Source organism: Rhizobium indigoferae, from assembly GCF_034554815.1.
Taxonomy (GTDB): domain Bacteria; phylum Pseudomonadota; class Alphaproteobacteria; order Rhizobiales; family Rhizobiaceae; genus Rhizobium; species Rhizobium leguminosarum.
In genome coordinates this window covers 2745436-2803106 of the sequence record NZ_CP140635.1, presented here as the reverse complement: position 1 = coordinate 2803106, position 57671 = coordinate 2745436, and the positions used below count along the sequence as shown (strand labels likewise).

At 58.3% G+C, this 57671-nt stretch carries 51 protein-coding genes and 1 pseudogene (1 of these 52 running past the window's edge); 23 read left to right on the top strand and 29 right to left on the bottom strand.

Going from position 1 to position 57671, the window contains the following annotated elements; all coding sequences use genetic code 11:
• Positions 1-47: 47 nt before the first annotated feature.
• Positions 48-314: a hypothetical protein gene (locus U5G49_RS14285; protein WP_193445545.1), complete on the bottom strand. Its 267-nt coding sequence runs from the start codon at positions 312-314 to the stop codon at positions 48-50.
• A 464-nt stretch (positions 315-778) separates the two neighbouring features.
• Positions 779-1867 (bottom strand): alpha/beta fold hydrolase, encoded by a 1089-nt coding sequence (locus U5G49_RS14280; protein ID WP_193445546.1) that lies wholly within the window; start codon positions 1865-1867, stop codon positions 779-781.
• Between the two features lie 291 nt (positions 1868-2158).
• Between U5G49_RS14280 and irrA the strand changes: the two genes are divergently transcribed.
• From irrA to U5G49_RS14265, 3 genes are all read left to right on the top strand, one after another.
• Entirely contained in the window at positions 2159-2572 is a 414-nt protein-coding gene (gene irrA, locus U5G49_RS14275; protein WP_193445547.1) for an iron response transcriptional regulator IrrA, read from the top strand.
• Between the two features lie 60 nt (positions 2573-2632).
• The gene (locus U5G49_RS14270) at positions 2633-3793 is read left to right on the top strand and encodes an arabinose transporter (RefSeq protein WP_193445548.1); all 1161 of its coding nucleotides are present in this window, start codon (positions 2633-2635) and stop codon (positions 3791-3793) included.
• Between the two features lie 116 nt (positions 3794-3909).
• Positions 3910-4599, top strand: coding sequence for a hypothetical protein (locus tag U5G49_RS14265; RefSeq protein ID WP_193445549.1), 690 nt, complete (start codon positions 3910-3912; stop codon positions 4597-4599).
• Between the two features lie 17 nt (positions 4600-4616).
• Here the strand turns inward: U5G49_RS14265 and U5G49_RS14260 are convergent, their stop codons facing one another.
• The 9 genes from U5G49_RS14260 to U5G49_RS14220 form a co-directional block, all read right to left on the bottom strand.
• The gene (locus U5G49_RS14260) at positions 4617-5531 is read right to left on the bottom strand and encodes an NAD(P)-dependent oxidoreductase (RefSeq protein WP_193445688.1); all 915 of its coding nucleotides are present in this window, start codon (positions 5529-5531) and stop codon (positions 4617-4619) included.
• Between the two features lie 28 nt (positions 5532-5559).
• Complete coding sequence (locus tag U5G49_RS14255; protein ID WP_193445550.1) at positions 5560-6321, bottom strand: hydroxypyruvate isomerase family protein; 762 nt, start codon at positions 6319-6321, stop codon at positions 5560-5562.
• Positions 6318-6968: a 3-oxo-tetronate 4-phosphate decarboxylase gene (gene otnC, locus U5G49_RS14250; protein ID WP_193445551.1), complete on the bottom strand. Its 651-nt coding sequence runs from the start codon at positions 6966-6968 to the stop codon at positions 6318-6320. Before otnC ends, U5G49_RS14255 begins: the two co-directional genes overlap by 4 nt.
• Positions 6965-8233 carry a 3-oxo-tetronate kinase gene (otnK, locus tag U5G49_RS14245; protein WP_193445552.1) on the bottom strand — a complete coding sequence of 423 codons (1269 nt, stop codon included), beginning with the start codon at positions 8231-8233 and terminating at the stop codon, positions 6965-6967. Before otnK ends, otnC begins: the two co-directional genes overlap by 4 nt.
• Positions 8234-8263: 30 nt before the next feature.
• Positions 8264-9157: an L-threonate dehydrogenase gene (ltnD, locus tag U5G49_RS14240; RefSeq protein WP_193445553.1), complete on the bottom strand. Its 894-nt coding sequence runs from the start codon at positions 9155-9157 to the stop codon at positions 8264-8266.
• A 25-nt stretch (positions 9158-9182) separates the two neighbouring features.
• Positions 9183-10274 carry a tartrate dehydrogenase gene (locus U5G49_RS14235; protein ID WP_193445554.1) on the bottom strand — a complete coding sequence of 364 codons (1092 nt, stop codon included), beginning with the start codon at positions 10272-10274 and terminating at the stop codon, positions 9183-9185.
• Positions 10271-11722, bottom strand: a complete 1452-nt coding sequence (locus tag U5G49_RS14230; RefSeq protein WP_193445555.1) for an aldehyde dehydrogenase family protein — start codon at positions 11720-11722, stop codon at positions 10271-10273. Before U5G49_RS14230 ends, U5G49_RS14235 begins: the two co-directional genes overlap by 4 nt.
• Before the next feature lie 25 nt (positions 11723-11747).
• Positions 11748-12572, bottom strand: coding sequence for an SDR family NAD(P)-dependent oxidoreductase (locus tag U5G49_RS14225; protein WP_193445556.1), 825 nt, complete (start codon positions 12570-12572; stop codon positions 11748-11750).
• 105 nt (positions 12573-12677) lie between these two features.
• A complete protein-coding gene (locus U5G49_RS14220) occupies positions 12678-13550 on the bottom strand; it encodes an HpcH/HpaI aldolase family protein (RefSeq protein WP_322790894.1) in 873 nt (290 codons plus the stop codon).
• A 150-nt stretch (positions 13551-13700) separates the two neighbouring features.
• Between U5G49_RS14220 and U5G49_RS14215 the strand changes: the two genes are divergently transcribed.
• Positions 13701-14540, top strand: a complete 840-nt coding sequence (locus U5G49_RS14215) for a cupin domain-containing protein (protein ID WP_193445558.1) — start codon at positions 13701-13703, stop codon at positions 14538-14540.
• Positions 14541-14574: 34 nt separating this feature from the next.
• Here U5G49_RS14215 and U5G49_RS14210 read toward each other — a convergent pair whose 3' ends face one another.
• Together U5G49_RS14210 and U5G49_RS14205 are read right to left on the bottom strand one after the other, a co-directional pair.
• On the bottom strand, positions 14575-15180 hold the full coding sequence (locus tag U5G49_RS14210) for a LysR substrate-binding domain-containing protein (protein WP_407693058.1): 606 nt from the start codon (positions 15178-15180) through the stop codon (positions 14575-14577).
• A gap of 50 nt (positions 15181-15230) precedes the next feature.
• The gene (locus tag U5G49_RS14205) at positions 15231-15797 is read right to left on the bottom strand and encodes an alpha/beta hydrolase family protein (protein WP_193445560.1); all 567 of its coding nucleotides are present in this window, start codon (positions 15795-15797) and stop codon (positions 15231-15233) included.
• Here U5G49_RS14205 and U5G49_RS14200 point away from each other — a divergent pair.
• The 5 genes from U5G49_RS14200 (at position 15774) to U5G49_RS14180 (ending at position 24329) form a co-directional block, all read left to right on the top strand.
• Positions 15774-16979: an MFS transporter gene (locus U5G49_RS14200; RefSeq protein ID WP_193445561.1), complete on the top strand. Its 1206-nt coding sequence runs from the start codon at positions 15774-15776 to the stop codon at positions 16977-16979. The genes U5G49_RS14205 and U5G49_RS14200 overlap by 24 nt on opposite strands.
• A gap of 50 nt (positions 16980-17029) precedes the next feature.
• Positions 17030-17440: a cyclophilin-like fold protein gene (locus U5G49_RS14195; protein ID WP_246289267.1), complete on the top strand. Its 411-nt coding sequence runs from the start codon at positions 17030-17032 to the stop codon at positions 17438-17440.
• A gap of 253 nt (positions 17441-17693) precedes the next feature.
• A complete protein-coding gene (locus U5G49_RS14190; protein WP_193445563.1) occupies positions 17694-22064 on the top strand; it encodes a P-loop domain-containing protein in 4371 nt (1456 codons plus the stop codon).
• Positions 22061-23506, top strand: a complete 1446-nt coding sequence (locus U5G49_RS14185; protein WP_193445564.1) for a hypothetical protein — start codon at positions 22061-22063, stop codon at positions 23504-23506. Before U5G49_RS14190 ends, U5G49_RS14185 begins: the two co-directional genes overlap by 4 nt.
• Positions 23507-23645: 139 nt before the next feature.
• Positions 23646-24329, top strand: a complete 684-nt coding sequence (locus tag U5G49_RS14180; protein WP_193445565.1) for a hypothetical protein — start codon at positions 23646-23648, stop codon at positions 24327-24329.
• Positions 24330-24391: 62 nt separating this feature from the next.
• On the opposite strand, the gene U5G49_RS14175 is transcribed toward U5G49_RS14180, so the two are convergent.
• From U5G49_RS14175 to U5G49_RS14155, 5 genes are all read right to left on the bottom strand, one after another.
• A complete protein-coding gene (locus tag U5G49_RS14175; protein ID WP_193445566.1) occupies positions 24392-25330 on the bottom strand; it encodes a LysR family transcriptional regulator in 939 nt (312 codons plus the stop codon).
• Between the two features lie 56 nt (positions 25331-25386).
• Positions 25387-26841: an NAD-dependent succinate-semialdehyde dehydrogenase gene (locus tag U5G49_RS14170; protein ID WP_193445567.1), complete on the bottom strand. Its 1455-nt coding sequence runs from the start codon at positions 26839-26841 to the stop codon at positions 25387-25389.
• 69 nt (positions 26842-26910) lie between these two features.
• Positions 26911-27834 (bottom strand): NAD(P)-dependent oxidoreductase, encoded by a 924-nt coding sequence (locus U5G49_RS14165; RefSeq protein ID WP_193445568.1) that lies wholly within the window; start codon positions 27832-27834, stop codon positions 26911-26913.
• A 78-nt stretch (positions 27835-27912) separates the two neighbouring features.
• The gene (locus tag U5G49_RS14160; RefSeq protein WP_193445569.1) at positions 27913-28764 is read right to left on the bottom strand and encodes an SMP-30/gluconolactonase/LRE family protein; all 852 of its coding nucleotides are present in this window, start codon (positions 28762-28764) and stop codon (positions 27913-27915) included.
• Positions 28765-28788: 24 nt separating this feature from the next.
• On the bottom strand, positions 28789-29532 hold the full coding sequence (locus U5G49_RS14155) for an SDR family oxidoreductase (protein WP_193445689.1): 744 nt from the start codon (positions 29530-29532) through the stop codon (positions 28789-28791).
• A 199-nt stretch (positions 29533-29731) separates the two neighbouring features.
• Between U5G49_RS14155 and U5G49_RS14150 the strand changes: the two genes are divergently transcribed.
• A complete protein-coding gene (locus U5G49_RS14150) occupies positions 29732-31117 on the top strand; it encodes an MmgE/PrpD family protein (protein WP_193445570.1) in 1386 nt (461 codons plus the stop codon).
• A gap of 13 nt (positions 31118-31130) precedes the next feature.
• Here the strand turns inward: U5G49_RS14150 and U5G49_RS14145 are convergent, their stop codons facing one another.
• The 4 genes from U5G49_RS14145 to U5G49_RS14130 form a co-directional block, all read right to left on the bottom strand.
• Positions 31131-31907 (bottom strand): glucose 1-dehydrogenase, encoded by a 777-nt coding sequence (locus U5G49_RS14145; protein WP_193445571.1) that lies wholly within the window; start codon positions 31905-31907, stop codon positions 31131-31133.
• A 76-nt stretch (positions 31908-31983) separates the two neighbouring features.
• Complete coding sequence (locus U5G49_RS14140; protein ID WP_193445572.1) at positions 31984-33201, bottom strand: ABC transporter permease; 1218 nt, start codon at positions 33199-33201, stop codon at positions 31984-31986.
• A 30-nt stretch (positions 33202-33231) separates the two neighbouring features.
• The gene (locus U5G49_RS14135; RefSeq protein WP_246289270.1) at positions 33232-34755 is read right to left on the bottom strand and encodes a sugar ABC transporter ATP-binding protein; all 1524 of its coding nucleotides are present in this window, start codon (positions 34753-34755) and stop codon (positions 33232-33234) included.
• 31 nt (positions 34756-34786) lie between these two features.
• Positions 34787-35686 (bottom strand): sugar ABC transporter substrate-binding protein, encoded by a 900-nt coding sequence (locus U5G49_RS14130; RefSeq protein ID WP_376770332.1) that lies wholly within the window; start codon positions 35684-35686, stop codon positions 34787-34789.
• A 590-nt stretch (positions 35687-36276) separates the two neighbouring features.
• Here U5G49_RS14130 and U5G49_RS14125 point away from each other — a divergent pair.
• The 4 genes from U5G49_RS14125 (at position 36277) to U5G49_RS14110 (ending at position 41248) form a co-directional block, all read left to right on the top strand.
• Positions 36277-37302, top strand: coding sequence for a zinc-dependent alcohol dehydrogenase family protein (locus tag U5G49_RS14125; protein WP_193445574.1), 1026 nt, complete (start codon positions 36277-36279; stop codon positions 37300-37302).
• A gap of 141 nt (positions 37303-37443) precedes the next feature.
• On the top strand, positions 37444-39015 hold the full coding sequence (locus U5G49_RS14120) for a Re/Si-specific NAD(P)(+) transhydrogenase subunit alpha (protein WP_193445575.1): 1572 nt from the start codon (positions 37444-37446) through the stop codon (positions 39013-39015).
• A gap of 14 nt (positions 39016-39029) precedes the next feature.
• The gene (locus U5G49_RS14115; RefSeq protein WP_193445576.1) at positions 39030-40463 is read left to right on the top strand and encodes an NAD(P)(+) transhydrogenase (Re/Si-specific) subunit beta; all 1434 of its coding nucleotides are present in this window, start codon (positions 39030-39032) and stop codon (positions 40461-40463) included.
• A gap of 77 nt (positions 40464-40540) precedes the next feature.
• Positions 40541-41248: a dihydrofolate reductase family protein gene (locus U5G49_RS14110; RefSeq protein WP_193445577.1), complete on the top strand. Its 708-nt coding sequence runs from the start codon at positions 40541-40543 to the stop codon at positions 41246-41248.
• A 222-nt stretch (positions 41249-41470) separates the two neighbouring features.
• Here the strand turns inward: U5G49_RS14110 and U5G49_RS14105 are convergent, their stop codons facing one another.
• On the bottom strand, positions 41471-42385 hold the full coding sequence (locus U5G49_RS14105) for an aldo/keto reductase (protein ID WP_193445578.1): 915 nt from the start codon (positions 42383-42385) through the stop codon (positions 41471-41473).
• Positions 42386-42462: 77 nt separating this feature from the next.
• A complete protein-coding gene (locus U5G49_RS14100; protein ID WP_193445579.1) occupies positions 42463-43455 on the bottom strand; it encodes an MBL fold metallo-hydrolase in 993 nt (330 codons plus the stop codon).
• Between the two features lie 101 nt (positions 43456-43556).
• Here U5G49_RS14100 and U5G49_RS14095 point away from each other — a divergent pair, with 101 nt between their 5' ends.
• Entirely contained in the window at positions 43557-44483 is a 927-nt protein-coding gene (locus U5G49_RS14095; protein ID WP_193445580.1) for a LysR family transcriptional regulator, read from the top strand.
• Positions 44473-44755, top strand: a pseudogene (locus U5G49_RS14090) (IS630 family transposase); the annotation flags it as partial. The gene U5G49_RS14095 and the pseudogene U5G49_RS14090, both read left to right, overlap by 11 nt.
• Before the next feature lie 102 nt (positions 44756-44857).
• Here U5G49_RS14090 and U5G49_RS14085 read toward each other — a convergent pair.
• The 5 genes from U5G49_RS14085 to U5G49_RS14065 all read right to left on the bottom strand — a co-directional run bounded on the left by U5G49_RS14085 (position 44858) and on the right by U5G49_RS14065 (position 50295).
• Positions 44858-46351, bottom strand: a complete 1494-nt coding sequence (locus U5G49_RS14085; RefSeq protein WP_193445590.1) for a tripartite tricarboxylate transporter permease — start codon at positions 46349-46351, stop codon at positions 44858-44860.
• Positions 46352-46362: 11 nt separating this feature from the next.
• Positions 46363-46851, bottom strand: coding sequence for a tripartite tricarboxylate transporter TctB family protein (locus tag U5G49_RS14080; protein ID WP_193445592.1), 489 nt, complete (start codon positions 46849-46851; stop codon positions 46363-46365).
• 23 nt (positions 46852-46874) lie between these two features.
• Positions 46875-47636 (bottom strand): SDR family NAD(P)-dependent oxidoreductase, encoded by a 762-nt coding sequence (locus U5G49_RS14075; protein ID WP_193445594.1) that lies wholly within the window; start codon positions 47634-47636, stop codon positions 46875-46877.
• A 66-nt stretch (positions 47637-47702) separates the two neighbouring features.
• The gene (locus U5G49_RS14070; protein ID WP_193445596.1) at positions 47703-49184 is read right to left on the bottom strand and encodes an aldehyde dehydrogenase; all 1482 of its coding nucleotides are present in this window, start codon (positions 49182-49184) and stop codon (positions 47703-47705) included.
• Positions 49185-49314: 130 nt separating this feature from the next.
• Positions 49315-50295, bottom strand: a complete 981-nt coding sequence (locus tag U5G49_RS14065; protein ID WP_193445598.1) for a Bug family tripartite tricarboxylate transporter substrate binding protein — start codon at positions 50293-50295, stop codon at positions 49315-49317.
• A gap of 359 nt (positions 50296-50654) precedes the next feature.
• On the opposite strand from U5G49_RS14065, the gene U5G49_RS14060 reads away from it, so the two are divergent.
• From U5G49_RS14060 to U5G49_RS14030, 7 genes are all read left to right on the top strand, one after another.
• Positions 50655-51431 carry an IclR family transcriptional regulator gene (locus U5G49_RS14060; protein ID WP_193445691.1) on the top strand — a complete coding sequence of 259 codons (777 nt, stop codon included), beginning with the start codon at positions 50655-50657 and terminating at the stop codon, positions 51429-51431.
• A 173-nt stretch (positions 51432-51604) separates the two neighbouring features.
• Complete coding sequence (locus tag U5G49_RS14055; protein ID WP_193445600.1) at positions 51605-52360, top strand: SDR family NAD(P)-dependent oxidoreductase; 756 nt, start codon at positions 51605-51607, stop codon at positions 52358-52360.
• A gap of 32 nt (positions 52361-52392) precedes the next feature.
• Positions 52393-53295 (top strand): SMP-30/gluconolactonase/LRE family protein, encoded by a 903-nt coding sequence (locus U5G49_RS14050; protein ID WP_193445602.1) that lies wholly within the window; start codon positions 52393-52395, stop codon positions 53293-53295.
• 35 nt (positions 53296-53330) lie between these two features.
• Positions 53331-54746, top strand: coding sequence for an MmgE/PrpD family protein (locus U5G49_RS14045; RefSeq protein ID WP_193445604.1), 1416 nt, complete (start codon positions 53331-53333; stop codon positions 54744-54746).
• 84 nt (positions 54747-54830) lie between these two features.
• Positions 54831-55823: a Bug family tripartite tricarboxylate transporter substrate binding protein gene (locus U5G49_RS14040; protein WP_193445606.1), complete on the top strand. Its 993-nt coding sequence runs from the start codon at positions 54831-54833 to the stop codon at positions 55821-55823.
• A gap of 434 nt (positions 55824-56257) precedes the next feature.
• Positions 56258-56896 (top strand): aldehyde dehydrogenase iron-sulfur subunit PaoA, encoded by a 639-nt coding sequence (gene paoA / locus U5G49_RS14035; RefSeq protein ID WP_193445607.1) that lies wholly within the window; start codon positions 56258-56260, stop codon positions 56894-56896.
• A protein-coding gene (locus U5G49_RS14030) for an FAD binding domain-containing protein (protein ID WP_193445608.1) crosses the window boundary here: on the top strand, positions 56893-57671 show its 5' portion. Its footprint extends 172 nt past the window's final position; only the first 779 of its 951 coding nucleotides appear in the window; it begins with the start codon at positions 56893-56895; its stop codon lies beyond the right edge, outside the window. The genes paoA and U5G49_RS14030 overlap by 4 nt, the downstream gene beginning before the upstream one ends.

The window sequence follows — 57671 nt, the reverse complement described above, 5'->3', positions numbered from 1 at the left end:
GGACTGGGAAGCCCAGCACCAATCAAGACGAACACTGTGAGAGGTCGCTACTCGCGAACTTCGAGACGGTCTCCGTATTTCAGGGCGAGCCGCCTGCAATCTTCGCAATCAAGATCGATGCCGTCCAGTGTGACTGTCGCAGCCGCCGTGCTGCAAACACACGGATCCAACTTGGCGACACGAAGAATGGCGTTGCCAAGCAGCATATCACACGGAGCATGCTCTACTTCTGGGCCGCCGACGCTGTGCGTAACAATCCCCCGCACCGTGGCAAGCCATTTGCGCTTTCGGATGATATTTCTGTCCTCGACCATGAGCGTGCCTCTACCGGAACCCGGTCATCTCACCCCGAATTGACCGAGTCATTGCTAGGAAAACCCGTTCAAGAAATCCTTGTTCCGGGGGAAACCACTCAATCAGGTCGATCGAACCACTGCATTGTTGCTGTTGACTTGGGCAATTTTTCGCTCGGCTTGTAGATGCTCTTTGACAATGACGTTTCGACGACCCGCTCTATGCACACTCGGATTTGGAGCGGCCAACAAACGTCCTTCAGGATAATCAGTTCCCCTAACGAATATATTTCGACTCACCTAGACAGACGAATCACTCAGCCGGGCCGCCAGTGGCTGCCGGCACAGTGGCGTTCCACCGCAAATTTGGTCAAGCGTGCCCATGTGGGTGCCTGGGGCGACGAAAACGCCCCCGTTCATAAAAGAAGCCGCCCAAAGCGTGTGGATACGCATTGAGCGGCAAGTTCACCTAAGACAACCGGACGTTAGACGCTGAGATGCTGGTCGAAGAACTGCTGGAGCTTATCAAACGGGATCACGTTGACCTTATCGTAGAGGTCGGTGTGGTTGGCTCCCGGGATAATCATCAGTTCCTTGGGCTCGGCCGCCGCAGCGAAGGCGGTTTCGCTGAAGTAGCGAGAGTGTGCCTTCTCACCATGAATGAACAGGACCGGGCGCGGGGAAATCTCCGCGATATAGGTCAGGATCGGCATGTTCATGAAAGACAGCGGCGTGGTCTGCGTCCAAGCGTTGCCCGAGTTAACGGCACGCTTATGGTAGCCGCGCGGCGTGCTGTAGTAGTCGTGGTAGTCGACCAGGAACTGGGCTTCGCCGCCTTTCAGCACGTTATATGGCGGCTGGTACGCGGGCGCGCCTTTCTCTGCATCTGCCCAACGCTGCTGGCCAAGCTGCTCCAACGCCTTGGTGCGCTGTTCAAGCGACACGCTGTCGTTGTAGCCCTTGGACATCACGCGGGTCATATCGTACATGGTGCTGGCCACCACCGCCTTGACGCGCTTGTCCACGGCTACGGCATTCAATGCCATTCCGCCCCAACCGCAGACGCCGATTACGCCGATACGCTCGCGATCGACATCCGGGCGAAGACCGATGAAGTCCACGGCAGCGCTGAAGTCTTCAGTATTGATATCGGGAGAGGCAACGTTCCGAGGCTCACCGCCGCTTTCGCCGGTATAAGAGGGGTCGAAAGCAAGCGTTACGAAACCGCGTTCGGCCATCGTCTGTGCGTACAGGCCTGAGGACTGTTCCTTCACGGCTCCGAAGGGGCCGCTGACAACGATTGCGGCGAGTTGGCCATCGGGACGGTTCTTGGGGAGATAGAGATCAGCCGACAAGGTGATGCCGTAACGGTTCTTGAAGTTAACCTTTTCGTGGTCGACGTTGTCGCTCTTAGGGAAGACCTTGTCCCACTCGGTGGTCCCCTGGGCGAACACCGGTGGACCGGCGACCGATGCAACGCCGAGCGCTGCGACTCCGACACCCGTCATCTTCAGCAAGGTACGGCGTCCTTCGTCCAACTCATCGTGATTGACGGTTTCGTTTGGTGTGCTCATCTCGACCTCCAGTTCGGTTTGACGGGAGGAGATGTAATGGACGTCCCTCGCTCGGATTAGACCCAGAGTTTCGCTTGTTATAATGAGAGAATTTCATCAATCGAAGATGAGAAGGGTGAACCGATCGCGCTGCGGCTCACCGAAAGGGAGTAGTCCTGAGGTTGGCACGTGCCGCAATGCAGCTTCAGCTATAACTTTATGTTATACCATCCGTCGTCGGGGCACCCCGTTCCACGTCCCGCGGTCGGAATTTCTGTTAGAAAGATTCCGAGCGCAATCTGGGCGATAACAATGGAACGCAGATCATCGATAGCCAAAGACCTGCGGGAGGCGGGTTTGCGGCCGACTGAACAGCGGATTGCGCTGTACAGGCTTCTTTTCGGGAACGGTCATCGCCATGTGACCGTGGAAGACCTTCACGCGGAGGCCGTTGCGGGCGGTGTCGCCCTGTCGGTAGCCACAGTCTACAATGCGCTGAACGATTTCACGGATGCTGGATTGATCCGGGTCCTTGCGGTGGAAGGTGCTCGCACCTGGTTTGATACCAACACCGCTGACCATCACCACTTCTATGTCGAAGGCAAAGGTGAGATCCACGATATCGATAGCGACAACATATCCCTCTGCAATATTCCGGTTCCTCCGGAGGGCTTCGAAATCGCGAACGTAGACGTCGTTATAAGACTTCGCCCGATCGGCGGCTGATCGCAAATCGTGACGACGCACTTTCACTCCCCAACCAACTAGATCGCTTGGAGCCTAACATTGAGAGTTCGCGTCAATGTCTTCGTCCCGCTTGCTCCCAAGATGGTGGTTGTTTTTGTCGGATTTCTAATCGCAGGAATGGGCATGCCTGTCTTGCCGATCCACGTCAGCCAAGACCTTGGATTTGGCACATTCGTCATTGGCCTGATTACCGGTAGCCAGTTCTGCTCCTCCCTGATGACCAGGCTGTGGGCTGGTGATTTTGCCGACCGCAAGGGTCCAAAGAAGGCGGTAGTTGTCGGCCTATCTCTAGCTGCTGTCGCAGGTGCCTTCTACTTTGTGTCATTGGCAGTGATTGGAAATCCCGCGTTGTCAGCGTCGATCCTGGTAGCCGGGCGAGGGGTGCTGGGAGCAGGAGAAAGCCTGATCATCACCGGGTCTGTTGCGTGGGGATTGGCAACTGTAGGTCCACAGCACTCGGGAAAAGTAATCGCCTGGATCGGCACGGCGATGTTCGGAGCCCTTGCGGCGGGAGCGCCCGTGGGCAGCGCCCTGTTCGCCCTAGAGGGATTTGCGGCGATCGCCGCTGCGACGATCCTATTGCCGCTAGTAATGGCATTGCTAGTGGCACCCCTTGCGCCCCTACCAGGCCGGTCGACGGCCTCCGCGTCTAGGTTCAGCGTCATCAAGGCGGTTTGGCTCCCTGGGCTCGGTTCCGCCTTCGCTAGCCTCGGCTACGGAAGCATCTTGGCGTTTTCTAGCCTCCTGTTCCTTCATCGTGAGTGGGCCGATGGGTGGCTTGCAGTGACCTGTTTTGCCACTGCCCTGGTTACGAGCCGCATTCTTCTTGGTCACATTCCTGATCGGCTCGGAGGGCCGGTCACGGCGTTGGTCTTCGCGATCGTGGAGGCATTTGGCCTGCTGACCATGGGCTTAGCGACCCAATCGATGATCGCACTGGCAGGATCTGCATTGGTCGGCTTCGGCTATTCGCTTGTCTTCCCGGGATTCGGCATAGCGGTCGTACGGGATGCCCCGCCTGAAAGCCGCGGGATGGCAATGGGCCTGTACTCCGCTTGTCTTGACGTTGCCCTTGCCCTTAGCGGGCCAGCACTCGGCGTAGTAGGCGACGTCGCAGGGTTGCCCGCAATATTCGTGACTACCGGGCTTTTGGTTTCGCTGTCGACGATTGTTGCCCTGTCCCTACTGAGAAGGGCCTGACGCTGGCTGCATTCTGTGGGGCCAAAACCGTTCTGCTCGCACGACTACTAGAGGCCCGGTTCGGGCAAGGTTGTCCCATCATAGGGGAGAGGATCATCACTGGGGCTCGAAGAGTCATGCCGCCGAAACGTAGCCGTTTTGCAATCTACCTGATTGCTGTCGCTGTATTGGTCGTAATCCTCGCCATATCGATTGTTGTCGGTCGATCGCTTTCAACTCCCTGCAGTGGCGATTTGCCAGCATGGGTTCAGGCCGTGGGTGCGATTGCTGCAATCGTGGCCGGCTTTGCCGTAGCTGCGGATCAGCAAAGAAGTCAGCAAGTTGCTGCAATTGAGGAGAAAAACGAATTTACGCGCGCTGCGCATATGCTGGCCCACGCTGCGCTGCAGACGGTAAGTGAGCGGTTAGACACAGCTCTAACACCCAAACACACGAGGAAGGGGTACGCCTTGCAAGGTGACAGGACGACGGAAATGGTGACAGCCGTGTCGCAACTGGATACGGCGCGGATACCGAGCGAAATCCTTCCGTACTTTATCAGGCTGCGTAGTCACGTATTTGCGATAAATAGCCGGATTTCAGAGATATACGACAGCGAAAGCCGTTTGAGCGGCACGGAGTACGATAAGAAGAGATCTCTACGTCACGAGAGGCTTGAGAGTTCGGTGAAGGTTTTCGATGCCGCACTCGTCCTTTTTCATCAGATGCAGGATGAGATAGCCAACCGCTTTCCTGTGAAGAGACTGGAGATCACGGTGGGGCCAAGTCTGCAAGCCTTCGACAGAACGCGAAGCTTGCAGTCTTGATCGTATGGGCGGTACGCTTAGCGCGCGCCCTTGCGAACCTCTTCTTCCATGTCGACGCCGTTGAGCTTGCCAACGAGATCGCTCAGCATCGGTACAAAGTCGTTACCGTGCCCGATCGCCTCCGCATGTGTGTAATACTGCACCGCCGCCGAAGCCATGATGCTTGTCACCTTGGAATCGGCTGCCATGTTGTTGACGTAGCGGAGGTCCTTGGCGGCGTACGAGATCATGAATTTGTGGGCGTCACGGTCGCGCTCGACGACGTACTTCATGAACGTGCCAAAGAACCCGCTGTCCATTCGGCTACCCGTGATGACGTCGCGTATCGCCTGTGGCGAAATGCCGATTTTCGCTCCGAGGACAACTGCTTCGGCATAGAGCGCTCCATAACTCATCCCGATGAAGTTCATCAGCAGTTTCATTTTGTGACCGTTTCCGACTGCCCCTACTCGGATAACGCGGCCGGCCCAGCATTCGATAACAGGCTTCACATGTTCGAATACCTCGTCGTCGCCAGCAACCATCGCATCAAGCGTGCCTTCCTCGGCTTCCTTGGGCGTCCGCCCCAGTGAGGCATCGATCAGCGTCGCACCCGCTGCTTCCATCTCCTGTGCAAGCAGAAGAGTGGACGAGGGGTCTGACGTAGAAGTGTCGATCACGATGAGACCGGGACGCGCGCCCGCAATTATGCCGTCGCTGCCTTTGACGACCTTCTCCACCTGTCCAGAATTCTGAAGGCAGATATGGATGATGTCGCACTTCTCCGCCATGTCCTTGGGGTTAGCAGCACTTTTGGCACCGATCTCCAGGAGGGTGCGCATCGGGCGTTGGTCCAGGAACCAAAGTTCGTATCCTTTGGTCCGAATGTTTTTCGCCATGCCGTGACCCATCATGCCGACGCCGATGAAGCCAATGACCGGTTTGTTACTCATGGATTTCTCCTCTCCTGGAATTCCGTTTTCAGTCTTTGAATGATGCAAGCCAGGCGAGGTCGGGAACCGCACCGTTCGCGGGCAAATATTCGGCACCGATCGGCTGAGCCCAGCCGAGTTCGCGCACGCATCGAAGGGCGAACGAGTAGTCAAGCTCGCCGTGGTCCGGGCTTCCGCGATCCGGAACCGAAGCGATCTGCACATGGCCGATAAGCGGCAAAGCAGCTTCGAACCGGCGCGTGACGTCACCGCCCATGATCTGGACATGGTAGAAGTCGAACATCAGCTTGAGGTTGGGTTTTGCCACCTCTCGAATGATGTCGGCCGCCTGTTCCACGGTGTTTAGGAAATACCCTGGCGCGTTGTAGTGGTTGAGCGGCTCGATCAAGATCGTGATACTCGATCCGGCCTTCTCGCATGCATACACAAGGTTCTCGATGAAGACCTTGCGTGCTCGCGGACCGCTCGAGTTGCCTGCCATTACGTGGATTGCGCCGGCCGAAATCGCGGTCGCGTACTGAATAGCCTGGTCGATAGCTGCGCGTGCTTCCTCTTCTCTTCCTGGAAGCGCGGACAACCCGTTCTCGCCAATCGTGACGTTGCCGCGGACAGTGTTCAATCCGAGCATCTTGAGGCCGGTTTCGGCCAATGCTGCTCTCGTGTCCGCGGCAGGGGTGGCGTAAGGCCAGTGGCACTCCACTGCGTCGAAGCCTGCTTCCTTCGCGGCCCTGATGCCAGCGGGCAGGGGGCGGTCGTTCCAGAGGAAGCCTAGGTTCGCCGAGAATTTCATGCTTCCCACTCCACATTGAAGGTCGTTACGAGGTCTAGAATCTCTTCCGCCTTGAGTTGGCGCGGACGGCATCCGCATGTCAGCATGGCGAGGCGGGCTGTCGCCTCCAGCTCCTCGATGGCGTTGCAGGCCGCCTCTACGTCCTTCCCCGCCACGACTGGCCCATGGTTGGCCAACATAACGGCAGTGCGCTTGCCGGCCAGCCCGCGGACTGCTTCACCCATCGCCGGATCGCCGGGCCGGAAGAAGGGCAGGAGCTTGACGCGGCCGAGCTGCATGATCGCGTACGGGGTCAACGGAGGAAGAAAGTCGTCCTCGTTGACATCAGGCATCATCGACCAGGCGACCGCGTGGCACGAGTGCAGGTGAACGACAGCGCCGGCCTGGCTCCTGGTGTCATAGAACGAGGTATGCAAAGGCATCTCTTTCGTCGGCTTGTCGCCGCTGACATGCCGACCCTCGCTGTCGACCCGGCTTAACCGCGAAGGGTCGAGGCGACCGAAGCTCGTTCCAGTCGGGGAGACCAGCAGGCCGCCGTCGGACGTCCGGGCGGAAATGTTGCCTGTCGACCCGTGGGTCAGTCCGCGGTCGAACAGGGACTTCGCGAGGTCGCAGATCTGTTCACGCACACGCGCTTCTTCGCTCATGGCTCGAGAACCTCCAGCGCCTTCGAGAAGAATTGCTCATTTCCAAAATTGCCCGACTTGAGCGTGATCGCGATCCCCGCGTTGTGCGAGGACGCGAAACACCATGGAACCCCCGGGGCGATCTCGACTCCGATGTTGAGACGGGTGATACCCAGGGCCTTGGTCACGGCTCCCGAAGTTTCTCCACCCGCGACGACAAAGCGGCGGTAACCGCTGTCTCGTGCTTCCGCCGCACAGGCCGCCAGCGTCTCTTCAATGAGGTACCCGGCTCGCTCAACACCGAGACGATCCTGGGCTGCGCGTACTGCATCAGGCGCGGCCGTTGCGTAGATCAGGGTAGTGGCCGGTGAATATTGTGAGGCCAGCCAGTTGAGTACCTTCGCGTTTCCTGCTTCGGCGATCTCCAATGGATCAAGCCTGAAGCTTGGTCCGCCCTTTTCCAGGAAATCGGCTACCTGCTTATTGGTCATCGACGAGCAGCTTCCGGACAGAACGATTGCCGGACCGGCGTCGTAAGAGCGGACATCTGAAAGCGTCGACTTCTCGACGCGCCCCTGCTTTGCCCACAGTTCGGGAAGGGGCATAGCTACGGCGCTTCCGCCGGTCAGGAGTGTCATGTCCTGGCAGGCTTCAGCAATGATGTAGAGATCGTCGTTGGCGACAGCATCGACCACGACATGGGCGATGCCGTCGGCGGCTAGCTTGGACAACCTTTCCGAAAGCGATGCAGCGCCTTTGGCAACAACCAGACGGTTGGCAAGTCCGACCGGCTTTGTGACCTGGGTAGCAAGCAGTCGCGTGAGATTGGAGTCTCGCATCGGCGTAAGCGGATGATCCTTCATCGGGCTCTCCGCCAGCGGTTGCTCGCCGACAAAGAGATTGCCCATGAAGATCGCACGGCCGTTCTCGGGGAAGGCAGGGCAGTAGATGGTCTGATCGACGCCGAGTGCAGCCATCAGGTTCTCTGCCACAGGCCCGATATTGCCCTTGGCCGTGGAATCGAAGGTGGAGCAATACTTCCAGAAGAACCGCTGTGCACCAGCAGCTTTCAGCCATTCAAGCGCCGCTTGGGTTTCGTGAACGGCTTCTTGCACCGGGCTTGTTCGGCACTTGAGAGCGATAATTTCCAACGGTGCTGTATTCTCCGGCGGCTCCGTCGGAACTCCCATACGCAGGGAAACGGGGACGCCCGATCTAGCGAGCAACCCAGCCAAATCAGTTGCACCTGTGAAGTCGTCGGCAATTGCGCCAAAGAACGTTGCCATTTGTCTATTCCTACCGGATTTGGATCACGATCAGGACTTAACGCCAGGCAGCTCGATCCCCGCGTTTCGTGCGTAAATCTTTGCTACCGCAGCGTCATCTTCTCGGCCGAGGCCCATTCCTGACGCAGCTACGAACTGCTGGAGGGCGGCTGCGGTAATAGGCGCGGAGAACTTCGAGGCGCGAGCCACGTCGAGCACAATTCCGAGGTCCTTGGGCCAAATGTCGATGGCTGAATGAGGCGTGTAGTCACCTGCAGCCACGTGCGGTGCGCGATTTTCGAGCATCCAGCTCGTCCCGGCGCACTGAGGGATAACCTTGAGGAAGGTCTCGGGATCGATGCCCTGGGTTATGCCGAAGGTAATGGCCTCAGCCATTGCCGCGATATGTGTCCCGGCAAGCATCTGGTTAACGGCCTTCATTGCCGAGCCAGCGCCGGCGGCGTCGCCAAGTTCAAAAACCTTCTCAGCCATGGCGTCCAGGGCCGGCCGGGCGCGAGAGAACGCCTCGGGTGTGCCGGAAGCCATTATTGAAAGCTTGCCGTTTGCGGCCTTCACCGATCCACCGGAGATCGGAGCGTCCAGGAAATGGATGCCCAGGGCAGAACAGCGTTCTGCGGCCTTGCGCGCATACTCGGGAGCGACCGTTACGCACATGATGACCACTGCACCTGGGGATAGCATCGAAACGATCCCGTCCTTACCGAAGAGCACTTCCTCGGTTTGCGCGGAGTTCAGGACCACGACCACGACAGCATCGAGTTCGCGAGCTGCAGCCCCAAGCTCGGTCGTCGAGCCGCCATTGGCGTGAAGTCGCTTCACCGCCTCATGGTTCACGTCCGCGCCGAAGACCTCATGGCCAGCGCGAACGAGGGAGGAAGCCATTCCGTACCCCATCGATCCCAGTCCAAAAACGCCAACTTTCATTTTACTGCTCCATACATTCCAACGATCAGGTGTTGGACCCAAAGATTGCCTTGATCACTGCGTCTGTAACTTCGCGGGTAGTCGCTGTCCCGCCCACGTCAGGTGTTGAACTCCCGGCCGAACAGACCGTCTCGATGGCCTTCATCAAGCGCGCGGAGGCCTCGGGTTCTCCAAGATGGTCGAGCATCTGGCATGCAGTCCAAAACGAAGCGATCGGATTTGCGATGCCTTTTCCGGTGATATCGAAAGCCGAACCGTGGATAGGCTCGAACATCGAGGGGAAGCGCCGCTCGGGATCGATGTTTGCCGTCGGGGCGACGCCAAGGCTGCCCGCGAGTGCGCCCGCCAAATCCGACAGGATGTCGGCGTGGAGGTTTGTGGCGACAATCGTGTCGAGGCTTTCCGGATGAAGGGTCATTCGGACTGTCATGGCGTCGACAAGAACCTTGTCCCATTTGACGTCGGGGAATTCTGTGGACACCTCAGCGGCGATCTCGTCCCAGAGCACCAGTCCGAAGCGCTGCGCGTTGGATTTCGTGACCACGGTAAGGAGCTTTCGCGGTCTTGATTGAGCAATGCGGAATGCAAAGCGCATGATGCGGGTGACGCCAACACGGGTGAAGATGGCTACCTCGGTCGCCACTTCCTCTGGCAAGCCTCGGTGCGCGCGGCCGCCGTGGCCGGAGTACTCGCCTTCCGAGTTCTCGCGGACGATAACCCAGTCGAGGTCGCCGACCCCCCTGTCTCGCAGAGGGGTCGGTATCCCCGGGAGGATCCGCGTAGGGCGGACATTCGCGTATTGATCGAAGCCCTGGCAGATCGGAAGCCGCAGGCCCCATAGGGTGATGTGGTCTGCAATGTCGGGCGTGCCAACAGCGCCGAAATATATCGCATCATGCTTCCGCAGCTGCGCGAGACCGTCTTCCGGCATCATCTTACCGTGCTTACGGTAGTAGTCGGAGCCCCAGTCGAATTGCGTGATCTCGAAGCGCAAACCATCTGAGCGCTGCTGAAGGGCATGCAGAACTTCGAGACCCGCACCGATGACTTCCGGCCCGATACCATCGGCGGGTATCGCGGCGATTTTGTAGGTGCGATCTCTGGCTGGGGATGTCATGCGAATTCTGGCAACGAGGTTGCCTCCTCCTCAAACCCGTAGACGGACTTCGTCTCGAGGTATTCCTCGAGGCCGACGCTCCCCATGGACCGGCCAATCCCGGACTGCTTGTAGCCGCCCATCGGGGTGACCGAATTGGTGGCAGCTCCATTAAAGCAGATGCGTCCCGCGCGCAGACCGGCTGAGAATTCATAGCCCTTCTTCCTGTCGCCGGAGAAGACGTAACCGCCCAGGCCGTAGGGGCTGTCGTTCGCGATCTCCAGGGCTTGTTCTTCGGAAGAGTAGGGGATGACAGCAAGCACCGGACCAAAGATTTCTTCCTTGGCGATGGTCATCTCGGGCGTGACGTGGGTGAAGACGGTGGGCTTGACGAAGTAGCCCTGGTTCCGTCCCTCGGGCTTGCCAGTACCGCCGCAGGCAAGACGAGCACCTTCATCGATGCCGATCTGGATGTAGCGCTGGATGCCGTCGTACTGGGACTGGTTGACGACGGGACCCATCGTGGTAGCCGGATCGCGCGGATCGCCAAGCTTGTACTTCGAGACCTCGTCGACGAGGTAACCGGAGACTTCGTCTATCTGGCTTTCGTGAACGAGCATCCGGCTGGGGGCGTGGCAGGATTGGCCGGCGTTGAAGAAGCAGCGCTGGATGTTCCACCGAGCCGCCTTCTCGAGATCGGCGTCCTTGAGCACGATGTTCGCCGACTTGCCGCCAAGTTCCAGCGACACACGTTTGATCGTCTGGGCAGCGGCTTCGCCGACCCGGGCACCAGCGGATGTCGATCCCGTGAACGAGATCATATCGACCTCGGGGTGGGTGGACATGGCCGCGCCAACTTCGCTGCCCCGGCCAATGATCAGGTTGAACACGCCAGCGGGAACACCAGCCTTTTCGAAGACCTCCGCGAGAACGATTGAGCTGATTGGCGATGCGTCAGAGGGCTTCGAAAGCACAGTGCATCCCGCTGCGATCGCGTAGATCGCCTTTATAACCGGCGTTTGGACGGGCCAATTCCAAGGCGAGATCAGGGCGCAGACCCCGATCGGCTCGCGACGGATGATCGTGTCCCCGAGGCGGCTTTCGAAGTGATATGTCCGCAGGAGGTCGCGCGCGACCTTCATATGGCCGATAGGACCGGTTGCCTGGGCCCTCGCGCTGACCGGAATACCCACTTCCTGCGCCATCACGTCGGCGAACTCATCGACACGCTCTTCGTAGGCCGCGATGATGCGGTCAATCAGTGCTGCCCGCTCTTCCAGCGATGTCTTCGAGAAGGTCCCGAAGGCTCGGCGCGCTGCCAACGCGGCCTTGTCCACGTCGGCCGCCATGCCGCCCGTGGTAACAGAAGCAAACGGTGTCTCCGTGTACGGGTCTGTCAACAGCTTCTGGCCGGCCTTGGCAGGCTCTTGCCAGCGGCCATCGATGTAAAGGTTTCCGTAGTGTCTCATCAACTTACTCCGCTTGATCGACCGATCAGAAGCTATGTGTGTAACCACCGTCGCAAGCGATCGTCTGCCCGGTGATGAAGGATGCAGCCGGCGAGGCGAGGAACATCGTGATGCCAACCAGGTCAGAGGGGACGATGGTGCGCGGTATGCACTGGAGATCGATATTCCGCTGCAGGATTTCCCGAGTCAGACTAGCTTTGCGCTCCGCTACCTCAGTCGCGACGGTGCCGGGACGAATGCAGTTGGCGGTGACGCCAAACGGCCCCAGTTCGCGGGCGAGCGAGTTGGTCATCCCGATCAGGGCCGACTTCGAAGTGACGTAGTGGAGGTAATTCTTCGTTCCACGGTGAACGGAGGCAGACGAGATATTGATGATGCGACCGAAACCGCGGTCCCGCATCCCGGGTGCAGCTGCGGCAGCACAGAAGAAGACGCCGTTCACGTTGACGTTCATCACCTTCTGCCATTCCGACTCCGGTATCTCGTCGAACGGACGTTTAACGAGCGCCGAGAAGAGGGAAGCGTTGTTGACTAGGACATCCAGGCGATCGAATTCCTTGTGGACCGCTGCGACCATCGCATCCACGGAGTCTTTTTTGGAGACATCCACCGACAAGGCCAACGATCTTCCGCCGGCCTCCGCAATCTCCTTGGCGACGCTTTCGGAGTTGGCTAGGCTGAGGTCGGCGATGATGGCGATTGCTCCCGCTGCGGCGAACTGCCGGGCAAGTTCACGGCCGATGCCTTGACCGGAACCGGTCACGAGGACGACCCGGTCTTTGACGCTGAAATCTCGAGCTTCAGCCAGGAGAGCTGATGCGACGTTGTTCGAGGCGGTTCCAATGTTCACGATAGTCCTCCGATAGACTTTCCAACTGGACTCTGGCTATGCGGTCCAATGGATCGAGATTTGATTCCTCAGGCCGCCAATTGGACGGCTATGTTCTTTTTGGGCTCAGCGAAACGACGCGGCCGTTGCTATCGCCGTGTTCGTCAGGAAGCCTGTGTCACTGCCCGTCGAGACATACCGCGCGCCCATGCGAAGGATTTCCTTCGCAATTTCGGGACGCGTGTTGAGCCCGCCCACTCCCAGGTGCTTGCCTTTGGCATTGCAGACCTCGAGGACGTGCTTGTAGGCTTCCATGACTTTCGGGCTGTCGAGCTGGCCCGGGATTCCGAGCGAATTGCAGAGGTCGTTGGTTCCCACGAGCAGCATGTCCATGCCGTCGACCGACGCGATGTCCGCAGCGTTCGCTACCGCGTTGACGGACTCGATCATGCCAACGACCAAGGTCGCTTCGTTCATCTTCGCCATAGTCTCGGCAGCCGGACCGCCGCGGAAGAGCGTGTGGGCGTTTGTCGCGAGAAGAGAACGATCGCCCTTGGGGGCGAACAATGCTGCCTCCACGATATCTTCCGCCTGAGCCTTGGTCTCAACGTGAGGGACGATAACGCCCTGCGCGCCGGTTTCGAGCGTGCGGCTGATGTCCGCCTTGTTGTGGCCGGCCACGCGGACGAGAGGGGTGACGCCGAGCGCGGCGGCCGTGATGCTGATCTGGCTGACTGTCTCGAGCGAGAAGCTGTTGTGCTCCAGGTCGATGTAGAGGCAGTCGAACCCCGCGCTACGCGCAATCGCTGCGATCTCGACGCCGCGGACGATGCGAACGATCATGCCAACAGCTATTTCGCCGGCGTTCATGCGCGTCTTCATCAGGTTTTTGATAGGCGTTTCGATCGGATGCATGTGGAATTCCAAACTCGCGGGGTGCCGCGTTTTGACTTCATCATTCGTGCCGTCTGGCTGTGCTAAGGTTGTGAAGGCAACCATGGTCGCGATCAAGAGCGCCGGCGGGGAGAGGGCTTGGAGTAATAATAAGATGTTATAGCTCGATTTTGGGGAGGATTACGGAGCGGCCCACTTTCCTATTATCTGGAGTCAAGCGGATGGTTTCCACCGATGACAAAAGAGGAGTGAAAGATGCGTATTTCAGATGTAGCTAGTGCAGAGGGCGGCGCAGTCGGATCGATGCGCGTAGGCAAGCTCGATCAGAAGTTCCTGCTACAGGGAGAGGATGGTTCGCCGAACAACTACCTGCTCAACGTAGGTCTCACGGGCTCCGGCGGCTGGGGTACCCCACGCCACCGCCATAACTTCGATCAGATCCGCTATGTCCTGAAGGGCAAGTATCCGGCATCTCCCCACAAGATCATGGGCGAAGGCTCCGTGGCCTACTTTCCGGAGAGCGTTCACTACGGCCCGCAGGATCGTCCGGAAGGTCTCGAAATGATGGTCATCCAATTCGGTGGCGCGAGCGGAGAAGGCTTCCTCAGCACACCGCGTCGTGAAGCGGCAAACGAGGCTCTCAAGGCCAAGGGTGAGTTCAAGGACGGCATCTTTACGTGGGTCGACGACAAGGGCCAGAAGCACAACGTGGATGGTGCGACGGCGTGCTACGAGGAGGCTATGGGCAAGAAGATGGTGCTCGCCAAGCCTCGTTATGATGACGTTGTGATGATGGACCCGGAAGCCTACGATTGGGTCGGGACCAGCACGCAAGGTGTATCGACAAAGCTTCTCGGAACATTCACCGAGCGGAACACGAAGATCGGCTTCGTGAAGGTCGATGGCGGCGCGACGTTCAACACGGGCTCGCGTGACCAGATCGAAGTGCTCTTCATGAGCAAGGGCAACATCACAGTCAACGGAAAGACCTACGGCGACAAGACGGCCATCGAGCTGCTGCCGTCCGACGCTCCTGTCGACATCAAGGCGAACGAAGAATCTCTTTTCTTCTCGGTCACCCTACCGAAATTCTGATATATTGCCGGCGTGACCCCTCACGCCGGCATTGTCATTCCGAGCGCATGGGTTCCTGTCCGAGCTTGAACCGCAGAGCGTCCACTATCAGCGAGAGCGCAAGATTGTTCTGCCTGCGATTGGGATAGTAGAGGTAGTAGCCCTCGAATAATGGGCACCAATCATCGAGGACCTGGATCAATTCTCCACGCTCAATGTGGCCTACCACCAAACTCTCGGGCAGGTAGGCGAGCCCATATCCCAAAAGCGCAGCGTCGATCATGCTTCCGGAGTGATTAATCGTGAGGTGACCCTCGACGCGAACGCGGACCTGTTTGTCTTCCTTCTCAAATTCCCAAGCGTATAGGCCGCCCGCCGAGTGCTGCCGCGTATTGATGCAGACATGAGTGCCCAAATCCTGTGGGGTTGATGGGGTCGGGTTTGCCGTGAAGTAGTCGGGCGAACCGACCACCACCAAACGCCAATCCTGCCCGATCTTCACTGCAATCATGTCCTTATCCAAGCGCTCGCCGAGCCTTATCCCAGCATCATAGCCCTCCTCGATGATGTCGCTGATCCCGTCATCGCAGAAGAGTTCGACTTTCAGATCGGGATAGTCCTGGAGCACGCGCCGCAGCTTCGGCCAAACAACGCTTTCCAAGGCGTAGTCCGAGAGGTTGATCCGGACCGTCCCGACCGTTGTAGGACGCGTCATGGGCAATGGTTGAAGACTTCAACGCAGCGGTCGATTTCCTCGGTACCCACTCTTTTGTGGACAGGAAACCGCCAGCGCGGACAACATCCAAGGTCGACGACGGCCATGGCTCGCACCAGCAATGCCGTCCGGTAATAGTCGAAGAACTCGCGTTCGATAGGATGGGAGTTCTCTGTTAGGACCTCGGGAGTGCCAACCGCCATCATCCGCGGCGCGCCGTCCACTTCGGCCCAACGCTGATCCGCGATTTCGCTGAGCTGCTTCTTCACAGCGGCGTTATCGAGTTCAGCAGCGAGACCCTGTCGCTGGCCTTGCCCGATATCGTACATGCTGACGGTGGCGACAGCTTTGATGCGCGGATCAATCTCAGCGGCAGCCAGGCCGAACCCGCCGCTACCGCATACGCCGAGCAGGCCGATACGGCCGACGATATTGATCGAGTACCGCGCGCAGTCGGGTCGGATTGATGAGCCCAATCGATAACTACAAGCGAATTGCGCCAGGTAATCATCGAAGTCGACCCGTCTTATCTTTTGGGCATGACTCAACAAGCCCTCATCCAATCCGACAATCTTCCTGCCTCCGACACCAGGTCTGGCGCTTGGGGTGCGGTTTTCGCTATGTCTCTTTGCGTAGCGGTGCTCATCTCTTCCGAGTTTATGCCTGTGAGCCTTCTCTCACCGATCGCCAGCGATCTTGGCGTCACGGAAGGTCGAGCGGGACAAGCCATTTCCGTTTCCGGGATTTTTGCCGTCCTCACCAGTCTCTTCGTATCGAGGCTGACCCGGGGAGTTGATCGCCGGCTCGTGCTGGCATCGTTTTCGCTGCTTCTCGTCATCTCCGGCATAATTGTCACCTTCGCGCCATACTACCCCGTGCTGATGGTCGGTCGCGCCCTACTAGGGGTCGCCATCGGCGGGTTCTGGTCTATGTCCACGGCCATCATCATGCGATTGGTGCCTGCCCACTCTGTTCCGAACGCCCTGGCCACGCTAAACGCAGGCAATGCGATTGCCGCGACGGTGGCTGCACCATTGGGAAGCTTTCTGGGTAGCTACATTGGATGGCGCGGAGCGTTCTTCGCCGTTGTCCCGCTTGCGTTGACATCACTGGTTTGGCAGTGGGTAAGTCTGCCGTCGTTGCCGCCTCAGAAAACAAATCGACCGCGGCACGTTTTCAGGTTGCTGCTGCGCAAGCGGGTTTCGCTTGGGATGGCTTCCATCACGCTACTGTTCGCGGGACAGTTCGCTCTGTTCACTTATCTCCGCCCTTTCCTCGAGACGGTGACGTTGGTGTCCGTGTCGACACTGTCGCTTCTCCTTCTCGTTATGGGCCTCGCGGGCGTTCTGGGTACTTACGTCATCAGCGGGCTGCTGCGGACCCGCCTGTTCAGTATCCTCGGAGTCGTGCCCCTTGCGATGGCCGCGGTAGCTGTTGGACTTGTGGCGTGCGGGTCTTCTGTCACCATCACAGCATTGCTTCTTGCGGGGTGGGGGCTTCTTGGAACCGCAGTTCCCGTTGGGTGGGGAACATGGCTGAGCAGGACAATGCCTGATGATGCGGAAGCTGGCGGGGGTCTCCAGGTGGCGGTTATCCAGTTGGCAATTACCGCCGGTGCGTCGATCGGCGGGCTACTTTTCGACCAGGCGGGTTGGCAAACCACGTTCCTATTCGCGGCGGTCGCGCTTGCTGGGTCGTCACTTTTTGCCGTCCTCGCATGGCGTTCATCGGAAGGGCCACGGTGATAAAGTCATTGATTACAAGCCGTCGAAACCTTCTTGGAATGGGTGCCGCGATGATCGTACCGAGTGTCGGGTTCGGCCTACAGGCCGCCAGCGCTGACGACCAGGGTTCTGCCCCGGTACGCGTCAAATTTACGTTTGCGGACACTGGAATGACCGCGACGCTCTACGACAGTCCATCCGCCCGGGACTTCGCCTCGATGTTGCCCTTGGACCGTATGATCGAGGACTACAGTCACAATGAGAAAATCGTGCGGTTGCCGCGCAAGTTGACTGAGGAGGGGAGCGGACCATTCGACAACGAACAGCCCGGAGACCTCTGCTATTTCAAGCCGTGGGGGAACCTTGCGCTATTCTACGGGGACTACAAGTGGGATGGCCTTATTCGTCTCGGACGCTTTGACGAGGGCTATGATCCATTGAAGGTTCGCGGTGAGTTCCCGATCCGCATCGAGCGTGTCTAGGCGGGCAAAGATCGAAGCGATACCAAATTTGGGAGGCACTGCTGGCCAATAGCGTCTTGGGCGTCTGAGTGTCGCTACCTCACATACCGGTCCCCAAGGTCGAGTAGGCGGCCAACTGACGACGCTGCAAGGTGGGTAAAGGGCGGCATCACTGTCGGCAGGTGAGGATAACCCGGCGAAGCCTGCCGAGGGACTTGTCATCGGTAGGGTTCACGTCTGTAGTGGTTGTTACGACTCACGGTTGCCAACACACATGCCGCATCCATTCAAGACGCCGGGCATTCCCAGGACAGGGTTCGAATATCAGGACCTCATTGGGATAGAGGTCCTGCTCAGGTTCTTTCGTGACCCCGAATTGTTTTTGTGGGTTGAGCTTGAAAGCGAAGAGCCGCGTGTCGGAAAGCTAGACGACGTTGTAGCGGCGCGCAGAGATAACACTTTCGAACTGATGCAGGTGAAGTTCACTGCCGATCCAGACGTCTATTTTCTGGACTGGGATTGGCTCTTCTCGAAGAAGAAAAGAGGCACCTCTCTCATCAGAAAGTGGGCGGATGCCCTGCAAAGGGTACGCACGATGGGAGGTATTCATTCCGCCTCCCTCCGCACGAACCGCCGACCCGACACCGACCTGAGTGCAACGCTGGTTGGAAATAAAATCGACTACAGCAAGCTCAGCCCAACCATAAAAGCGCAAGTCGTGACGGAATTGGGCTCCGAAGAGACGGCCAAGGATTTTTTCGACACTTTCGAGTTCAGACATTCCGAACAGCTGATTCATGATCTCGAAGCGACTCTGAAAGGCCGTATAGTCCCCGCCAACACCGATTCAAGAGGTTGGCTGCTATTGCGGGACCAAGTCCGGATGTGGGCCACCCAGAAAGACCGTCCCGGTCCAGACGGCAGGATCAGACACCACCACCTCGTACAAATCATTACGAAGAAGCGCCCAGAGCCGATTCCCCAGGATTTTGCCGTACCGAACACTTACGTTGTGCCCTCAAAGGCCTTCGATAAAGCGCTGCGAGCGCGCATCAAAAAAGGTGACCGCCAACTGACGGTCCTCTGGGGATCGCCTGGCAGAGGAAAAAGCACCTATCTCAGCTATTTAATTGCCGAGCTACACAAATCGAAGCTCGCTGCGGTTCGTCACCACTATTTTTTGGCCTTGGATGACAGCACTGTCGACAGAGTTTCATTTGAGGAGATAGCCGGATCACTGATGCAGCAGATCGCTGGGCTTTATCCGGAGGCGGTTCGGGGATTGGAAGATGTACCCTCCAACCTGAATAAATGGCTTGCCGCGTGTGGCTCGTATTTCGCAGCTCTAAAAAAGAGATTCTTCCTCATTGTTGACGGGTTGGATCACGTTTGGAGAGAGCAGCAAAACATCTCCCAGATGGAGCATCTATTTAACTATCTGCTCCCTTGTCCTCCAAACGTCTTTTTGATCGTGGGGACACAGAAGGTGCCCACGAGCCAGTTGCCGCTGCGGCTCGTTCAAGAAGCCGAGGAGACCGATTGGATTGAGATTCCGCCCATGGATGAAGCTTCGGTCGGAACTTGGGTAACCTCTCAGTATTCAGCAGGGCGGCTGGTCTTGCCGCACGGGTCATTCGAGGATGGGGGACTACGAAAGGTCACCAGAGCATTTTTCGAGATCAGTGGTGGCAACCCGCTTCATCTGATCTATTCCTTCGAGGCGATGGTTCGCCAGGGTACCGCAGTGAGGAGCGAAGAAGTCTCGATGCTGCCGTCCTGCCCCGATGGCGATATCCGCACTTATTATCGTGCCCTGTTCGCTCGCCTGACGCCGGCTGGGCGCAGAGTCCTCCACGTCGTGGCCGGGTCCGCTTTCCACTGGCCATCTGACGGTCTGATGCGTTGTGCGGGGAACATTAGCGAAGTTGACTACCTTCTTGAACACCGGCGTACAGGTGTCGTTCCATTTCATGGAAGTGTACTCGCGTTTGCCAGAGAACAATCGGATTACGAATCGACATTTCGGGAAGCGTTGCCCGGGATAGTCGAGTGGCTTGAGACCGACGCGCCGGCCTACTTGCGATGGGCGCACCTTTGGCTGATGCAAGATCGTATGGAGAACCCGGAACCCCTGCTCGCTGGGACGACTGACGAATGGGTTGTGCAATCCCTGGCATTGGGCTGGCCGGCCCAACAGATCGGCATCATCTTAGACGCTGCCGAAGCGCGCGCTTTTGCAAGTGACGACTTCGTTCGGACCAGCGCACTGCGCTCGATAAATCTGCGCGTCCAGAATGGCATGTCTCATCAAATCGAGCGGGCCAACGATTTTGTTGAAGTTGCCGTTCGATCGGCGGGAAATTTGCAGCAGATCATGAATATGGCCGATCGGCTGCAGGTCTCGAGGGACGACGACATCATTACCCTTCTGCGCTGCCTTGAAGACAACAATCTCGATGACATAGGAACTGAATGCTTCGAGGAGCTACGTCGAAGGGTAAACCTTTGGATCGAGATGCAGCATGGTCCGGATCGTGAATTTTTCTCCCTAGTGAACAACTTCATTGAGACAGTTGTCGCTCGCGGAATGGTCGACGCGGAAAAACTGTTGGGGTTCATTCTGCAATTCCACGATCGAGACAGAGTTTTCGACATTGTGCTCAGACAAATGTTGAGGACCACGAATCTCGATCTCGCGGTGGAGCTTTGCGAAAGATTGGCCTCTCCGGAACACGATGGATGGCGCTGTCAAGCCGAGGAGGCGATGGTTCTAATTGCCTGCAGGGAGGGTGTCGATATCGGCCTGAGGTATGCCCCGCAAACTGCGATCAGCCCTTTGCTTTCCTGCTGGTACCGACTGCACGGCACGGAGCCTGCACACCCGCTAAACCTGGCAGAAATCGGCCCTCAGGCATTTCCTGAGCAATACGATTACGGAATGAACCGCTCGACGGAGCGATTTATCCATACTTTCTTCTTCTGGGCTATGGACACCGCGCTGTACGCTCAAGGTGACTGTGAGCCCATTATAGCGGCCATCGACGAAACGAAAATGTTCTGGCTTGCGGAGGCGGTCAAGCGACTATGGTCGGCAGCCGCACTTATCGCAGCTGACGCTTCCAGCGATTTCGCCAGCATTTTTGTGGGGCTTGCGGCCCTTGATCCCGTCGAAGCAAGCCATCGGTCTACTGATCCGTCTACAGCTCAGTATAGGGCGTTTCGACAGGTAATCGGTGATATAGCGGTTTGTATCAATTCACTCTTTTCGAGCAGCGGTAGCTGGCTCTCGGTGCGTGAAGATGCATTTTCGTTAGCACGCGCTTCCGTCCACTGGGACGACGAAATTTGGCTTGCGAAGAATCTGAGCGTCAGGATTCCTTGGCTGGAGAAGGCAGCCGCTGCGTCTTTCATTGGTGAACTCGGACAACTCGAGGACGAGCGGGTAACGCGTTTCAATGAACGAGCGGAACGTTGGACCGCCCTTGGCCAGCTCTCGCTGATCTACGGGATCGAGGGTGCGGAGAACTTTGCCACACGTGCTGCGCGGTGCATTGTCGGATATGGCTGGCGAAAGGATGTTTGGATTTTCGATGTCCTCGCCGCTGTCGAACACGTCCAACGCGCTGGTGCCGCCGACACCGAACCGTGGCTCCGTAGGTTGGCACCAATAGTCGAGCAAATTGAAGACTTCACCGATGGCGATGAAACCAACCATGCGCGAGAGAAGTTCGTTGACTTGGTGGCGATGAGGAAACCGGAGTGGCTGACGGGACTTTACGGGCGATATATCGCGGACGAAGAATTTGCTCTTGCCGAACACACCCTTGCCGAGGCGACACGACGACTTGACTATTCTACCTTCGCCGGACGCGCGCTTGTAAGTTCGTTTGTCGAAACATCGGATGTCGATGATCTGTTGGCCATTACCGCAGGCGGTGATAGCCGAGTTTTGGAATTAGTGGCTGACCGCCGGGCCTTTCTCGGATTAACACCTGCCGGTGATCGGGCGCGCGCAAAGCGGGCACGGACTGCCTCAAGCGATGACTTTTCGCGCAAGGGACGACCTCCGGACTTCAGGATGTTTGCCCCCGATCAACTTGTATCGTTGCTGAAACGCCTCGATAGGCGAGGGCTGGGGTACCTCCACCAGCAGGACACCTTACTCGGGTGGTTGCGACATCGGGCGGATAACGGCAAGGGGATGACTGCTCTTGAGGCTATCGAGAGCTACTTCGAAAGCACGGACAATCCCAGAAGTGTCGAAATCCTCCTCGACGAAGCGTTTCTGGTAAGTCTGCGATACGAGGGCAAGGCTAAGGCCTATAGGTGGCTCGTGAGGGCACACATCGAGCGACACGGTTGGTCTTACTACTGGACGGACCGCGCGGAGAACTCGGCGCGCCTTGCACGAGCAGCCGAACACTATCCGGAGCGATGGCGGGACTTCATCCACGATACCGCGAAGTCTGCTCGCTACTGGGAGAGGCGGCGAACAGGCAGGGTCCTCGGATCTCGTCGTCTCGTTGAGTATCTGCTCCTCGTGGGGCAGAGCGAGTTGGCCGTTCAGTTGACGGTTTCGATGATCGAGCGTCTCGAAGGAGAGCTTCAAGACCAGCCAATTCAGCCGTGCAGGTGGCTTTCATGACCCTGGGTATTAAAGACACCATCACGATGCTCCTCGATCGCTTGAACTGGCCCATCCGCATGGCTCGCTGGCAGGCTGCTCGTGGTTTCGCTTCATTACTGGACTCTTCGGAACGAGCAGTCGCGACCGAAGCCTTCCTTGAATGGCTCGCCTCAAGGAGAATGGAAAACGAAATAGTGTCTGGCCTGGCAGCGCTCATGTGTGCCGACGACGCGCACTTGCCGCCTTGGCCGACAGTGAAGGCAGCGATCTCGAAATCGTCTATCCTCGCGGACTTCCTGTTTCAAAAGCTATACGGGGTACGCCTTGGGGGCTGGACCACTGCCCATTCCGGCGAGATCCCAAGCCATTTTGAGCCAACTTCGTATTTCAAGGAGACGATTGGCCAAGCAGTGCCATCCGTACTCGAAACAGAATTTCGCTACCATGAACGAAGCATGGACCGGCCGTTTTACGAACAGTGGGCGTGGGAATGGCAAAACATAATGGAGAGTACAGGAAGCCCACACTCCTCTTATCCATATCACTTTCTTCATAAGCAGGGTGCTCGCGACGGCGTCAGTGTCCAGACGAGCCAAGCCCAATGCAATGTCTATCGTTCAGCCTTTCTGCGAACCCTTGGGTATGCTGTAGCCGCATGGCGAATGCCGTTGGACGAGGCTGTGATGTCCGCGGCGAGATGCCTTCCGCTTAGTCGTGGTCTGTTGAGCGTCGTTCCGACATCGCGGCCATCCTGGCTTGGTGCCTTGCCAGAAAAGTGTGTTGCCGAAGAAAGTGGCTTCAAGCTCGCCGCAGAACAACTTATTTCAACAACTTCGAGGCGGCGCATGGTCCCGGTCTCTATGAGGCTCCCGATCGCAAACTCCGTTGCAGAATTTGGTGAGTTGCTCGTCGATGCATTCTACGTCTCAGATGACTTCGTCCCAAGCGACCAAATGATGGAAGCCGATGGAGCGCGGAATTTGTGGTGGAACATCAACGATCTAGTTTCGATTAGAGGCAGACTGCCAGTTGCTCCTACAAACGAGTACACAGTTTCGGGACGGTCCGGTTCATGCCTCCCGGTTGCGCTCAATATGATGCCGTCGCATTTCGGGTTCTGGCAGAATGACTATTTTCATATTGGTCTCTCATTTCCCGGGTCGTTTAACTTCGATTCGGCTCTGTCCGTCGATTTCGGTGACGGATCTGGATCGTTTACCTCTGGAGGCGAACGGGTCGGGGTCTGGAAGACTTGGAACGATGACTGGGTCCCGACGTACCCCGTCGATGGGCACGTTAGGTCAGGGGTGATAACTGAAGTGGGTCGTCGATTCCTGGATCGCTTTGCGCAGAAGAGCAACATGAGGCTGGGGTGGCGAGTTACGCTGAAGGTCTGGAGGGCCGGCGACTATGGCTCGCATCGTCCCATGGAACGTTTCGCGCACTTCGTAATGCCTTAGGCTCGTCCGGTGTGGGATCATTGCCTGAGAGTCGCCTTCTCACCTCGTACCGTCGATAATTGGCCGCCATCCGCGTAAGGCTCGAACCGGTGAGGCGACCACCATTTCTTTGTTGAAGTCGATGAGGAGCACCAAGAAAATGGAATTTGGAACAGTGGAGCTAGCCGATCTATATGATGAAGTTTCGCATCCTGACGGAATATCACCTCAGCGACTTCGCGAAATCACTGCTCCCCTGGTCGAAAGAACAATTTCAGGCGACAACCTAGATGGATTCCGTCGCGGGGCCAGGCCGTGGAAGCGACTTAAAGAGGAGATCCTACCGGTTCGGGACCTGATATCCGCCCAATATTCTGACGCGGTGTCTGTGAGGTTTCCGCTGGATAGCAGCTTTCCGGACGCATGGCTTCGTTTTGAAAACGGAAGACAGCTGGGCGTGGAGGTAACCGGAGCGTTGGTCCGCAGTGATGTTGAAGTCGGAAAAGAACTGATGTCCGGCGTACCTGTGGCTGCGTTGATTGGATTGCCAGATGAGGCTCCGCAACGTGATTTTACCATGGCACGTCAGAAGGGCAGGATGTGGCATTCAGCTATCCATGTCGACAGCGTTTTGATCAATGGCGTTAAGAAGGCCCTGGCCGACAAGGACGACGAAAAGTACGCCGGGTTCGCACTGCTAGTCGTTGCCCCACTCAGGCGTCGTCCAAGGCGCAGCGACGTCGAATGGCGCGAGATTCTCCTGCAATCCGCGGAAATGCTACCCTTTGCAGAGATTTATCTCATGGAACGATCCGGGGCACCTCGAACAATTAGGGTAAAGTAACCTCAACGTTCTGCTCCACATGCCGCCGTTTTAGAAGGAGGACGAATACAGCGGGCTGAAATCTAGGCCGATACGTTGTCCATTTCCTTGTCCCTACAAAGCTCCATCCCGACTTCCGTGACGCAAGCGACCAAATCCTTACGTGGTTGATCCATCACATAGCCTTCGCGGAAGAAGACCGCGATATCCCGATTGAGGGTAGGGTCCCAGAAAGGCAACTCGAAAAGCCTCTGCTCGGCGACTTCCTCTCGGACGGCATGAGCGGGCAATAGGGCCAGGTGCTCGGTCTCGGCCACCAACGACTTGAGGAGGGATACCGATCCGCAGACAGTTATCTGGGGCAGGGGCGCATCCATGGTCTGCATGATGTGATCAAGCACGGTGTGCGTTCGTCGAGAGGTAGGACTGATCCAAGGATACTTCACTAGGTCACCCCAGGTTAGGTTTTCCAGCTTCCGCAAAGGATGATTGATGCCCGCTATCACCCGCAGAGTGTCGCGGAAAAGCACCCGCTGACGGAGGCCGTCCAGCATGTCGAAGACCTTGGTGAATCCGATTACGAAATCGAAGTCCCGCCGCAGCAGGCCTGTTAGAAGATCGACCTGAGCGTTTTCCACAACCTCGAGGTGGCCACCTTCGTGGGTCTCTCGCCATTTGCTGAGTGCCATCGGCACGATTTTGCTTGCTAGGCTTGGTAGACTGCCGATGCGGATCGACTCGCTGCGACAATCGTCCGCGTTCAACAGGTCACGTTCAGCGAGCTGAATCTCTTCCCTGATGAGACGCGCATGACAGTAAAGGATGTCGCCCTTCCTTGTCGCGACAATGCCTTTCGGGCCGCGCTCGAGAAGCTGCATCCCAAGCTCAGCTTCCAATCTATCCATTGAGGTCGACAGGGCAGGCTGCGACACGCTCAGCTGACGTGCTGCGCGGTTCAAGCTACCCTGCTCAATCACCGCGGCGAAGTAGAGCAGCTTCTTGGGATCAATTTCGAGCACCATCGCCAGAACTCACCTCCATTCGTTCCAAGATGAGTCTAAAGCTTTGAGCTTAAAAATCAAACTCGTACGCGGCGTTCTGCGATTGTCTTGGCAACTGTGTAGCTGTTGTACATTTCAGTCCCACCTTCGCGGCCGATGCCGCTTTCTCGGTAACCGCCAAACGGTGCATCGCCTCCTGGGCTGGTGAACACGTTGAGCGCCACCGACCCGACTTGAAGCTCGCGAGACAGATGGTTGGCGCGCTCCATGTCGTTGGTGAACACGAACGCGGCAAGGCCCATGTTGAGGCTGTTGCTGATCTGGAGCGCTTCGTCCATGGAATCCACTGCCGTGCACGGAGCAATCGGTCCGAAAGGTTCCTCGCTCATTACCCGGGCGTCGAGGGGTACGTCCGCGAGGACAGTCGGTGCGTAGAACCAGCCTCGGTTGCCGACACGCTTGCCGCCGGTCGTGACCTTCGCTCCATGAGAGACCGCGTCGTCGACAAGGTCGGCCATTGCGGCCAAGCGGCGACGGTTGGCGAGGGGACCCATCTGCACGCCTTCGGAGAACCCATCACCGACTTTGAGCTTGCCGGCCTTTTCAGCGAGGCTTCCGACGAAATCATCATACCGCGAGCGATGAATGAGGAAGCGGGAAGGAGCCGAGCAGAACTGCCCCGCCATCCGGAATTTCCAGTTTACCGCCAACTGCGCGATCTCGTCCGCATTGGTATTTTCGTCAATCAGGACAGGCGCATGGCCGCCAAGCTCCATGAGGACCGGCTTCATGGTCTCTACTGCAAGCCTCGTGAGGTGCTTGCCGACGTTGATCGAGCCGGTAAGCGTTACGAGACGGGTGATCGGCGACAAAACCAGTGTGCGAGACACTTCGTCCGGGTTACCGAAGACAACGTTCAAAACGCCCTTGGGGAGACCAGCGTCGAGGAAGCATTGCGCGAATAGGCACGCGGTTGCGGGAGTTTCTTCAGCCGGCTTGAGGATGACCGAGCACCCAGCCGCGAGGGAGGCGCTGATCTTGCGGGAAGGAGCGCTCATCGGCACGTTCCACGGCGTGAATGCGGCAACGGGGCCAACGGGTTCGCGGACTACGAACTGCTGAATTGGTGGATCCGTCGGTACGATACGGCCATACAGGCGACGGATTTCTTCCGAGTCCCAATCCAGGAAGGTCGCGGAGCGCTCGATCTCGGCCAGCACCTCAGCGTAGGTACGCCCGGACTCGGCCGTGAAGATAGGCGCGATCTCTATTGCACGTTGACGAACGAGCGCCGCGGCGCGCCGCATCACGGCCGCCCGTTCCGTCGGAGGCGTCTTACGCCACACCTCGAAACCGCGGGCAGACGAGGCCAGTGCGTTCTGAAGGTCTTGGGCGGTGGCTTTGGGCACCTGGCCGAGGATCGTCTCGTCGCTGGGGTTCTCCACCTCACAAAGGGCCTCGCGATCGTAGATCCATTCCCCGTCAATCAGGAGGCCGATCTCGGGATAGGTGTATTGCTGCTTGTCAGTCATGTCATCTGTCCTTTGGAGATCGATCAAAGTCGATCCCGCTCTAATGTTCTCGGCGGCGCGTGCCGGCCGTCAATGTGTTGTGGTCGCCAGGAAGGCGAGAACCTCGTCCTCCGCAATCCGTGCGCCTCTGGATCGTTGGCCCCAGGTCTGACCGCCGATATGCGGGGTCAGAATTACATTGGGCAAAGCCGCCAGCCGAGGCGGAATCACCGGCTCGCTGTCGAGGACGTCCAATGCTGCGCCCGCGATTGTCTTGTTTTCCAGCGCTGCAATGAGGGCTTCTGTGTCGACGAGGTTGCCACGTCCCACGTTAATGAGACGACCCCTTGGTCCAAGCGCGGCCAGTTCATTCACACCAATGATGTTCTTGAGGTCCGGCGTTCCGGGGACAGCTAGCACAAGGACGTCACTTGCCGCGGCGAGTGCTTCCCATCCGTCATACAGCGTCGCGCCGAGGCCCTCGTTGGAACTACGCTTGAGCCCTGCGATCTTCATCTTCGAGGCAGACGCGCGGGCGGCGATCGCTTGGCCGATCCGACCGCTAAGACCGCCGATGCCGATAGTCATTCCTACGGGGCTGTCGCCTACCTCGAAGCGCCCGTTCTGCCAGTCTCCGTTGCGCGCGAACGCGTCCGCGCGAACCAGGTCGCGGCAGAGCATGATTGTGAGCGTCATAGCGAGGTCGGCGACATCATCAGTCAGGGCTTCGCCTACGCAGCGGACGCGAACTCCGCGCTTCTCGAGAGCTGGAATATCGATCTTGTCACTCCCGGCACCCTGGGAAACGACGAAGCCCAAATTGGGGAGAGTCGCCGCAAGCTCGGCGCTGCAGCCGCGTGTCGCGCTGGTCATAAGAACGCGTACGCTCTCTCGCTCGCTCTCGGGGAGGGAGGCAACTTGTTCAGGTGCGGGCACAATCCGAACCCAGTCAGCTTCCTCAAGTTTCGGATAGGTCATGCCGGCGAGTGGCGGGAAAGAAAGGATCGGTTTCATCGTTCCAGACTGTTGTGAGATTGAGTTGGCATCACGCTATCACGGAGGCGTCGGGCGACAATGGTGCAGCCGGGACCGTTATAGCTTTAAGTTATATCCTGCGCCTAATAGGTCCACGTAAAATACCGCGCTCTTGGGTAGACCAACTGCCATGTCGGCTTCTGTTCCGAGAAATGCCGTCATAAACAAGCGGCGGCCGTTCTCCCCGCCCAGCGTGCACGAGATTCCCGACCCTTCGAACTTGATGCTGTCCGTGATCTGTCCACCATCCAGCACCCGTATGAACTCGCCTGTGTTGTATATCCCAGCCCAGATCGCACCGGTCTCGTCCGCGCAGATTCCGTCAGGCTGCCTCCCGGAGAGATCAGCAAAGAGGCGCTTGTTGCTGAGATTGCCGGCGGAATCGATGTCGAATGCGCTGATCCGTGCCTTCCACGTCTCAGCAACGACCAGGGTGCGGCCGCCGTTGATAACTACCGAGCCGTTCGGGAAATCTACATCGCGGGCCGCGACGGCCACTGAGCCGTCAGGATCGACGCGATATAGATTTGTGGCCTGGGGGGGCTGATTGGCAACGAAGTCGTACCCAAAATCGCCGACATATATCGTGTCCAATGAATCGACCGCGAAATCGTTGAGCCACCACTGGGTATGGGAGGAAAGATCGGCGTATTCGGAGACTGACGTTCCGTCGTATCGAAGGAGCCTCCGATCCTTGGCGGACACGATCACGAGCGAGCCGTTGGAAAGGAAGCCCAATCCCGAGGGCCTATTCGGAATTTCGAGACACTTGGACCGCTCACCGTTTGCAGTCAGCGAGTAGACTTTGTGATCAAAGACGTCAGAGACCCAGAGCTGACCATCCCGCCATTTTGGTGCTTCGAGGAACAGAAAACCGTCCGCAAAAGGTTTCGGCTTGATCTCGTTCATCAGCATTCCTCCCATGGCCGGTCGTTACCACCCACCGTCGCAGTGGATGTCCTGTCCGCTTATAAGGTCCGCCTGCGGACTAGATAGGAAGACGGCGAGGTTGGCGATATCGACCGGCTCGATCCTGCGCTTGATGCTTTGACGCTCAAGAATCCACTGATGGTAGGCTTCCCGCTTTTCGCCAAAGTGCCGCCATTCGGCATCCGACAGGACTGCGCCGGGAGAGATGCCATTTACGGTGATGTTGTACTTGCCGAGTTCGCGGGCCATCGACTTGACCAAACCGTACATTGCGCCCTTTGAAGCTACGTAGGGGACGAAGCCTTCCCAGTTGCCATTGAGGGTGAGGGAGGTCAGGTTGATGATCTTGCCGTATTTCTTCTGCTTCATCAGAGTGCTGCAGGCTCTCGAGAGCACGAATGCCGCAGACGAGTTCACGCGGACTTCTTCCTCGTACTCCTCGATGGAGAATTCCTCGTGCGGCTTGTTGACCACGAACGCCGCGTTGTTCACGAGGATGTCGATACCGCCGACTTCGTCAGCAAGGCGGGTCACGGCCTTCTCGAGATCGGCCAACTGGTTGAGGTCAGCGCCGAGATAGCGAACGTCTTTCGCCAGGTCCTTGAGGACCTCGTCGACGTTCGGCGCATCCGGACGGTCCGATGCGATTACTTTAGCGCCCTCTTCTGCAAAGCGTGAGACAAGCGATTTGCCGATCGTGCCCAAAGCGCCTGTGATGAGTACGGTTTTGCCAGCCAATGTGGGCATGTTCTCTCCTCCATGTAGGTGCTTTGAACTTTCCATTTCGGAGTTCACTTGAGAACCACCAATCTCGCGAGGCTCGGTTGTGGTATAAGTAAGAGTTATATCCCGTCTCTTGGTGTGCCCGGTCGTGTGCAGGTTGGGGATGAGATCGGCGCTAGTTCGTGCGACATCATTGCATTCGTGAAGAATAAGGTTTTCGACAATGACTGATGATAAGCGCGATCTCGTCCATCTTCTCGGCACCCACGCGGCCGAGGTGACTTACGACCGCCTGAGTGACGACGCGCGTTGGGCTGCCAAGAAGAGCATCCTTGACACCCTCGGCGTCATTCTCGCTGCTAGCGGTATGGAACCGGCCGTTCAAGCGATCGCGGAGATCGTAGCCGAAACAGGCGGTCGCCCTGATTGCACAGTCCTCGGCTTCGGAGGCAGGGCTCCGGCACTTATGGCAGCAATGGCGAACGGCGCGCTCGCCCATTGCCTCGATTACGATGACCAAACGCCATGGGGACAACACACGGCCAGCTCGATTGTGCCGGCCGTAATTGCGCTCGCCGAGCGCCGGGGCGGGGTCAGTGGAAAAGACCTGATCGCGGCAGTCGCGGCTGGACAGGACATATTCGCCCGGCTCAGGTGCAACGTCGGTTGGCAAAAGGACTGGAACCTGTCCACGGTCCTGGCCGTCTTCGCTGCTACTGCATCCGCAAGTCGCGTTCTGGGTCTTTCGCCGGCACGCACCTCTGCTGCCATGGGGATTGCGACGATGCAGTCATCGGGCATCATGGAAATGGTCGCGGGCAGGGGAAGCGACTTACGCGGGATGTATGCGGGGTTTTCGGCCAAGGGAGCCGTGCTCGCAACACTAATGGCTGAAAAGGGTGTGACAGGCATCGATAAGGCATTCGAAGGCCAGTATGGCTTCATGAACACTTACTTTGGTGGGCGCTACGATCGCGACAAGATCGTAGCGGGGCTTGGCAGTGATTTCCTCGGAAGCGGGACACTCTACAAACGTTGGCCATGTGTTGGTACCGCCCACAGCCACATGAAAGCTGCTATCGATATCGTCACCCGGAATAACATCCAGCCGGACGAAATCGCCGAGATACGGCTCTACGTGGGCGATTACCACGACCTTATGTGCCAGCCCCTGGACGAGCGACGGGCACCTGCGACGCTTGCGGATGCCAAATTTAGCCTGCCGTACCTAGTGTCGGTCGCCGTGGTTCGCAGAGGAATGAGCGTCACCGACTTCACCGAAGCAGCACTCAAAGACAAGCAGGTGCTCGCGGTTGGTAAGAAGATGACATTGGTCCGAGACGCCGCGCTCGACTGGAAGCTCGAGTTGCCCCCTGGCCGTGTGGAAATCACCACACGCGACGGCGGATGTTGGATAGAGGAGGGCCATCGTGTTCCGGGTAACGCCGACAACCCGATGAACTGGGAGGATGTCTGCGTGAAGTTCTTCGAGTGCGCGTCCGTTGCTGCCAACCCCGTCTCTGAAACTGTTTCGGCGAGAGCCGCAGCCCTCGCCGAAAATCTGGAAACCCTCGAAGACGCAACGGAACTGGTCAAGTGTCTCGCCTGACCAACAAACCCGGTTAAATCCCCGCGGTCTGGCCGCCATCCACGATCATGGCATGGCCGGTAACGAAGCCGGCCGCGTCCGAGCAAAGCCACAACACAGTGCCAGCAATCTCCTCGGGACGACCCATGCGGCCGATTGGCTCCTGGGCAATCATGAAGGCGCGGCCTTCATCGGTGTCATTGGTGTAGCGGGAGATCATCGGAGTATCGATGATGCCGGGGCAAATGGCGTTAACCCGGATGCCCTTGTCGGCATACTCGAGCGCGGCAACCTTGCTCGCTGCAACGACGCCGAACTTCGATGCGCAGTAGCTAGACTGATTACGGATCGCCAAGACACCCGCGCCGGATGCGGTGTTCACGATGGCTCCGCTGCCCTGTTTGAGCATGATTTCGATCTGATATTTCATGCAGAGGAAAACGCTCTTGAGGTTGACCGAAATGATGCGGTCCCAAAGCTCCTCAGAAATGTCTCCGATTGGCTGCGCCGGCTGCTCGATGCCAGCGTTATTGTGAGCTGCGTCCAAACGCCCGAACGCCTCAATAGTCTTATCCAGCGCGCCCTTTACTTGCTCGCCCTTGGTCACGTCACAGGTGATCGCGAGGACTTTTCCGCCCGCGTCGCGAATGATCGCTGCGGTCTCATTGAGAGCAACTTCGTTTATGTCGACTGCGGCGACCGAAGCGCCTGCCTTGGCGAACGCCAGAGCGGTTGACCGCCCAACGCCGCTTCCGGCTCCGGTAACGAAGGCAACCTTGCCGTTGAAGTCTACTCGCGGAATATCGGTCACGAAATGTCACTCCCAGTGTTTCAGGCTATTGAAGGAGACCGCCCGTCGGCAGACGAGCGGTCTAGAGTTTGCTAGGTCAGCCGCCGGTCTTGGATTTCGACTTGTTGCCGCCAACGGTGTAAATGGCCGCGGCAACCACAACGACGATGCCTTCGATCAAGCCCTGCCAGTTCGCACCGAGGTTCAAGATGTTGAAGCCGTTTGTCAGCGAAAACAGGAGGAGCGCGCCCGCAAGGGTTTTGATCACGCTGCCCGCGCCGCCGAACAGAGACGTCCCACCAAGAATGGCCGCCGCGATGACGGTAAGCTCCGCTCCTTGGAGACCGGCGGGATTGATCGACCGCAGTCGGCTAGCGAAAAGGATTCCGGCAAATCCTGCTGCGCCGCTGCAGAAAACAAAGGCCATGAGCTTGTAGAGAAGCACGTTGATGCCGGAAAGCCGTGCGGCTTCGGAGTTGCCGCCGACAGCGTAAACGCGGCGTCCCACCATCGTGAAGGTTAAGGTGAACCAGACAATCGTGGTGAAGATAGCAAGGTAGATAACCGGATTGCGCAGCGTCAGCTCACCACCCGATGCCCACGCGAGCAGGAGGAGCCCGATGCCGCCGATGGTCATGCCGATAGAGGAAGGTCGCATCGGGGCCTTGTTGCTCAGCGTCCTTGCGAGGCCGATCGCACCTAGAGCCAGCAGCAACACTCCTCCGGCGACAATCAGCCAGAAGCCGTCGTGGCGACCGCCTTCGAAAGCCTTCATGGTTGCAATTACGTCTGGGTCCGACGCAGATAGCGAGCGACCGTCGGTATAGATCAGAACGAGCCCGCGAACGGCGGTCATCGTGCCCAGAGTGACGATAAAAGCGTTGATGCCCAGAAACTGGACGATCGAGCCGTTGATCAGGCCGATTGCCATTGCCACTGCCATCGCAAGCGCCGCGGCGGGAATGAAACCAATCGCATCCGCGTTGCCGATCAGGATCACAGCAGCGAGCGCCGCGACGGAGGCGACCGAGAGGTCGAAGTTTCCGCTGATCAGTACGACGGTCATTGCGACCGCCATGATGGCCATCAACGATGACTGATAGACTACGTTCGAGAGGTTCAAAACGCTCAGGTAATTTGACTGGCCGAGGTAACCCGTGAGAAGCGTTATCACAGCAATCAGTAGCAGCAGAGCGTAATAGACACCTCGTTCGCGCAAGCCGAACAGGCGACGCCAGTTGGTCGCAGGCGAGGCGGCGTGGTTTTGTGGAGCCTCCGGGATTTTCTCGACCGAATTTTGTGTAATGGTATTCATGGTGTTTTCTCGCTTTCTCTACGATGCCGGTTAGTGGACGGCCGCTTCGACGGAAGCAGCCTGCCCGCCGGCAAGCAGAAGCAATTCGTGTTCGGATGTCTCATGGGCGCTGCGAACCGCGACGCATTGACCGTCCCGCAGGACGATGATGCGATCCGACACCGCGAGCAGTTCTTCGAATTCGGAAGACACCATAATGACCGACTGGCCTTCGCTGGCCAGCTTGCGCACGAGCCGCAAAATGTCCGTCTTCGCTCCGATGTCGATGCCGGCTGTCGGCTCGTCGAGAAGGAACAGCTTCACATTGCTGTACAGCCACTTTGCGATCGTCACCTTCTGCGCATTGCCGCCGCTCAAATCCTTCACCAGGATGTCGGGCGAGCTTGCCTTGATCGACAGCGTTCGGATCGCTTCCCAACCCCGTTCGCGCTCGCGATCCTCGATGGGCATGGAATTCAAAACAGACACGCCGCCTAGCGCGGGTAGGGTAGTGTTTCTCCAAATTTCGAACTCCGGCACGAGACCCTGCGCCATTCGGTCTTCCGGGACCATACCCATCCCAGCCTTGACAGCCGCTCCCGTGTTGCGAGGAACCGCTTGTCCGTCCAGAAGGACTGTCCCGGTCGCATCGCGGTCGGAGCCATAGATGGCGTGGAGGAATTCGCTTCGACCCGAACCGAGGAGACCTGCGACGCCAAGCACCTCTCCACGGCCCACTTCCAGAGAAATCGGGCCAAAACGACCCTTCGACGCTAGGTTTTGCAACTTCAAACGCGCCGTTCCCGCTGTGGGTGTCCGCTCCTGCGCTTGCCGCTCCAACGCAACAATCTGCTTTCCGACGATGGCTTCTGCGATGCGGTCCTCGTCTAAGTCAGAAGTATTGGCCCTGAGGACGGCAGTTCCATCGCGCAAAACGGTGACTTGGTCGGTGAGTGCCATGACCTCGTCCAGGAAGTGGCTGACGAACAGGATCGCCTTGTTCTCTCCCTTCGAGAGTCGCCGGACAGTGGCGTAAACCAGCTCCCGTTCATCCGCTGCCAATGAGGCAGTAGGCTCGTCCATGACAATCAGATCGGCTCCGGTCCCCACGGCCGTCATGATGGAAACCATCTGGCGCTCGCCGATGGAGAGATCGCCCACCAGTGCGTCCGGGTCAAGTCGATAACCGATGCGCTCGCACAGGGCCTCATAGTCCCGGCGGATGCTTGACGAAAGACGCCAGAGACCACGGTTGCCAAGGAAGATGTTCTCGATAACCGAGAGAGTAGGGACCAAGGGAATGTGTTGGTGAACGGTGGCAACCCCCATATCGTTGGCTGCCTTGGGGCTATCCCATTTGACTGGCTTACCGCGCCAAATGATGTCGCCCAGTGTGGCCCAATACGCGCCTGAAAGGATTTTGATCAGTGTGGATTTGCCAGCGCCGTTCGCGCCAAGCAGGCCGTGGACTTTGCCCTGCTCGATGTCGAGATCGACACCGCGCAGGGCGAGTGTGCCATTGGGAAATCCCTTAACAACACCACGTAATTGCATGATCGGGTTATCGTGTTGCAAAGGACACCTCCCATTCATCAACCGAAAGATTTCACCACTGCTCAGGGCAGGAGTCGATGGTATCCTTCGTGATCGGAGGCATGTCGTAGGACACGAAGCGACCCTTGGGTGTTTCCGGCTTGGTCGCAGCCTCGTAAAGGGCATCGAACATCAGCTTGCCGAGAAGTTTGGGTCTCGTGCAGACCGAGCCGTACATCTCCCCGGCGAGGATCGCGTCGTGGCCGAGCTTCGATCCACCGCCCGTGGCGATGAGCTTGGGCTTGGAGCTGGATGCGTCGATTGCGCGTGCGCATCCGATCGCCATGTCGTCGGCATGGCTGTAAATCAGATCGATGTCGGGATGGGCCGTCAGGAAGTTCTGGCAGACGGCTTCGCCTTCGTCAGGCGTCCAGTTGGTCGGTTGCTCGGCGACGATGGTGTACTTTGCCCCGGCCTTGTCCAGCGCGGCTTTGAAACCGTCGGTATCGAGCTTGACGATCGTGTAGGCAGGATCGCCCATTACAATGCCGATTTTCGCTGTTTTATCCTTCGGCAGTAGACCGACTGCCATTTCGCCAGCAACAACTCCGGACTGATAGTTGTCTGTGGCCACGAGGGCAGAGAGGCCCGGGTAGGGGTCTTTCAGCTGACGTTTCGCTGAATCTCCGACCTGCAATGCGATCGCCACGATCGGCACTTTTGCGTCGCTGACTTTGTCGACAAATCCCTCAGCGACGACGGAGTCGAGTGGCAGGAAGCCGATTGCATCAACCTTCTGAGACAGCAGGTCGTCGAGAGAGTTGCCCTGCTTTTCGACGCTGCCGCGAGGATCGATGACGACCGTCTTGACGCCCTTTTCCTTGGCGGCTTCTTCGAAGCCTTTTGCCGTCATAACGTTGTAGGGATACTCAAGACTGGCCGGTACGTACCCGAAAGTCAGGTCCTTCGCCATGGCGGAACCGGCGAATAGGAGCGCTGTCAAAGCCAGGGCCGATGACCGGAAAACCGATCCGGAGATGGACTTGGAGTGTGTGCGGTATCTGTTCAGCGTAGCGTGCATGGAATCCTCCCTCATGCGTGTTGCTCCATCCGATCCCAGGCTCTGAAGGCGTGGGTCTCCGGCATCGGTCTCCGGTATTCCAACTATGCCACCCGACCGAGCAGGCAGTATTCGCGGGTAAAATGCTGGGCTTTGCGAGGGCGGTCCTAAGCTCCCGGATTTCCGCCATCTCGTGCCTCCTGTTCAAATTGGGTAACACGCTAGAACTGCTCAAAACAGTGGGGTGCTGGGGGGAGGTATAACGCTGAGTTATAATGGGGGCGATCTTGCGGGAGCGTAGATAAATACGGACTCCCGCGCGACCGCAGCGGGGCGTCAGGCTATAATACCAGGTTATATCTTCACGAGCGCAAGCGGCATTCGATCCTGATCTTTGTTGTGCTGATGCGTGAGATTTGCGAGCAGCAATTGCGCTTTCTTGATTGGAATGGGGCGATGCTCTGGTGGCACCGGGCTCGCCTCATTGAGGTGGAGGACAGAAGATGAAGGGTCTCGTGTTTCTAGGCGAGGGCAAGATGGAGTTTCGGGAGTATCCCGATCCAGTTCCCGGTCCCGATGAGGTAGTGGTCAGGATCAAAGCTTCCGGAATGTGTGGGAGCGACCTCAACCACCTAAACGAGCCCAAACGGCGCGAGGACCAAATTGTCATCGAAGGACACGAGCCCTGCGGCATTATCGAAGAGGTCGGATCGGCCGTGCGCCCATGGGAGGCGCGGGTCGGCGATCGCGTGATGGTCTATCACTACGACGGATGCCGCACATGCCCGAATTGCCGGACTGGGTGGATGCAGAATTGCGACCACACCCGAATTGCGTTCGGGGGCAATAGTCATGGTGCGCACGCGCCCTTCATGAAGGTGCCCGCCCATACGATCATCAAGCTTCCCGAGCAGCTTTCATTCAATGCGGGCGCGGCCGTTGGATGTGGAAGTGGTACGGCTTATGCGGCCTTGAAGAGGGTCAATCTACTAGCAGATGAAACCATCGCGATTTTCGGGCAGGGTCCTGTCGGACTAAGCTGCACTGTCTTTGCAAAGGCGTTCGGTGCGCGGGTCATTGCGCTCGATGTTGGTGAAGAGCGTCTTCAAATGGCAAAGGATTTTGGTGCTGATTATGTAATCAACCCGATGAAGGACGATCCTGTGAAGGCTGTGCGCGACCTTACGAAAGGCGGCTTGGGTGCCGACAAGGCAATCGAGTGCAGTTCCAATCCGGTGGCGCGGCAACAGGCACTTCAGGCGATTAAACGATGGGGCACTACTTGCCTCGTAGGCGTTCATGGCTCGATGCAGTTTGAATGCAATGAACTCATCACCAACCAGAAGAACCTCGTAGGCTCGCTTACGTTCAACAAGAACCTTCAGGACGAGTGCGCGAGCTTTGTCGCCGAACGCGGCATAGATGTCGACGCACTGTTCACGCACGAGTTCCAACTCGATCAAGCCGTCGAGGCCTATGCCCTGTTTGAACAGCGGAAGATCGGGAAGGGCGTGTTCGTATTCAATTGATGGCATAGGCTCACGACGGCACAACGTGCTGCCTCGAGCGCTGTACCACCACATCAATCACCAAATATGTTCAGCACGTAGCCGGTGCTCATCACCACCGTGCTCTGGCGCTCAACATCCGCGCGAATTCAGGAAAAAACAATGAAAATCGGATCACCAAGGGAGACCGCCGATCGAGAGGCTCGGGTGGCGCTCACGCCGGACAGTGCCCGTCAACTTGCAAAGCTTGGGCATCAGTGCGTCGTTGAGAGCGGCGCAGGCGAAAGATCGGGCTATTCGGACGACGCTTATCGATCAGCTGGTGTCGACGTCGTCCACGACGCTGCGGAATTGTTTTCAATATCGGACGTCGTCGTGAAGGTGCGGCCGCCACAGCCAGAAGAGTTGAATAGCCTCGCTGAAGGGAAGACGCTCATTTCCTTCTTCTACCCAGGCCAGAACCGGCCGCTTCTCGAGCAAGCCGTCGAGAAGGGTGTGAACACAATTGCGATGGATATGGTGCCCCGCATCTCCCGTGCCCAGAAGATGGATGCGCTGTCCTCGATGGCGAACATCGCGGGCTATCGCGCGGTGATCGAGGCCGGCAACAACTTCGGTCGCTTCTTTACGGGCCAGGTCACTGCGGCTGGAAAGGTGCCACCGGCGAAGGTGCTGGTCATCGGCGCGGGCGTGGCGGGTCTCGCGGCAATTGGCACGGCGACGTCGCTCGGGGCGATAACTTTGGCGTTCGATGTTCGGCCGGAGGTGGCCGAACAAATCGAGTCGATGGGCGCGGAGTTTGTCCATCTCGATTTCGCGAAGCAGCAGGACGGGTCGGCGAACGGGGGATATGCTGCGCCATCTTCGCCAGAGTTTCGCGAGAAGCAGCTAGCGAAGTTCCGAGAGTTAGCGCCCGAAGTCGATATTGTTATTACGACGGCGCTCATCCCAGGGCGGGACGCGCCCAAGCTGTGGCTAGCCGACATGGTCGCAGCTATGAAGCCCGGATCGGTCATCGTCGACCTAGCTGCCGAGCGTGGCGGGAATTGTGACCTGACCCGCCCCGACGAGAGGATCGTTTCAGACAATGGGGTGGTCGTGATCGGCTACACCGATTTCCCAAGTCGTATGGCAGCTCAGGCGTCTTCGCTCTACGCGATGAACATTAGGCACATGCTGGCCGATCTGACCCCCGGGAAGGATGGGCAACTGGTTCACGATATGGACGACGACGTTATCCGCGGCGCGACTGTCGCCTTTCAAGGAGACCTCACGTTCCCTCCGCCACCGCCCAAGGTACAGGCCATCGCTGCACAGAAGCCTCGGGAAAGGGCGAAGGAGCCGACGGCGCAAGAGCGACGTGAAAAAGAGATCGCCGCCTTCAAAGCGCAGACGAAGAGCCAGGGGCTTCTGCTAGCTGCCGGCACCGCTTTCCTGCTCGTCTTGGGTGCGTTTGCTCCGCAGAGCTTTATGGCGCATTTCGTCGTTTTCGCTCTGGCATGCTTTGTCGGCTTCCAGGTGATCTGGAACGTGTCTCATTCCTTGCACACCCCGTTGATGGCCGTGACCAATGCCGTTTCCGGGATCGTCATCCTCGGTGCGCTGCTTCAGATCGGTTCCAGCGATCGGCTGGTCACGACACTTGCGGCTGTCTCCGTAGCTATCGCCACCACAAACATCGTCGGGGGATTTCTTGTGACACGGCGCATGCTCGCCATGTTCCAGCGGTCTTGATTTGAGGGGAAATTATGACAATCGGTGTTGTATCCGCTGCGTATATCGCCGCGGCCGTCCTATTCATATTGTCACTCGGGGGCCTTTCCGGACAGGAAAGTGCAAAGCGGGCTGTCTGGTACGGCATTGTAGGGATGGCGCTGGCAGCTATAGCCACCATCCTTGGTCCGGGAGTGGGAAACTGGCTGATCATCGTCGGGATGATCGGCGGCGGCGCTGTGCTGGGGTATTTCGTAGCCAGCAGGGTCCAGATGACTGAGATGCCCCAATTGGTGGCGGCGCTGCACTCGTTCGTCGGACTGGCGGCTGTCTTCATCGGTTTCAACGCGCATTTGGAGGCAGCCCGCATCTCGATCGTGGATGAGAGCATGCGTGCGTCGCTGGACGGCTTTGCTGGCATTCTTGCTCACAAGACCGCCGTGGAGCTTTCAATCATGAAGGTTGAGGTCTTCCTCGGCGTGTTCATCGGGGCGGTGACCTTTACGGGATCAGTGGTAGCGTTTGGCAAACTGGCGGGGAAGGTCGATGGCAAGGCGAAGAAATTGCCCGGCGGCCACTTTCTGAATGCCGGCGCGGCCATCCTGTCGCTCATTCTTCTACTGGTCTACGCAAACCAAGGCGGTGTCTGGCCCCTCTTGGTCATGACAGTGCTCGCTTTATTTATCGGGTACCACCTAATCATGGGGATCGGTGGCGCGGACATGCCCGTTGTCGTCTCGATGCTCAACAGCTACTCGGGTTGGGCCGCTGCTGCGATCGGGTTCACGCTCGGCAACGACCTGCTCATCGTGACAGGCGCGTTGGTGGGTTCCTCTGGTGCGATCCTCTCCCTCATCATGTGCAAGGCGATGAACCGGTCTTTCGTCTCCGTTATTCTCGGAGGCTTCGGGGCCGCTAAAGGGCCGGCCATGGAAATCATCGGCGAGCAGATCGCGATCGACGCCGAGGGGGTCGCATCAGCTCTCAATGATGCAGAGAGCGTCGTCATCGTCCCGGGTTACGGAATGGCGGTCGCCCAAGCACAGCAGGCGGTCTCGGAATTGACACGAAAGCTCCGTGCCGCCGGCAAGACTGTCCGCTTCGCTATCCATCCGGTCGCCGGGCGCTTGCCAGGACATATGAACGTCCTCCTGGCGGAAGCAAAGGTTCCGTATGACATCGTTCTCGAGATGGACGAGATCAACAATGATTTTTCGAGTACGGACGTGGTCATCGTCATCGGCTCGAATGATATTGTGAATCCTGCAGCGCTTGAAGACCCGAACTCTCCGATCGCCGGCATGCCAGTTTTGGAAGTCTGGAAGGCAAAGCACGTGTTCGTTTCGAAGCGCGGGCAGGGGACGGGATACTCCGGGATCGAAAACCCTCTATTTTTTAGGGAGAATACCCGGATGTTCTATGGTGACGCCAAGAAGTCGATTAACGGACTTATTCCCTTGATGGCGTAGGATATTGCGCCATCTGAGGCTGGCAGACGCTGAACTCCAAATCTGTCCGATCGAAATCGGAGAAGCAGGTATCGCTCGTGAAACCTTTTATCGCATGTTTAATGTTGACGTCACCGGATGGAAGCCTTCATCCAAGTCGATGGACCAAGTCGCCGGACGGTGACCGTTCCGACTTTTCGAAAATCTGCGACAAGGTGCGCGAGGAACTTCGGTGCCAAGCGTGGATGGTGGGTCGCGTGACCATGGCGGAGATGGCGAAAGGTGCTCCCCACGCACCTGAAGGTTCGCAAAAGGTGGCCAGGCCTACCCATTTCGCAAACCGCGAGGCAAAGAGCTTTGGGATCGCGATCGACCGATCGGGCGCTGTTCACTACAGAGCCCCGGACCTCTTCGGCGATCACCTCATTGCGCTACTCGGGCACGATGTTCCTGACAGCTATCTCGCTGAGTTGGCGGGAGACGGCGTCTCGTACGTCGTCGCCGAGACTGCCGATTTTGACGTCGGGGAATTGCTGGCTGTCCTGAATAGGGAGCTTGGTATCGAACGGATCGTGCTCGAGGGCGGTGCGGCGACCAACGGTGCGCTGCTGGCGGCCGGATTGGTCGATGAACTCAACTTCATTGTTGCGCCGGCCTTGGAAGCTCGATCCGGCACCGATAGCGTTGTGGAATTCGGCACAGACGGCCTAGCTGGCAAGGTGGAACTCTCCTTGATTGAATGCCAGCAGCTCGGTCATGGGATGGTCAACCTTCGCTATGCGGCAAGCGAGCCGTCAAATTCGTAGGTTTGCGCAATCTGACAGCTGGATATCCCAGTGAGCATCTTGCTGAGCTAAATCTAGTCACGTCGCCACGAAGATCCCGCGGGTAGGCTCAAACATTTTCGGAATGTAGCGTTCATCCGGCGTGCCGTCGCAAATGCCGCCAGACGGAGCACCGAAAAGGCCCATGATTGCCAATTTGGTGGCATTTGCTACCTAATCCCGCGTGCTTCTGGGCATGCCGATCTAATCGACGCGGGTAGGGTCGCCGATTGACCAAGCGAGGCCGTCTCCCCGATCCATCGCCCTCATTGAGACCAGGTCTTCGTCGTCGATTGTAAATCCGCCGAGATCGATGTTTTGTCGCATACGATCGACATTGAGGCTCTTGGGGAGGACTGCATAGCCATTCTGAACGCCCCAACGCAAAAGCAGCTGGGCTTCCGTTACACTATACTTCTCGGCCATTGCCCTGAGTTGGCCGTCGCTGATCTTCATCTCCGCGGTCTTCGCACTGTCCTGTCCTGGCTCAACGCGCCAAGTCGAAAGCGGTGCGAGACTGCTATATGCGATCGGCGCGATGCCGTTTTCTTTCATGTAGGCGATGAGTCCGGGTTTCTGCGACCATGGGTGCAGCTCTATCTGGTTGGCTTCCGGCATTAGAACACCGGTGGCCTTGATTTCTTCAAGGTGCTTCTCGCTGAAATTGCTTACGCCTATACTCCGGGCTTTTCCAAGCCGTTTTAGCTCACGAAGCCCGCGCCACTGGTTCAATCGCTCGGGGCCGCCATGCGGAGAATGAATCAGGTAGAGATCAACATAGTCGAGGCCCAGTCGTTCCAAGCTGGCATTGAACGAGGCAATGGTCTGCTCTTCGTTTTTCAGCTGCTGACCCCACGCCGCGTGGCCTGGCCAGAGCTTGGTAGTCACGAAAATGTCTCCGCGGGTGAGTGAAGCCTCTTCGATACCCTCTCGGATACCTGCGCCCACCGCCTCTTCGTTTTCGTAAACCTCGGATGTATCGATATGACGGTAGCCATTCAAAATCGCGGCGCGTACCGCGTTTTTGGCATCTTCCCGCGAGATCAGGTAAGTCCCGAAGCCTACGGCGGGAATTGTGGTGTCGTTATTCAATCTGAAGGTTTTCTGAAAGGTTGTCATGATGGTATCCAAACTTGTTTATCCAAAAGGTGGAATTCGTAAGATTTCCGCGTGGAGGAGCTGAGATTAACGAGGTGTCATGCGCGGTAGTCGTATGGCGCAGCGACGAAGCGATAGGCTCCATTGGCGCGTTCGACAAAACCGAAGCCCGGGAAATCAAGATGCATCCCCGCGACCATCATGTCCTCAGCGGTGACCATGTCCAGGATAGCCTTGCGGGTTTCCGCAGCTTTGACCTGGTCGGCATCAAGTGGGAAGGACCAATCCGGCTGAGTGAATTGGAAGGCAGTACCATGAATGACATCGCCCCAGATCAACAAGCTCTCTTTGCCGCTGTCGATACGGAGGCCGAGATGCCCGGGCGTATGACCGGGCAATGCAACCGTGGTCAACCCGGGCGCGATTTCTGCCCCCGGCTGGATCAACGACTTCACACCGTCATAAGGCTTCACCTTCGCACGCGAGATATCCCACAGCGGTTTGAAGTCTTTCGATTGAGCAGCATAGATCCCATCGTCGTGGACGAACTTCCATTCGGCTTCTGATACAACGAGCGGCGCATTCGTCAGGATCTTGTTGCCGGTTTTGGGGTCGGCCAGTCCTCCGACATGGTCGACATGGATATGCGTCAGAAACATCATGTCGATCTGCTCAGGGGTAACTCCGACCGCAGCGAGGGCGTTCGCCCAACCACCCATCGTCGGGCTCATGCCTGCGGGCGCGCCGGCATCAACAGCAATGATCCGATCCTTCGTTTTGATCAGATAGGCGTTTATGCCGATTCTGAACGTGGCCGGATCAAAAGGCACGTGCGCCAACTTGGCCGCCGCTTCGCCCGCTTTCACCTCGAAGGACGGAAACATCCCGTTGGGAAAGATTCCGTAGCCATCCATCAGGGCAAAAACTTCAATTTCACCGATCCTGCGCCGCATTATTACCGGGCTTTTGGCTGGCTTGGCGGCCGCGTCTTGGGCCGAAGCGACGCTGCTAAGTTGCAACACGGAGGGCGTTGCCAACGCGGCAGGAACCAACGCCGCAACACTGAGGAACTTTCTACGGTCGACTGTCATCGCTCGCACTCGCTTGTATGTCGGTGAATTTGGCTATAACTAACGCTATGAGATCTGAATGACCATTGACGAAGCATTTATGGGAGGCATAAGGAAAATCTATGGATAATATTGCTGGCCTAAGATCTCTTATGGCCGCGGCTCGGGACGGATCGTTGTCAGCTGCCGCGCGCCGTTTAAACATCACACAGCCCGCTGTCAGCCAGCAGATTGCGGCATTGGAACAGCTCTATGGCGTCGAACTCGTGGTGCGAGGACGCAACGGCGTGAGGTTGACCGAGGCAGGCCAGATTGCTGCAATGCACGCGGAGCAGGTGCTTTCTCAATTAGCCCAAATGGACGACGCCATGTTCGCCTTGCAGTCTTCAACGGAGGGTCGCCTGAGCGTGGCATGTCCTTCGTTGATCGCTCAAACTGTTCTTGTACCGGTGCTTGCAGACTTGCGGCGCATGTACCCGAAGCTCAGGATTGACCTGAAGGCGAGTGATCAAGTCCAGGATCTTGCCAAAAGTCCGTATGATCTGGAGATCCGAGCTTGCCGTATTGGCCCAGCCGAAGGATCCATACGAAAGCTCGCAGAGATTGAGCAGGTGCTCGTAGCTTCGCCTGCCTATTTGGATCGGATAGGTCGTCCGAAAAATTTGGACGACCTGGCCAGGCTGGACTACGTTCAATACAAAGACGACCCGGATGAAAAGTTCCTGCCACTCGCCAATGGGGGCCAAGCGCCGATTACCATAGCGTTTGCGGCGCAAATGCCCGATTTGATGCTTCATGCCGTACAGAATCAACTCGGCATAGCCGCCCTTCCTCGTTTTTTTGTACAAACTCAACTTGAGGCAGGCGTCATCGAAGAGGTCCTTCCTGCATATCCCATCGCCACCAAGCAACTCTTCCTCGTGCGCGCACCTGGCACCCTCAGCAAGAGTCGTCGCGTCGCGATTTTCACGGAGCGCTTCGTGGTTGAATTGACTACGGTACCGGGCTTCCATCTGGCATCGGGCCTTCGGGGCGTAACTGCTGCTTGATGCAATCGCGGCCGGCGAGAGCTGCCGGTCAGTTGCGGCTCGGTTCGGTATTGTGGTCTCAGCGTTTTTGTTGAGGGGATGTGTCGCGCCCGGGAAGATGGGCGGCAATCGCAAGCGGGTCGTGGAGCCGTGCGGAGCGTTTATGGGGGAGATCGCCGCACGCTGTATCTGTCACTGCATAGGTGGACGAAGAATTGGGCGTCCGACGGTTGAAGTTACCCAACGATACGGTTTGGCCGTTCCTGCGGCGTGAGAGGCTGCGGTCCAAAAAAGATTATCGAGATGGATTACAAATGCGTCTAGCCTGGATGTTGAATTGATCTGATCATGTCTTTGTCTTTCGCGTCTTTCGTCTGCTGCGGGTAGGCGGTTCCCTATTCCTCGAGGGCCTCGTCCTTCCTCCGCCGGATGGAGGGTAGCAGCATCGCGCCGAGAGCAAGCGCCGCGATGGCTAGAAGGACCGCGCTGACGGGCCGCTCGACAAAGACCAGGGCGCTACCGCGCGATACGACCATCGCCCGTCGCAAATACTCTTCCAGCATAGGTCCCAGGACGAAGCCGATCAGGAGGGGAGCCGGCTCGAGCGCGAGTTTGAAGAACAGGTATCCCAGGAAGCCGAAAAGGACCGTCTCGAACACATTGAACGGCGAATAGTTTACCGAGTAGACGCCGATAGCGCAGAACACGAGGATTGCCGGATACAGGTACTTGTATGGAAGCCTTAGAAGCGAAACCCACATTCCGATCAATGGAAGATTGATCACGAGCAGCATCAGGTTCCCGATCCACATGCTGGCAATAAGACCCCAGAACAGTGCGGGCTGGGCCTGGATCACTCCAGGGCCGGGTTGGATGCCGTGGATCATCAGGCCGCCGATCATGAGAGCCATGACGGCATTTGCCGGGATGCCGAGGGTGAGCATCGGAATGAACGAGGTCTGCGAAGCAGCGTTGTTCGCGCTTTCAGGGCCGGCGACACCCTCGATTGCTCCGGTGCCGAACTCGTGGCCATATTTCGAGACCTTCCGCTCGAGCATGTATGAGGCAAAGGTTGACAGGGCCAATCCGCCACCGGGTAGGATGCCAAGGATTGATCCCACGATGGTGCCGCGGATCACCGACGGCGTCGCCCGCTTGAACTCTTCTTTGGTCAGCATCAAGCTTCCCACCTTAGCGACCGTCCCGCTCCGGTTTTCCGGGTTTTCCAGATTGCGGATGATCTCGGCGACACCGAAAATCCCCATTGCCACGGCTACGAAGTCGATGCCCTCGAAAAGTTCGAAGAAGCCGAACGAGAATCGGACCTGGCCGCTCTGGACGTCGGTGCCGACGAGGCCGAGCGCCACCCCGAGCACGAGCATGGCGATCGACTTGAAGACGCTTCCTTGGGCGAGCACCGTTGCGATGATCAGGCCAAGGAGGATCAGTGAGAAATACTCTGCTGGGCCAAAAGAGAGCGCGAGGTTCGTCAGTAGGGGGCCGGAAGCGGCGACCACCAACGTTGCCACGGTTCCAGCGAAAAACGACCCTATCGCCGCTGTGGCCAAGGCCGCACCGGCTCGGCCCCGTTTCGCCATCTTGTGACCCTCCAGTGTCGTCACGACAGCCGTGACTTCGCCGGGCAGGTTCAAGAGGATCGCCGACGTGGACCCGCCGTACTGAGCGCCGTAGTAGATGCCGGAAAGCATGATCAGCGCCGTAATCGGGTCCAACGCAAAGGTAAGCGGGAGAAGAAGGGCGATGGTTGCGAGCGGACCGATACCGGGAAGGACCCCGATTGCCGTTCCGATCATGCAACCGATGAAGGCGAAGCCGAGATTGTGAAAAGTCATCGCGACCGAAAGGCCGAGGGCGAGGTTCTCGATCATGGTTTTCTCTCTCAGAACTGGGTGAGGGCGGGAGGCAGGAAGGACACGTTCAAGCCAAGACCGAGAGTGAATACTGCCCAACAGATCGCAACGAGCGCCACGGTCAGGCCGGCGATCCCCTGGATGGTCTGCTGCCTGTCAGCGAGGCCACTGATCACGACGACGACCGCGACCGAGACGGCCATCCCGACACGCTCGATCAGGAAGCCGAATGCCGCCATCGCGCCAAGGATCAGGACCATCTCCCTCCACGCCCAACTCTCCAGGGGATCGTGCTCGCCTTTGATGCCGAGGATGGCCACCGCTGCGCCGAGCAGGCCCAGCAAACCGAGGACAAGCATCGGCATGTAGCCGGGTCCCATTTGGGCGGCCGAACCGATTTCGTAGTCCTGATTATAGTAGAGTCCGGCTAGAGCGACGGCGACCAAGAACACCCCGGCCGTCACATCTTTCGTTCCCAGCGGACGGCGTGGAGACGGAGCTGGTTGATCGTTTTGCATTTGAGTGTTCCCCGGTTTTGTTTTCAGTGGAAGGAACGGCCGCCATCTACCGCTAGCGCTGCGCCCGTTATGTAGGAGGATTCCGATGACGTAAGGAACAGAAGCGTTCGCGCAATTTCTTCTGGATCGGCCAACCGCTTGAGCGCGTAGTTGCCCACATTGGCGCGGTAGCCATCCGCCATTGGCGTGTCCACCATACCGGGTGCGATGCTATTGACCCTGATCGTCGGCGCGAGTTCCGCAGCAAGCGCGCGGGTCAGGTTTACCACGCCGCCCTTGGATGCCGCGTAGGCCGTGTGGCCGGGCGCGTTCGGCAGAAGCCCCTGAGCCGATGCGATGTTCACGATCGTGGAGTGCTCGTGCAACTGCAGGAACGGAATACAGCAGCGCGCGACGATGTATGTGCCGGTCAGATTGACTTCGATGATCCGACGCCAATCGTCGGCCGGCACCTCGGTAGCAAGCCCCTTGGACATAATACCTGCCGCATTGATCAGCCCATCGATGCCATCCATCTCGGACGCGGCCTTTTCGACGGCCCGTGCAACGTCAGGTTCATTAGTGATATCGACGCTGCAGAAGCCGGCAGCAATCTCCTCGGCGACCTTTTGAACCGCATCGGTGTTTCGGTCGAAGAGAGTGACTTTCGCGCCTTCCGCTGCAAACAGGGCGGCTGTGGTGCGGCCGATACCCGAGGCAGCTCCCGTGACAATAATCCTTCGACCGGCCAGTCTTATGGATTGGCCTGTGGTATCTACCGAGGTTGAAAGGGGTGATGCGCTCATTGCGATTTACTTTCCTGTATTAAATTCGCTTGGTGCAGTCTGCGCTTCGCGCGTGGAAAGGGACCATCACCGCATGATGAAGGGATTGGTTGGGCCTTCGGTCGCCGTTGACAGGAAGACGCTCTTGGTCTCGAGATATTCGTTGATCGCCTCGATCCCGCTCTCACGCCCAAGGCCGGATTTCTTGGTTCCGCCGAACGGCATCATGAAGCTGTAGGCACGGTAGGTATTCACCCAGACGGTTCCTACCTTGAGGGCCTTCGTCATGCGCATCGCGCGGCCGATGTTCTGCGTCCACACGCCAGCGACGAGGCCATAGGCGATGTCGTTTCCGATCCTTGTGGCATCTTCTTCGGTATCGAACTCGATGATGGACAGGACCGGGCCGAAGACCTCCTCCTGTGCGATCCTCATGTCGTTGGTGACGTCGGAGAAGATGGTCGGCTCCACGAACTGGCCAGCACTCAAGCCCGCACCGGTGGCTCTGTTGCCGCCGAGGATGCATCGCGCGCCGTCTTTGCGGGCGATCTCTATGTAATCCAGGACTTTTTGAAACTGCGGAGGTGTCGAAATCGGACCGATGTTGGTGTTCGGGTCCATCGGATCGCCCATCCTGATGTATCGAGCGAGATCCACGAGTTTGGTCGTGAAAACGTCCTTGATCGACTTCTGGACCAATAGGCGGGAGCCGGCGGTGCACATCTGTCCAGCTGCACCGAAGATGCCGGACACGACGCCCGCCGCAGCCAGGTCGAGATCGGCGTCTTCGAATACGATGTTGGGTGACTTGCCGCCAAGCTCAAGCGCGACCCGCTTCATCTGCTTGGCAGCGGTCTCGTAGATTTTTGCTCCGGTCAAATCGGAGCCCGTGAAGGTTATCATCGCGACATCGGGATGTTCGACAAGTGCCGCGCCTGCATCATGTCCATAGCCCGTGACAACGTTGAACGCCCCGTCTGGCATCCCGGCTTCCTTGACGATCGCTGCAAGCTCCAGCGTGCTGGCCGAGGCGAATTCGGACGGCTTCACGACGACGGTGCAGCCGGCCGCCAGGGCAGGCGCGCTTTTTACGGTGGCAAACCAGATCGGTGAATTCCAGGCGGTTAGGGCAGCTACCACGCCGATGGGTTCGCGCATCGTGAACGCCATGGTGTCTGGCTTCTCGACAGGTATCCATGCGCCTTCGATCTTGTCGGCGAGACCAGCGTAGTAGTACCAGCACTCGGCCACGCCGTTAAGTTGGCCACGGACTTCGGCGAGCAGTTTGCCGTTGTCCCGAGCTTCGATCTCGCCAATCCGATCGGCATCACGCGTAATGAGATCGCCGATTTTCCGCATGATCCTGCCGCGCGCAGTCGCTGTCAGCTTTGACCAGGGGCCCTTGTCGAGCGCTTCGCGGGCCGCCTTTACCGCGCGGTCCACGTCTCCCCGCGTCGCTCGAGCTAACTCCGCCCACGGCTTGCCGTGATAGGGGTCGAGAGTTTCGATATGCTCTCCGCGTTCTCCGTCGGTGAACTGCCCGTCAATGAAAAGTTGGTAGCTGTGCATCTTTCCTCCTTGAATTCGTCTTGCTGGGCAGCGAATTACGTTTCGCCGATGGGAAAACGGGTCCCATCGGCGATTGCACAGCGGTCCGCACCCGTCCGAGTTTCATTTGGTGGCGGCCATTGCCGCCAGCTCAGTTGTTCAGTCGAATGTTGTTTTCCGTAATGACTTTGCGAAATTTGTCCTGCTCGGCCTTCAGGAAAGCCGTGAGTTCGTCGCCGGTCTTGATGTCGGTCTGGAAAGACAGCGGCGTGAAGCGCTCTTGGAACTTGGGGTCTTTGACGCCCTTCACGATTGCTGCGGAGAACTTCGTCACCACCTCGTCGGGAACCCCCTTTGGGGCGGCATAACTGTACCAGACGCGCGAGTTGATCTGCGGGTAGCCGATCTCCGCCGTCGTCGGGACGTTGGGCATATTGGCGGTTCGGGCGGGGGACGTGACTGCCAAGACCCGTACGTTGGGATCATCCTTGAGCAACGCGGCCTCTCGAGCCGACGCGAAGATCATCTGGGTGAAACCGCCTGCGAGAGCCTGAATGCCCTCGGGATTGTTCTTGTAGGAGACGTGGACACCCTTGCCCCCGGCCTCCTTGAGGAACATTGTGGATGTCAGGTGACCCACGGTGCCTACGCCACCGCTGGCAAACGTCACGCCATCCGGTGACTTGGCCGCTGCCATCAGTTCGTCGGTGCTCGTGATCCCTGCCTTGGCGGAGACGATCAGCGCCAGCGGGTAGCCGCCGATTTCGACGATCGGAACAAAATCGTCAAGACCGTACTGGAGGTTATCTCTGAGGACGGTCTGAACCAATCCGGCAGTGATCAGGCAAAGAATGTTGTAGCCGTCGGGCTTGGCTCCGGCGACGGCATTTCCTGCCACAGTCGTCGATCCGCCCGCGCGATTTTCAATCACAACTGGCTGCCCGAGTTCTTCACTTGCCGTCTGTGCCAGGAACCGGCTGAGCGTGTCGTCGTCGCCACCAGGCGCGTTTCCGATGTTGATTGTAATCGGTCGCGCCGGCCATTCGGCGGCGAGGGCATCCGATGCCCGTGAAAGCAGACAGGCTGAAATCGCTGCGGTCGTGCCAAGCAAAACGGATCTTCTCGTGATCATGGTATTCTCCTCCTGGTAAACAACTACGCAGCGACCAACACCGCGCCCGACCTCCCGTCGGGCTGCAGAGAAAACTGCCGAAGTGGCCTGCGACGCGCATAATCGAACCCGTCAAGCCAACTCTGTAAAGCCGAAAGCCGGAAGGAGTGCCAAAGGTTATAAGCGTGTGTTATATGTCCGGAACGTGGGGACGATGCCGAATTCCCTGCTGTGCCTGAGCTTTGCGGTCCTACGGGATGGTGTATTTTTGGGGTGGCGCGCTTGCCATTTAGACGCTTTTCGTGAGCCGATGAAATCGCTATCTGATGGAATGTGGTTGAAACGCGCAGCTGATCGAGGATGAAGTGCCAGTGACCGAGATGTCCGCCGAAGACGAGAAATATCGCGCGCCGGCGCTCACGAAAGGCCTCGACATTTTGGAGCTACTGGCATCCGCCAGCGATGGGCTGACCCAGGTGGAAATTGGAAAGATGCTCGGCCGGACGACGTCCGAAATCTTCCGCATGCTTGTGGTGCTCAGCCAGCGGGGCTACGTCGAGCTTAGCGGAGATGACCGCTACCAGCTGACAACAAAGCTGTTCGAAGTTGCCCACCGCCATCCTCCGATCCGGCGCTTGACTGCGATTGCGGGCGACGCAATGCAAAAGCTCGCGAACCGGATCAATCAGTCCATCCACCTGTGTATCCTCCAGGGCGGCCGGCTGTTGGTCGTCGCCCAGGTCGACTGCCCCGACAACAACCTGAACTCCGTTCGGCTCGGAGCGCAGATCCCGATTTTCGATTCGGCATCAGGCCGCGTGCTGGCGGCGTTCATGGATGACGCGGCTTTGGAGCACCTGCTCACTTTGGCCGGAACGGAAGCCGGAGAGCGCCGGGACAGGTTTCTGGCCGATCTTCCCGGGGTACGCGATGTGGGTTATTGCGAGGGCCCGTCACTAACGCTCGCCGGTGTGACGAACTTGTCCGCACCTATTTTCGACTACACCGGCAAGGCTGTCGCCGCGATTACCATGCCATTCATCCACCGGCTAAACAGCGCATCGCACGTGCCGGTGCCGGAGGCGCGTAACGCGCTCCTTGAGACCTGTCGGGACCTCTCGAAAAGGATGGGCGCGGGAGCGGCCGTCGATCGGTAGTCTCCTCGGAAGAGGCTTTTCGAAGGGCTCGGCAGATCGCCGAGCCCTTTTGTATTTGAAACTCCATCGCGCAAATAAAATGTTGACGCCATCTTCAACATATGAAAGCCTATTTCATATACAAAATTATATCAGCTTTCCCGACAGGGGCTGGCCGCGATGGAGGAGCAGGCATGCAGAGATTTGAGGGCAAAGTAGTCTTGGTGACCGGAGCAGGCAGCGGCATTGGTGCGGCTGCCGTTAAGCGGCTGCACTCCGAAGGCGCGACCGTTATTGCCGTCGATGTCACGGAGGAGGGCGTCTCGAAGGTTGTCCAGGAGATCGGCGACCGGACGAGAGTGGAAGGCATCGCACTGGATGTCTGCGATCATTCTGCATCCATCGAGACAGTTGCGGATGTGCGCAAACGCCACGGGGCGCTACACGGACTGGTCAATTGTGCTGGCATCAAGGGCGTCGGCAGCATCGTGGATGTCGAACCGGAGAGTTTCGGTCGCGTCATGGCGGTTAACCTCGAGGGCACCATCAACCTCTGCCAAGCCTTCGTGCAAGCGGTGAAAGACGATACCGGTGACCGCGCGATCGTGAACATCTCCTCTGGCGCGGGTGTGATGGGCGTTGCGAACAGGCTGCCCTACGTGGCCTCCAAGTTCGCGGTGTCCGGCATCACGAAATCGATGTCGCCTGAACTCGGGCCGCTTGGCATTCGCGTGAACGCGGTAGCGCCGGGTATGACTAAAACACCGTTCACTGAATACATGCTGCAGGACGCGGCTGCTGTGGAACGGGTCAATGCCAAGCATCCGATCGGCAGAATGGGAGAGCCCGAGGAAATTGCAGCAGTCATCGCTTTCCTTCTCACCACGGACGCAAGCTTCATGACCGGCGCGATCGTTGCGGTCGACGGAGGCCAGACCGCCTGCCTTTGATCTGTTGGTGCTGACCAACGAAGGAGGATGCGTTGGCCGATATTCGACTTTTAGTGGACTGCAAGAACAATCTCGGCGAAGGCCCGGTTTGGGACGTCCGCGAACAGCGCTTGTACTGGGTGGACAGCACTGCAGGAGAGATATGGTCCTGCCGTGAAAACGGGCGCGATGTTCGGACCCACTATGTGCCAACCTACATCGGCTCCATGGCACTACGTGAAAGCGGAGGCGCTGTTCTGGCGCTCGCAAGCGGGTTTGCCCTCTACGAGTTCGATACCCAGCGGATCGAGTATGTTGGAAATCCGCTGGCCGATCAACCCGAGTACAGGTTCAACGATGGGAAGGTCGATCGACAGGGCAGGTTTTTCGCGGGGTGCATGGGCTACGACTTCCATCCGCTTGATGTGACCATACCCAGAAAGCCCTCCGGAAAGGGGTCGCTGTACCGCTTGGACCCCGACCTCCGGGTGACGCAGATCGACACGGGGTTCATTTGCTTCAATGCGCCTTGTTGGAGCCCGGACAGCCGGACTTTTTATTGCGGTGACTCCGAGCACAAGGCCATCTGGGCATACGACTATGATCTTGAAACGGGCAAAGTCAGCGACAAGCGCCTCTTTGTATCCGATGCGGGCTACGTGAGCACGGTAGACGGCGCGACCGTCGATACCGACGGCTTCATTTGGAACGCAAAGGTCCTCGGGGGCCGGATCGTCCGATACACGCCGGATGGGATCATCGACCGGGTGATCGAGGTCCCAGTGCGCAACGTGACGAGCATCATGTTCGGGGGCCCCGATCTCGACATCCTTTATTTCACCAGCATGGGACGCCCGATGCGCGGCATCCCGCCCAAGGAACCCGGAGCCGGGGGCCTGTTCGCCATTCATGGTCTCGGGGTCAAAGGACTTCCTGAGACCCGGTTCGCCGGTTGACCGGCAGTTTAAATACAAAACGAGGACGACTTCGAATGACCATCACTCCCGACCTTTCGCAGCAACTTGCCGAATTCGCCGCAAACACCAGGTTCGCCGATCTGCCGTCTGCTGCGGTCGAAGCGGCGAAGAAAAGTGTCCTTGATACGATTGGCGTCATGCTGGCCGCGAGTGGCATGGAACCTGCGGTCAGGCCGATCGTCGAACTGGTGCAGGAGACCGGCGGCAAGCGCGAGGCGACTGTTTTGGGATATGGCGACCGGGTTCCGGCCGGCGCTGCGGCTTTCGCCAATGGCGCGCTCGCGCACGGCCTTGACTTTGACAGTCAGACTCCATGGGGCGCGCACGCCGACAGCTCGATCATTCCGACGGTGCTCGCATTGGCGGAACTGCGCGAGGGTGTGACCGGAGAGGAGCTGATCACGGCAGTCGCCATCGGGCAGGAGATTTTCATTCGCCTTCGCTGCAATGTCGGCTGGCATATGGACTGGAACCTCTCGACCGTCATTGGCTGCTTCTCCGCGACAGCGGCCGGCGGCTCGATCTTCAAGCTCGACGCGACGCAGCTGGCCAATGCGCTCGGCGTCGCCAGCCTGCAGTCCAGCGGAACGATGGAGCAGATTTTCGGGCTCGGGAGCGATCTGAGGGGCATGTACGCCGGGTTCAGCTCGCAGGCGAGCGTCAATGCCGTCAGGCTCGCCGCACGCGGGATGACCGGCATCCGCAACCTCTTCGAAGGGGAGGCGGGGGTCTTCAAGGTCTATTTCAAGGGTGAGTACGATCGCGACAAGATGGTCGCCAACCTCGGCAAGGAGTTCCTCAGTGGAGGAATGACATACAAATATTGGCCGGCTGTCGGGAACGCCCACACCTACATTCATGCGGCGATCGAGTTGATGAAGGAAAACGACGTAGCGCTGGATCAGGTTACCGAGGTGAAGGTCTTTGTCGGTGACTTCCAGCAAAGGATGTGCTCGCCTTTGGCGGAGCGGCAGGTTCCAAGCACGCTTGTGGATGCCAAGTTCAGCCTGCCGTTCCTGGTCGCCCTCGCACTGGCAAAAGGGCAGATGGAGGTCGGGGACTTCACGAGCGAGGCGCTGAAAGATCGTGCGGTCCTCGCCTTGGCCCTCAAGGTCGTGCCAGTCCCCGACAGCAGCTATAACTGGACATCGAAACTGCCTGACGGAAAAATCGAAGTGCTGCTCGCAGACGGCACCAGCATCTCGCGCCTGGGATCGAGAGTGCCGGGGACGGTCGAACTGCCGATGACCTGGGAGGAACTCTTCCACAAGTTTGGTTCCTGCGCTCGTGCGGCAGTCTCACCACTGTCGGCCGAAAGCATTTCCGAGCTTTGCAACTCGATGAAGACACTCGAAACCATCGGTGACGTCCGGGAGATCGTTGCGACCGCCGTGTCAAGCGTCAGCGTTGCACACAGAAAGTCCGCATAGCCCGCGACCCGGGTTTCTCCCCGGGGCGGCGGACCCGTCCCCGGACATCGAAACAGCCATGTATCTCAATGGGAGGAGAGCAGCATGCCAAACTTTGAAATCACGAGACGCCGGTTCCTTATGACCGGAGCGGCAACCGCCGCAACCCTTGCAGTGTCAGGTTCTGCGTGGGCCACGTATCCGGACAAACCCGTCAAGTGGATCGTCGGCTTTCCGCCCGGTGGAGCCACGGACACCGTCGCCCGTCTCGTCGGCCATCCAATGTCGGAGGCACTCGGAAAGCCGATCGTTGTCGATAATCGCCCCGGTGCCGGCAGCTCGGTAGGTGCGGCAGCATTGGCGAGTTCTCCGGCGGACGGGTACACCGTTGGAAGCGCGGATAACGGGACGCTGATCATCAATCCCGTCGTTTACCCCAAAATCCAGTACGACCCGGACCGCGATTTTAGGCCCGTGGGTATGTATGCCGGCATCAACCTGCTGCTTTGCGTCCCCAGCAACTCGCCGATCAAAACGGCGGCGGAATACCTGGAGAAAGCCAAGGGTGCGCCTGAACCAATTCTCTACGCCAGCCCCGGGATCGGCACGCCACTTCACCTCGCGATGGAGCGTCTCGCCCGCGACGCAAACGTGCATCTCAAGCACGTGGCATACAAGGGCATGGCTCCCGCGTTGAATGACGTCCTAGCCGGTATTGTTGACAGCATCGTGATCGACTACACGACGGCCAATTCGCAAATCAAGGATGGGAAAATCCGAGCGATCGCGGTCTTCTCGGAAAAGCGCCTGACGGTGCTTCCTGACGTTCTGACGATGGCGGAGCAGGGCGTGCCCGGCTTCTCGGCTGGGGCTTGGCACTCGCTGATTGTGCCCAAGGCCACGCCGGATGACGTGGTCGCAACCCTGTCTCAGGCACTCGGCAAGGCTTTGCAGGACCCGTTGGTGAAGACCCGCTATGCCGAGCTTGGTCTCGACATGCCTCCGAGCGACCCCGAAACCATGGCTCAGCGATGGGCAAGCGATAAAGCCACCTGGCAGCCTCTGATCCGTTCGCTGAACATCAAGCTCGACGGCTGAATTCAAATGGTGTGTCCGGGCATCTGGCCCGGGCACACGCTCACGCCACACGAACTCAGAACGGGCGTTAATCGATCTCGTGCGTTGCCGATCAGCCAACTCAGGAACACCATGAACGCTGAATCGCGCCGGCAGGCAGGATGGCTAAAGCCGCCGAAATTGCGAGCGTCGCGCTCGGCCCCGCAGGTTGTGAGGCGAGCTTCGTCCATTGGTTGGTCTATACCGCTGACGGGGGCGCTCATCCGATGAGCATGTCGGGCACGTGGTCAGCGAATCTATGCCGTCGCCGGTTGCTCGTTATCGCGTCCGATTGATGAGCGTGTTCGATAACCGTTAGCAAGATATCGTACCTAATCATCTTTTTCAGCTGCCCTACGTTGAGAGACGGCGTTTCTCGGAATGCGCCAGGCCATCAGCAACGAATGGAGCTGGAGATGAGAGATCACTCACATTTGGAACTTTCACGTCGAGACTTGCTTGTCTCTTCGGCGGCGGCACTCGCCGTTACTGGAGTTGCTGCAAAAGGGGCAGCGGCACAATCCTCGGGGAAAGAAGTGAACTTCAACACAAGCGTTTCCTTCAAGGTGAACGGCGAGATGCGCGATCTCGAGGTCGACAATCGTACGACCTTGCTCGATGCCTTACGCGAGCACCTTCATCTGACAGGCACGAAGAAGGGCTGCGATCACGGCCAGTGCGGCGCATGCACCGTGATGGTGGACGGACGTCGGATCAATTCCTGCCTGACGTTGGCTGTCATGCACGAGGGTGACGAGGTCACAACCATCGAAGGCCTCGGACAACCCGGCGACCTTCACCCGATGCAAGCCGCATTCGTCAAACACGACGGCTTCCAGTGTGGTTACTGCACCCCCGGACAGATCTGTTCCTCCGTGGCGGTGTTGGAAGAAATCAAATCGAATATCCCTAGCCACGTGACTCAAGACATCTCGGCAAAGGTTGAACTTACCGCTGGGGAAGTCAGGGAGCGAATGAGCGGAAACATCTGTCGATGCGGCGCATATTCCAACATTCTCGACGCAATCTCTGAAGTGGGGGGGATCAAAGCATGAGACCCTTCACCTATGAGCGAGCCACGACGGTACAGGCCGCAGCGAAAGCAGCAGCAGCCAATCCGGAAGCGAAATTCATCGCTGGCGGCACCAATCTCCTGGACTTGATGAAGCTAGAGATCGAACAGCCGATGCATCTCATTGACGTAAACGGCATTGGCCTCGATAAAATTGAATCGACGTCCGAAGGGGGCCTCCGCATAGGCGCTCTGGTCCGCAACACCGATCTGGCAAGTGACGCCACCGTCCGCCGAGATTACGGATTGCTTACCCGCGCTCTTGTCGCCGGGGCATCCGGCCAGCTGCGCAATAAAGCCACTACGGCAGGCAACCTCCTGCAACGCACACGCTGTCCGTATTTCTACGACACCAATCAACCCTGTAACAAAAGGCAGCCGGGAAGCGGGTGCTCGGCACTTGGCGGGTTCTCCCGCCAGCATGCGGTCGTCGGAAGTAGCGATTCCTGTATTGCGACTCATCCCAGCGATATGGCTGTTGCGATGAGGGCGCTAGACGCGACCGTCGAAACGGTCAAGGGCGACGGCAGCACTCGCGCAGTCCCGATCGCAGACTTCTACCGGCTGCCAGGCGATACGCCCCATGTCGAGACCGTGCTTGAGCCGGGTGAGTTCATAACTGCAGTGACGCTGCCCAAGCCGATTGGCGGCAAGCATATCTATCGCAAAGTGCGCGATCGCGCCTCTTACGCGTTTGCGCTCGTATCCGTTGCCGCAGTGATCCAACCGGATGGCACCGGCCGCGTGGCTCTCGGTGG

What these genes read in the sequence shown, in the direction of transcription:
- U5G49_RS14285 (WP_193445545.1), bottom strand. Translation starts at nt 314, where the DNA reads ATGGTCGAGGACAGAAATATCATCCGAAAGCGCAAATGGCTTGCCACG.
- U5G49_RS14280 (WP_193445546.1), bottom strand. Translation starts at nt 1,867, where the DNA reads ATGAGCACACCAAACGAAACCGTCAATCACGATGAGTTGGACGAAGGA.
- irrA (WP_193445547.1), top strand. Translation starts at nt 2,159, where the DNA reads ATGGAACGCAGATCATCGATAGCCAAAGACCTGCGGGAGGCGGGTTTG.
- U5G49_RS14265 (WP_193445549.1), top strand. Translation starts at nt 3,910, where the DNA reads ATGCCGCCGAAACGTAGCCGTTTTGCAATCTACCTGATTGCTGTCGCT.
- U5G49_RS14260 (WP_193445688.1), bottom strand. Translation starts at nt 5,531, where the DNA reads ATGAGTAACAAACCGGTCATTGGCTTCATCGGCGTCGGCATGATGGGT.
- U5G49_RS14255 (WP_193445550.1), bottom strand. Translation starts at nt 6,321, where the DNA reads ATGAAATTCTCGGCGAACCTAGGCTTCCTCTGGAACGACCGCCCCCTG.
- otnC (WP_193445551.1), bottom strand. Translation starts at nt 6,968, where the DNA reads ATGAGCGAAGAAGCGCGTGTGCGTGAACAGATCTGCGACCTCGCGAAG.
- otnK (WP_193445552.1), bottom strand. Translation starts at nt 8,233, where the DNA reads ATGGCAACGTTCTTTGGCGCAATTGCCGACGACTTCACAGGTGCAACT.
- ltnD (WP_193445553.1), bottom strand. Translation starts at nt 9,157, where the DNA reads ATGAAAGTTGGCGTTTTTGGACTGGGATCGATGGGGTACGGAATGGCT.
- U5G49_RS14235 (WP_193445554.1), bottom strand. Translation starts at nt 10,274, where the DNA reads ATGACATCCCCAGCCAGAGATCGCACCTACAAAATCGCCGCGATACCC.
- U5G49_RS14230 (WP_193445555.1), bottom strand. Translation starts at nt 11,722, where the DNA reads ATGAGACACTACGGAAACCTTTACATCGATGGCCGCTGGCAAGAGCCT.
- U5G49_RS14220 (WP_322790894.1), bottom strand. Translation starts at nt 13,550, where the DNA reads ATGGTTGCCTTCACAACCTTAGCACAGCCAGACGGCACGAATGATGAA.
- U5G49_RS14215 (WP_193445558.1), top strand. Translation starts at nt 13,701, where the DNA reads ATGCGTATTTCAGATGTAGCTAGTGCAGAGGGCGGCGCAGTCGGATCG.
- U5G49_RS14200 (WP_193445561.1), top strand. Translation starts at nt 15,774, where the DNA reads ATGACTCAACAAGCCCTCATCCAATCCGACAATCTTCCTGCCTCCGAC.
- U5G49_RS14195 (WP_246289267.1), top strand. Translation starts at nt 17,030, where the DNA reads ATGATCGTACCGAGTGTCGGGTTCGGCCTACAGGCCGCCAGCGCTGAC.
- U5G49_RS14190 (WP_193445563.1), top strand. Translation starts at nt 17,694, where the DNA reads ATGCCGCATCCATTCAAGACGCCGGGCATTCCCAGGACAGGGTTCGAA.
- U5G49_RS14185 (WP_193445564.1), top strand. Translation starts at nt 22,061, where the DNA reads ATGACCCTGGGTATTAAAGACACCATCACGATGCTCCTCGATCGCTTG.
- U5G49_RS14180 (WP_193445565.1), top strand. Translation starts at nt 23,646, where the DNA reads ATGGAATTTGGAACAGTGGAGCTAGCCGATCTATATGATGAAGTTTCG.
- U5G49_RS14175 (WP_193445566.1), bottom strand. Translation starts at nt 25,330, where the DNA reads ATGGTGCTCGAAATTGATCCCAAGAAGCTGCTCTACTTCGCCGCGGTG.
- U5G49_RS14170 (WP_193445567.1), bottom strand. Translation starts at nt 26,841, where the DNA reads ATGACTGACAAGCAGCAATACACCTATCCCGAGATCGGCCTCCTGATT.
- U5G49_RS14165 (WP_193445568.1), bottom strand. Translation starts at nt 27,834, where the DNA reads ATGAAACCGATCCTTTCTTTCCCGCCACTCGCCGGCATGACCTATCCG.
- U5G49_RS14160 (WP_193445569.1), bottom strand. Translation starts at nt 28,764, where the DNA reads ATGAACGAGATCAAGCCGAAACCTTTTGCGGACGGTTTTCTGTTCCTC.
- U5G49_RS14155 (WP_193445689.1), bottom strand. Translation starts at nt 29,532, where the DNA reads ATGCCCACATTGGCTGGCAAAACCGTACTCATCACAGGCGCTTTGGGC.
- U5G49_RS14150 (WP_193445570.1), top strand. Translation starts at nt 29,732, where the DNA reads ATGACTGATGATAAGCGCGATCTCGTCCATCTTCTCGGCACCCACGCG.
- U5G49_RS14140 (WP_193445572.1), bottom strand. Translation starts at nt 33,201, where the DNA reads ATGAATACCATTACACAAAATTCGGTCGAGAAAATCCCGGAGGCTCCA.
- U5G49_RS14130 (WP_376770332.1), bottom strand. Translation starts at nt 35,686, where the DNA reads ATGGCGAAGGACCTGACTTTCGGGTACGTACCGGCCAGTCTTGAGTAT.
- U5G49_RS14125 (WP_193445574.1), top strand. Translation starts at nt 36,277, where the DNA reads ATGAAGGGTCTCGTGTTTCTAGGCGAGGGCAAGATGGAGTTTCGGGAG.
- U5G49_RS14120 (WP_193445575.1), top strand. Translation starts at nt 37,444, where the DNA reads ATGAAAATCGGATCACCAAGGGAGACCGCCGATCGAGAGGCTCGGGTG.
- U5G49_RS14115 (WP_193445576.1), top strand. Translation starts at nt 39,030, where the DNA reads ATGACAATCGGTGTTGTATCCGCTGCGTATATCGCCGCGGCCGTCCTA.
- U5G49_RS14105 (WP_193445578.1), bottom strand. Translation starts at nt 42,385, where the DNA reads ATGACAACCTTTCAGAAAACCTTCAGATTGAATAACGACACCACAATT.
- U5G49_RS14100 (WP_193445579.1), bottom strand. Translation starts at nt 43,455, where the DNA reads ATGACAGTCGACCGTAGAAAGTTCCTCAGTGTTGCGGCGTTGGTTCCT.
- U5G49_RS14095 (WP_193445580.1), top strand. Translation starts at nt 43,557, where the DNA reads ATGGATAATATTGCTGGCCTAAGATCTCTTATGGCCGCGGCTCGGGAC.
- U5G49_RS14085 (WP_193445590.1), bottom strand. Translation starts at nt 46,351, where the DNA reads ATGATCGAGAACCTCGCCCTCGGCCTTTCGGTCGCGATGACTTTTCAC.
- U5G49_RS14080 (WP_193445592.1), bottom strand. Translation starts at nt 46,851, where the DNA reads ATGCAAAACGATCAACCAGCTCCGTCTCCACGCCGTCCGCTGGGAACG.
- U5G49_RS14075 (WP_193445594.1), bottom strand. Translation starts at nt 47,636, where the DNA reads ATGAGCGCATCACCCCTTTCAACCTCGGTAGATACCACAGGCCAATCC.
- U5G49_RS14070 (WP_193445596.1), bottom strand. Translation starts at nt 49,184, where the DNA reads ATGCACAGCTACCAACTTTTCATTGACGGGCAGTTCACCGACGGAGAA.
- U5G49_RS14065 (WP_193445598.1), bottom strand. Translation starts at nt 50,295, where the DNA reads ATGATCACGAGAAGATCCGTTTTGCTTGGCACGACCGCAGCGATTTCA.
- U5G49_RS14060 (WP_193445691.1), top strand. Translation starts at nt 50,655, where the DNA reads ATGTCCGCCGAAGACGAGAAATATCGCGCGCCGGCGCTCACGAAAGGC.
- U5G49_RS14055 (WP_193445600.1), top strand. Translation starts at nt 51,605, where the DNA reads ATGCAGAGATTTGAGGGCAAAGTAGTCTTGGTGACCGGAGCAGGCAGC.
- U5G49_RS14045 (WP_193445604.1), top strand. Translation starts at nt 53,331, where the DNA reads ATGACCATCACTCCCGACCTTTCGCAGCAACTTGCCGAATTCGCCGCA.
- U5G49_RS14040 (WP_193445606.1), top strand. Translation starts at nt 54,831, where the DNA reads ATGCCAAACTTTGAAATCACGAGACGCCGGTTCCTTATGACCGGAGCG.
- paoA (WP_193445607.1), top strand. Translation starts at nt 56,258, where the DNA reads ATGAGAGATCACTCACATTTGGAACTTTCACGTCGAGACTTGCTTGTC.